This is a genomic window from Pseudomonas sp. SHLD1 (assembly GCF_028640935.1).
Taxonomy (GTDB): Bacteria; Pseudomonadota; Gammaproteobacteria; order Pseudomonadales; family Pseudomonadaceae; genus Chryseomonas; species Chryseomonas aestiva.
On the sequence record NZ_JAQZAD010000014.1, the window covers coordinates 224,859 to 280,516 of the forward strand.

The following is a 55,658-nucleotide window of genomic DNA, read 5'->3' on the forward strand; positions in this document are numbered from 1 at the left end:
GGCGATCATGCCGTGCAGCCGCGCCTGGCCCCAGGCCGGGACGAACTGGGTCTGCTCGATGGCCGCCAGGGAGCGCTCGCGCAGGGTGGCGCCCTCGTTGGGCTGCTTGTCCATGCCGACGAACCACTGGGCGGTGGCGCGATAGATCAGCGGGGTCTTGTGGCGCCAGCAGTGCATGTAGCTGTGGTTGATCGCCTCGTGCTTGAGCAGCGCGCCCGCCTCTTGCAGCGCGGCGACGATGGCCGGATTGGCCTTCCAGATGAACTGGCCACCAAACATCGGCAGCGACTCGGCGTAGACGCCATTGCTCTGCACCGGATTGAGGATGTCGTCGTTGCTCAAGCCGTATTGCTTGCAGATGCGGAAGTCGTCCTCGCCATAGGCGGGCGAACAGTGCACCACACCTGTCCCGGCGCCCAGCTCGACGTACTCGGCCAGGTAGATGGGCGACAGCCGCTCGTACAGCGGATGGCGGAAGTTGATCAGTTCCAGGGCGGCACCCGGGGCGGTGGCGATCACCTCGCCCTGCAGGCCGTAGCGCGCCAGGCAGCTTTCCACCAGCTCCTCGGCCAGCAGCAGCAGGCGATCGCCGACGTCCACCAGCGCATAGGTGAATTCGGGATGCACGTTGAGCGCCTGGTTGGCCGGGATGGTCCAGGGGGTGGTGGTCCAGATGACGATGGCGGTGGGCTTGGCCAGCGCGCCGAGGCCGAAGGCGGCCGCCAGCTTGTCGGCATCGGCGACCGGGAAGGCCACGTCGATGGCGTCGGACCTCTTGTCCTGGTATTCCACCTCGGCCTCGGCCAGGGCCGAGCCGCAGTCGAAGCAGAAATTGACCGGCTTGAGGCCCTTGAAGACGAAGCCCTTCTTGACCAGTTCGCCAAGGGCACGGATCTCGCCGGCCTCGTTGGCGAAGTTCATGGTCAGGTAGGGATTGCTCCAGTCACCGAGCACGCCCAGGCGGACGAAGCCGGCCTTCTGCTCTTCGATCTGCTCGCTGGCATAGGCGCGGCAGCGCTCGCGGGTCAGGTCCGCAGGCTGATTCTTGCCGAAGGTGGTTTCCACCTTGTGCTCGATGGGCAGGCCATGGCAGTCCCAGCCCGGCACATAGGGGGCATCGAAGCCGGCCAGGGTCTTGGAACGGGTGATGATGTCCTTGAGGATCTTGTTCAGCGCATGACCGATGTGGATGCTGCCGTTGGCATAGGGCGGACCGTCATGCAGGATGAAGGTCGGACGGCCCTTGCCGATGGCGCGCAGCTTCCCGTACAGGTCGATGTCCTGCCAGCGCTTGAGCGCTTCCGGCTCGCGCTGCGGCAGGCCGGCTTTCATCGGGAATGCCGTTTCCGGCAGGTTGAGCGTCGCTTTGTAATCGGTCATGTCAGTCCAGGCTCGTTGACGGTTGCCCCTGCCAGTAGGCGCGGGCCGTGGCGACGTCCGCTTCGATCGCCGCCTTAAGGGCCTCCAGAGAGGCGAATTTCTGTTCGTCGCGGACCTTCTGCACGAAGGTCACGCTGAGGTGGCGACCATAGAGGTCGCCGGAAAAGTCCAGCAGATGGATTTCCAGGTGCGGGCGGCCATCGCCCTGCACCGTCGGCCGCTGGCCGATGTTGGCCACGCCCGGCACCACCCGCCCATCGATCAGGCTGCTGACCAGATAGACGCCGCGCAGCGGCGGTCGGCGCCGCTTGAGCTGGACATTGGCGGTCGGCCAACCCAGCTGACGTGCCAGCTTCTGGCCGTGCAACACTCGCCCCGAGAGGCTGTAGGGGCGTCCCAGCATGCGCGCGGCCAGGGCCAGATCGCCGTCGGCCAGGGCCTGGCGGATCAGGGTACTGCTTACCCGCAGGCCATCCAGTTCGACGGTGGTGGCGGCTTCCAGGGTGAAGCCATGGCCGCGAGCGGCCAGATTCAGATAGGTGAAATCGCCGGCGCGGTCGCAGCCGAAACGGAAGTCGTCGCCGATCTCCAGATGCTTCACGCCCAGGCCGTCCACCAGCACCTGCTGGACGAAGGCCTCGGCGGACAGCTCGCGCAGCCGCCGATTGAAATTCAGGCAGAGCACGTTGTCGACGCCCAGGCGCGCGAAGCATTCCAGCTTCTCGCGCAGGCGGGTGAGGCGCACCGGCGCGATGTCGGGCAGGAAAAATTCGCGGGGCTGCGGCTCGAAGATCACCACGCAACTGGGTACCCCGAGCTCTGCCGCCCGCTCACGCAGCCGCGCGAGGATGGCCTGGTGCCCCAGGTGAACCCCGTCGAAGTTGCCAATGGTGGCAACGCAGCCCTTGGGAAAGGCGTCGAGATGATGGAGACCGCGAAACAGCTGCATGGATAGGGATTGCTCAGAAATTAATCGATTATATCCGGATGCCCGCCGCGAGGACAGGCGCACACCCGGCCTTGTGCAATCACAGCACCGCGCGCCGATTGAAGTCGCGCACACGGAAGCCGAGCAGGAAGAGACTGGCGAAATAGGCCAGCACCCCCGCCGCGACCAGCCCGCCCAGACGCAGCAGGCGCTGCCCCATCAGCCCTTCGCTCCAGCTGGGCAGCAGTTGCATCAGACCGAACAGGACGGCGGTCATCACCACCACCGCGATCAGCAGCCGGAGCAGGAAGCCCGTCCAGCCGGGCTGGGGGATGAACAGGTTATGGCGGCGCAACTGCCAGAATAAAAGGCCGGCGTTGAGACAGGCCGCCAGGCCTATGGCCAGGGCCAGGCCGACGTGCTGCAGCGGCCCGATCAGGATCAGGTTGAGCACCTGGGTCACCGCCAGGGTGAAGAGGGCGATCTTCACCGGCGTCTTGATGTTCTGCTGGGCATAGAAGCCCGGCGCCAGCACCTTGACCAGGATGATGCCGAGCAGCCCCACGGCATAGGCGACCAGCGCCCGCTGGGTCATCAGGGCGTCATGGGCGTCGAAGCGACCGTACTGGAACAGCGAGACGGTCAGGGGCTCGGACAGCAGCGCCAGGGCCGCGGAACAGGGCAGCACCAGCAGGAAGCACAGGCGCAGACCCCAGTCGAGCAGTCGCGAATACTCCTGGCGATCGGCCTTGGCGTAGGTACGCGACAGCGCCGGTAGCAGGATGGTCCCCAGCGCCACGCCGAGCACCCCCGAAGGCAGCTCCATCAGGCGATCGGCGTAGTACATCCAGGACACCGAGCCGGCCGCCAGGAAGGAGGCGAAGATGGTGTTGATGATCAGCGATATCTGACTGACCGAGACCCCGAGAATCGCCGGGCCCATCTGCCTCATGACCCGCCAGACGCCGGTGTCACGCAGATTCAGCCGCGGCAGCACCAGCATGCCGATGCGCTTGAGGTGGGGCAGCTGATAGAGGAACTGGGCCAGGCCGCCCACCAGGGTCGCCCAGGCCAGCGCCATGATCGGCGGATCGAAATAGGGCGTCAGGAACAGCGCGAAGATGATCATGCTGATGTTGAGCAGGGTCGGCACGAAGGCCGGCACGTTGAATCTGTTCCAGGTATTGAGCACGGCGCCGGCCAGGGAGGCCAGGGAGATCAGCAGGATGTAGGGAAAGGTCACACGCAGCAGGCTGGACGTGAGGGCGAATTTCTCCGGGGTATCGGCAAAGCCCGGCGCGGTGATCCAGATCACCAGGGGCGCGGCCAGCATGCCCAGCACCGTGACCACCGCCAGCACCAGGGTCAGCAGGCCGCTGACATAGGCCAGGAAGGTACGGGTGGCCTCCTCGCCCTGCTGGGCCTTGTATTCGGCCAGGATGGGCACGAAGGCCTGGGAAAAGGCGCCCTCGGCGAAGATGCGGCGCAGGAGATTGGGCAGCTTGAAGGCGACGAAGAAAGCGTCGGTGGCCATGCCGGCGCCAAAGGTGCGGGCGACGATGGTGTCGCGCACGAAACCCAGCACGCGGGACAGCATGGTCATGGAGCTGACGGCGGCCAGGGACTTGAGCAGATTCATGGCTGGAAGAGGACTCGGTGAGCGCAGCGGGACGTGACGAAGGAAGCGCGCGAGCGCAGTCGTGCGATGGGCACAAGCGATCGAGTGTAACGAGGCCCTTCATCGGCGACCAGCCGGATATCCATCCAGACGGCCTTGACAGCCGCCGCCAGGGACGTCAAGATTCGCGACCTTAATTTAGCTCTGTACTTGCTACAGAGTTCGCTCTGTACCCAATACAGTCTTTTTCGAAGGAGCTCCACGGTGGCTAACTCCCCCTCCGCCAAAAAACGCGCCAAACAGGCTGAGAAGCGTCGCAGCCACAATGCGAGCCTGCGCTCCATGGTGCGTACCTACATCAAGAACGTCGTCAAGGCGATCGAAGCCAAGGACCTGGAAAAAGCCAAGTCCGCTTACGTTGCTGCCGTTCCGGTCATCGACCGCATGGCCGACAAGGGCATCATCGACAAGAACAAGGCCGCTCGTCACAAGAGCCGCCTGAACGCTCACATCAAGGCCCTGGCTACCCCCGCCGCTGCCTGATAAGCGTTCGAACAAAAAACCGGCCCAGGCCGGTTTTTTATTGCCTGCGATTTGAGCGCCCAGGGCCTCCGGAGAGGCGCCAGGATCGACGATCGTCAGACCAGGACCAGATTGTCCCTGTGGATCAGTTCGGGCTCGTAGACGTAGCCCAGCTCGACGACGATGGCATCCGAGGGCCGCCCCAGGATGCGCCGCGCCTCGGTCGCACTGTAGTTGACCAGACCGCGCGCCACCTCGCGCCCGTCCGGACCGACGCAGGCGACCATCTCGCCACGCCGGAAGCTGCCTTCCAGCTCCCGCACACCTACCGGCAACAGACTGCGATGACCGCCCACCAGGGCCTGCACCGCACCGGCATCCAGGCGCAGGGTGCCACGCACCTGCAGATGGCCGGCCAGCCACTGCTTGCGCGCCGCCACCAGGCCGCGCTCGGGTGACAGCAGGGTCCCCAGCTGCTCGCCCTGCTGCAGGCGACTGAGCACCTGCTGGATGCGCCCTCCGACGATGACGGTACAGGCACCGGAACGTGCCGCCAGACGGGCAGCGCGCAGCTTGGTCTGCATGCCGCCACGCCCCAGGGCACCGCCGGTACCGCCAGCGACCAGATCCAGGGCCGGATCGTCGGCACGCGCCTCGCTGATAAGGCTGGCGTCGGGGTTGTTGCGTGGATCGGCGTCGAACATGCCATCGCGATCAGTGAGGATGACCAGCAGATCGGCCTCGACCAGGTTGGCCACCAGGGCAGCCAGGGTGTCGTTGTCGCCAAAGCGGATCTCGTCGGTCACGACGGTATCGTTTTCGTTGATAACCGGCACCACGCCCAGGCTCACCAGCGTCCGCAAGGTACTGCGGGCGTTGAGATAGCGCTTGCGATCGGACAGGTCGTCATGGGTCAGCAGGATCTGCGCGGTCTGCACCTGGTGCTCGGCAAAGCTGGATTCCCAGGCCTGCACCAACCCCATCTGCCCCACTGCCGCGGCCGCCTGCAACTCGTTGATGGCGGTCGGGCGCTGCGCCCAGCCGAGCCGACTCATGCCCGCCGCCACCGCGCCCGAGGACACCAGCACCAGCTCGATGCCCGCCCGGTGCAGGGCCACCATCTGCTCGACCCAACCGGCCATGGCCCCACCGTCCAGACAACGACCGTCGTCGGTCAGCAGGGCACTGCCGATCTTCACCACCCAGCGCTGGGCGCCAGACACCTGATCACGCATGGGCAAGCTCCTTTCTTACCGTACGTAGAAGATTTCCGGACCGTCGCCGTCGTCTTCGTCATCGAAGTCGTCATCGGCATCGTCCACCGCCTTGACCCCGGAACGACGCAGGGCACGCTGGTCATCCAGCGCCTGCAGCCGCGCCCGCGCCTCGTCCTCGATTCGCTGATCGAGCTCTTCCAGCGCTTCGGCATAGGCCGGATCCTCGGCGAGGCGCAGGGTGCGCTCGTCGAGATACTGCATGATCGCCTGACAGAGCTGCTCGGTCCCCTCGCGCTCAAGCGCGGAGATGACAAAGACCGGACCCTGCCAGTCCAGGTGCTCGACCACCGCCTTGAGGCGCTCTTCGCGCTCATCATCGAGCAGCTGGTCGGCCTTGTTCAGCACCAGCCAGCGGTCACGCTCGCCGAGCGCCGGGCTGAATTTGGTCAGCTCGTTGATGATGGTCTCGGCCGCCTCGGCCGGATCGCTCTCATCCAGGGGCGCCATGTCGACAAGGTGCAGCAGCAGGCGGGTTCGCGCCAGGTGCTTGAGGAAGCGGATCCCCAGACCGGCGCCTTCGGAGGCACCCTCGATCAGCCCTGGGATGTCGGCGACCACGAAGCTCTTGAAGCGCCCCACGCTGACCACACCCAGGTTCGGCACCAGGGTGGTGAAGGGATAGTCCGCCACCTTGGGCTTGGCGGCCGACACCGCACGGATGAAGGTGCTCTTGCCGGCATTGGGCAGACCCAGCAGACCGATGTCCGCCAGCACCTTGAGCTCCAGCTTGAGATCACGCTCTTCGCCGGGCTTGCCAGGCGTGGTTTGCCGCGGCGCACGGTTGGTGCTGGATTTGAAACGGGTATTGCCAAGGCCGTGCCAGCCGCCCTGGACCACACGGATGCGCTGACCGGGCTGGGTCAGGTCACCGATGATCTCCTGGGTCGCCGCATCGATCACCGTGGTGCCCACGGGGACCGGCAGCACCAGGTCTTCACCCTTGGCGCCGGTGCACTCGGTGCTCCCGCCCTTTTCACCGTTCTGCGCGGTGAAACGTCGGGTGTAACGGTAATCGACCAGGGTGTTCAGGTTGATGTCGGCTTCGAGCCAGATCGACCCGCCATCGCCGCCGTCACCGCCATTGGGGCCACCCTTCTCGATGAATTTCTCCCGGCGGAAACTCATCATGCCGTTGCCGCCGTCACCCGCTTTTACGTGTATGGATACTTCATCGACGAATTTCATCTGGACCTCCCGCGCTCGCGGGCCGCTGCAAACAAGGAAATAGCTTAACTACAAACAAAAAAGCCCCGTCGGGTAGACAGGGCTTTTCTTTCGTCACAGGCCTTAGGCGGCGGCGACGATGCTCACGTAACGACGGCCAAAGGCGCCCTTCACGTCGAACTTGATCACGCCGTCCACTTTCGCGAACAGGGTGTGATCCTTGCCGAGGCCCACGCCATAACCGGCATGGTACTGGGTACCGCGCTGACGCACGATGATGTTACCGGCCTTGACGACCTGGCCGCCGTACAGCTTCACGCCAAGGCGTTTGCTTTCGGAATCGCGACCGTTACGAGTAGAACCACCCGCTTTTTTGTGTGCCATGAGTCAATTCTCCGTTAGAGGCGAGATCAGGCCTGGATGCCAGTGATCTTGATTTCAGTGAACCACTGACGGTGGCCCTGACGCTTCATGTGATGCTTACGACGACGGAATTTGATGATGGTGACCTTGTCGTGACGGCCCTGGGCGGTCACTTCGGCGGTCACTTTGGCACCATCAACGACCGGCAGACCGATCTTGACGTCGTCACCGTTGCCAACCAGCAGAACCTGGTCGAAGGTGACGGTTTCACCGGTGGCGATGTCGAGCTTCTCGACCTTCAGGTATTCGCCTTCGGCGACCTTGTATTGCTTGCCACCGGTAACGATAACTGCGTAGGACATGGTAAATCTCCGTTAAACCTGCTCACCCGGTGCTTTATAGGAGGTATCGTCGACCGGCATGGCTGCACGGGACCGGAAGGACCGCCGCGCAATTGCGTAAGACAGGGGGTCAACCCTAGGAATGTTCAGGGCCCGCGATTCTACGCAAGCCCGGACCAGGAGGCAAGAGCCGTCCGCCCGCGCCTTGACAGCCCCCCACCCCACCCCTAGCATGCCGCGCAACCTCGTTCAGCGGCCATGCCGGGCCGGTGCCCAGCCGAATCGGCTGGAGCGGCGAGCCGCGGGAGCGCAATGGCAATCCCTGGGCATGGCACTCGTGCCGGTCCCTAGGGCATAGTCTGGCGGTCATGCGCCATCCGGCCGCCTGAATATTGCCCGGACCTCCAGTGGACACCTCTCAATGACGCAGCAATCCCAGTCCTTCTATCGCGTGGTGACGGACGATTTCGCCGCCGTAGACGGCATCATCCGCCAGCAGCTGACCTCGCGCGTGCCGCTGGTCGAGAAGATTGGCGACTACATCGTCTCCGCGGGCGGCAAACGCCTGCGTCCGCTGCTGGTACTGCTGGCCGGCAAGGCGCTCGGGCGCGCCGACCACGATCTGCAGCTGCTGGCGGCGACCATCGAATTCCTGCACACCTCCACCCTGCTGCACGACGACGTCGTCGATGCCTCGGGGATGCGCCGTGGCCGTTCCACCGCCAACGCCCTCTGGGGCAATGCCCCCAGCGTGCTGGTCGGCGACTTCCTCTATGCCCGCTCCTTCGAGATGATGGTGGCGCTGGGCTCCATGGAGGTGATGCGCATCATCTCCCAGGCCACTCGCGTCATCGCCGAGGGCGAGGTGCTGCAGCTGTCGAAGATCCGCGACGCCAGCACCACCGAGGAGATCTACATGGAGGTCATTCGCGGCAAGACCGCCATGCTCTTCGAGGCCTCCACCCACAGCGCGGCGATCCTGGCCGGCGCCAGCGCCGCACAGGCCGACGCCCTGCGCCGCTATGGCGATCATCTGGGCGTGGCCTTCCAGCTGGTCGACGACCTGCTCGACTACCAGGGCGACGCCGTGGCCCTGGGCAAGAACGTCGGTGACGACCTGGCCGAAGGCAAACCGACCCTGCCGCTGATCGTGACCATGCGCGAAGGCACTGCCGAACAGGCCGCACTGGTACGCCAGGCGATCCGCCAGGGCGGCAGCCAGGATCTGGAAGGCGTGCGCGCCGCCGTCGAAGCCGCCGGCGCCCTGGACTATACCGCGCGCAAGGCGCAGGAATTTGCCGAGCGGGCCATCGCCTGCCTGGATGCCCTGCCCGCCAGCGAATATCGCGACGCGCTCGCCGACCTGGGTCGCTTCTCGGTGGCCCGTACCCACTGAGGCCTGCCGCCGACTGACCAAGCCCGCCGTCGCCAGACTGCGGGCTTTTTCATGTCCTACTAAAAAAGTCAGGTAATCGGCTTGCTATTTATTGAATAAGAATTATTCTCATAAATAGCACAGCAGGAGCTCTTGCCATGACTTATCTGATCGACGCCTGGCTGGACCGGCCGCATCCCTATCTGCGCATCCTCAACCGGGAAACCGGCAAGGTCTGCGCGGAACTGGACGAGACGGCCCTGGAAGAACTCAAGGACCTGGGCGAGCTGGATCTGCACAGCCTCACCTCCAGCGAACCGCGGCTGGTGAAGGAGCAGATCCGCCAGGTCTTCCTGTTCAGCTACGCCCTGGCGCTACGCCCGGACAACGAGGCGCTGCGGCTGGACTGCTAGCGTTAAAGGACGTCGAGCAGCTCGACGTCGAACACCAGCACGCTGTGCGGCGGGATGCCGCCGACGCCCTGGGCGCCATAGGCCAGTTCGCTGGGCACATGCAGGCGCCACTTGCTGCCGGCAGGCATCAGTTGCAGGGCTTCGGTCCAGCCGGCGATCACGCCGCCCACCGGAAACTCGGCCGGCTGGCCGCGCTGGTAGGAGCTGTCGAACACGCTGCCGTCGATGAGGGTGCCGTGGTAGTGGGTACGTACCTGGTCTTCGCGAGTCGGCGTAGCGCCTTCACCCTGGGTGAGCACCTCGTATTGCAGACCGGACGGCAGCACCACGACGCCAGGACGCTCGGCATTGGCCTTCAGGTAGTCGACGCCTTCCTGGGCGGCAGCGGCGGCCTTGATCTGGGCTTCCGCCTGCATGCGCTCGCGGATGACCCGGAAGCTGGCGTTCAGCGACTCGACGTCCACCCGGGAATCCTGGCCATCGAAGGCCTCGTTGAGACCGGCGAGCACGGCCGCCAGCTGCATGCCGGGGACCGGATTCTGGCGCAGCTGATCGCCCAGCTGGCGGCCGATGCCATAGCTGACGCGGGCTTCGTCGGTGTCGAGCAGGATGTCGTTCATAGCAGCCTTTCCATCGTCAAAAAGGAGCCGAGCCTAGCACATCAGGGACTCGACTCGCCGCCGCCCAGGCTGCCACGCTGGCGGCGACAGCGCTCGGAGCAGTAGCGCACCTCGTCCCAGTTGCGCTCCCACTTCTTGCGCCAGGTGAAGGGCCGCTGGCAGACCGGACAGAGCTTGGTGGGCAGATCGGCCTTCTTCATAGGGATTCTCCTGCGTCGAGACGCGCCAGCAGTGCCTCGCCCCGCTGCCACAGCGCCTGTTGCCGCTCGGGAGTCTGACGATCGAGATTGCGATAGAGATTGAGCATGCGCGGATAGTGGGCGAAGCGCCCGCGATGGCGGATCAGGAAATGCCAGTAGAGGGCATTGAAGGGGCAGGCCCGCTCGCCCAGGGCCTCGCCGACCTGATAGTGGCAGCCCTTGCAGTAGTCGGACTGGCGACGGATGTACTGGCCGCTGGCGCAATAGGGCTTGCTCGCCAGGTAGCCACCGTCCGCGTGCATCACCATGGCCTGGGTGTTGGGCAGCTCGACCCACTCGAAGGCATCCAGGTAGACCGCCAGGTACCACTCGCCGATGGCCTGGGGCGCGATGCCGGCCAGCAGGGCGAAGTTGCCGGTCACCATCAGCCGCTGGATATGGTGAGCGTAACCCAGCGTCAGGGTCTGGCCGATGGCTTCGCGCAGGCAGGCCATGCTGGTCGTCCCGGTCCAGTAGAACTCCGGTAGCGCCCGGGTATTGCCCAGCGCATTGAGCTCCCGATATTCGGGCATGCGCAGCCAGTAGACGCCACGGACGTACTCCCGCCAACCGATCAGCTGACGCAGAAAACCCTCGGCGCTGTTGAGCGGCACCCTGCCCTCGCGATAGGCGGCGTCCACGTCGGCGCAGAGCTGACGCAGATCCAGCAGCCCGATATTGAGCGCCGCGCTGATCCGGGCGTGATGCAGATAGGGCTCGCCACTGGCCATGGCGTCCTGGTAGCTGCCGAAGTCGCGCAGGCCAGACGCCAGGAAGTGCTGCCAGAGGCGCTCGGCTTCGGTACGGGTCACCGGATAGTCGAAACCTTCCAAACGACCATAGTGGTGGGCGAAGCGCTGCCCGACCAGGTCGAGCACCTCCCGGGTACAGGCATCGGGCAGGCAGCTGAAGGGCTCGGGGACAGGATGGCCCCTGGGCAGGGCCTGGCGATTGTCCCTGTCCAGATTCCAGACCCCGCCACAGGGTTCGTCCTCCCCTTCCATCAACCAGCCGTGTCGCCTGCGCATGCCGCGGTAGAAGGCCTCCATCCGCAACTGGGTGCGCGCGCCGGCCCAGCGGGAGAAGGCGGCGCGGCTGCAGAGGAATCGGTCATCGCCGTACCACTGCACAGGCACCGCCAGAGCGAGCCCCCGCAATGCCTGCTCCAGACGCCATTCGCCGGTTTCGGTCAGATGCACCTCGCGTGCGCCCGTCCTTTTCGCCCAGAAGGCGATCTCGGTCGGCAGCGAGCCCTGGTTGTCCGGGTCATCCAGGGTGCGGTAATGGACCTGGAAGCCACGCGCGAGAATATCGATGGCGAAGTGGCGCATGGCGCTGAAGATCAGGGCGATCTTGCGCGGGTGATGCGGGACGTAGCTGGCTTCTTCCTGGACCTCGGCGAGCAGCAGCACGTCCTGGGCGGGATCGGCATCGCGCAGGGAGGCCAGCCGGGGCGACAGCTGATCGCCAAGGACCGGAAGCAGGCGCCGGACGGCGCCGTCGCTCAAGAGGCGTTCCGGTAGTTCAGCGGGATCTTCAGGGGTTCCGAGGAGCGTGGCGCCATGCCGACCATCTCGTCATAGGCGCTGTGCTGGATGAGAAAGCACGGCAATGCCGGCAGGTCGGCCAATAGACGCCGGGCCTGGGCAGCGGAGCCCAGGCGGTAGAAGTGGCCATCCCGCCCGGTCAGCCGCGTGCGACCGCTCCGAGTGAGCACCTCCAGCACATAGAAACCGCCCTCGATGGACAGCAGATTGAGTTCACGGACCTCGCCGGCCTGGGCGCGCTGGGTCAATTCCGGCAATTGCATGGAAACCTCCGGGTCGAGATCGACGCCAGGGATGGTATCGATCGGCAGCTGTGAGCATTCGACAACCTAGGACAAGCAAGCGCAGCGGCGCAATCCACAAAGCGTAAACGAAAGCTGCCGGCGGCGGACGAATGGCCGCCCGACCCGTCAGTGCTTGGTCAGCCGATCCAGATAGCCCATGGCGAAGGCCGAGACCACGAACACCAGATGGATGATCACGTACCACTTGAGGTATTCGGGATTGGTGTTCTGGGCATCCATGAAGATGCGCAGCAGGTGGATCGAGGAGATGGCGACGATGGAGGCAGCCACCTTGTTCTTCAGCGAGCCCGAATCCATCTTGCCCAGCCAGGCGAGCTTTTCCGAGCCTTCGTCGATGTCCAGCTGGGAGACGAAGTTCTCGTAGCCGGAGATCATCACCATGACCAGCAGGCCACCCACCAGCGCCATGTCGATAAGCGACAGGACCAGCAGGATCAGTTCGGCTTCGGTGGATTGGAAGATGTGCGGCAGGACGTGGAAGACTTCCTGAAAGAACTTGAGCGCCAGCAGGACCAATGCCAGGGACAACCCCAGGTAGATGGGGGCCAGCAGCCAGCGGGAGGCGTAAAGGGCTTTTTCGATCAGACGTTCCATGCAGACTCGCTCGGATTACCAGGGCCGGGCGAGTATACCGGGGCAGTGCAGGCGGACCAATGCGGCAGGTTGTACCTGACTCAGGCGTCGGGGCCGACCTGGAAGCGCACCTGCTGGTGGGCACGCTCGCCGTTCATCTTGCGCAGTTCGCTCTGCATGTGCAGGCGCCAGATCTGGGTCTCTTCGACCTGGATATAGCCCTGTTCCACCAGGTTCTCGGCGATGGCAGTCATGACGCCTTCGGCCGCCTTGGGACCGTGGAAAGGCCCCTGGGCCTTGATCGCGGTGGGCTGTTGGCCATTCAGGCCGGCGGCGCACAACAGGGTCCAGAGGCCCTGTTCCTGACCGAGCGGCTTGATTTCGCATTCGATACGGGTGACGAGGCCCAGGCAGGGACGGATCAGGGTAATGGTGCGGGACATGGCGTCATCCTCTCGAAGCGCTCAATGCTCGCCGGTCCTAGGCCAGAGGTATCCACAAAGGCTGTGGACAACCCTGTTGGTCAACAGGGGGCAAGCGGGTCTGGGCGCCGTGCTACTTGGGCTGCGACGCCTTGTACAAAATCCGACCTGCCCCCCGGAGCTCAGTTCTCCTCCGCTTCGTTGTTTTTCCCTTTTGCCTTGGAGTTATCACTGAGTTTGTCGGCCAGTTCATCTTCCAGCTCGAGCTCGGCGATTTCCTTGAGACGCTGCACCACGCGCGCATTTACGCTGCCGTCTGGGAAGCGCCCCTTGGCATCCGGTGCACCGGCGGGCTCGCCCACCAGCAGCGACAGAGCCTCGTCCGCCTGGCGGACGGCATAGACATGGAACAGTCCTTCGCGCACCGCTGCCAGCACGGTCTCGTCAAGCATCAGGTTGGTGACGTTGGCACGCGGGATGATCACGCCCTGCTCGCCGGTCAGACCGCGGGCCTGGCAGAGGCGGAAGAAGCCTTCGATCTTCTCGTTCACCCCGCCGACCGGCTGCACCTCGCCGAACTGGTTGATGGAGCCGGTGATGGCGAAGCACTGCTTGAGCGGCGTGCGGGACAGCGCGGAGATCAGGGTGCAGGCTTCGCCGAGGGAGGCGCTGTCGCCGTCGACATAGCCATAGGACTGCTCCAGGGCGATGCTGGCCGAGATCGACAGCGGAAATTCCTGGGCATAGCGACTGCCCAGGTAGCCGGTCAGGATCATCACGCCCTTGGAGTGAATCGGTTGCCCGAGGCTGACCTCGCGCTCGATGTCGAGGATGCCGCTGGCGCCCGGGTAGACCGTGGCGGAGATGCGCGCCGGCATGCCGAAGGCGGAATCGGCCACCTCCAGCACGGTGAGGCCATTGCACTTGCCTACCGCGGCGCCCTGGGTGTCGATGAGGATGAGTCCGGTCAGCATGTCGTCCAGCACCCGGGCGCAGACGCGACCGGTACGGGTTTCCTTGGCCTTGAGCGCGCGCTCGACATGCCCCTTGTCGGTACGCTCGTCGCCGGCCAGGTGGCGGATGAAGTCGGCTTCGCTGACCAGCTGGAACAGATCGCCGATACGCGCCGACAACCGTCCCTGGTGCTCGGCCAGCCGGGCACTGTAGGTGGCCAGCCGCGCCACGGCCGCCGAGGTCAGGGGCGCCATGCCCTCTTCCGAGGTGCGCGTCTTGAGCAACTGGGCGAACTGCTCGAGGCTTTCGTCGCGCAGTGGCAGCTCTTCGTCGAAGTCCACCAGCACCCGGAACATCTCCTGGAAGTCCGAATCCAGCTCCTGCAGGGTGTAGTAGATGTTGCGCGAGCCGATGATGATGACCTTGAGCTGCAGCGGGATCTGCTGCGGCGCCAGGCTCATAGCGGTGAGCCGACCCAGCTCGGCCAGCGGCGATTCCATCTTTAGCTGACGCGAATGCAGCGCGCGCTTGAGGGCGTCCCAGACGAAGGGCTCGGTCAGCAGCTTGTCCGCCTCGACGATGAGGAAGCCGCCATTGGCGCGGTGCAGCGCGCCGGGGCGCAGCTGGCGATAGTTGGTGTAGAGCGCGCCCTGATCGGACTGGTATTCGATACGGCCGAAGAGGTTGTCGTAGGTCGGATGGGACTCGAACACCACTGGCGCCCCCCCGGTGACGTGGTGGCCGATGATCAGATTGGGCTCGTACTGCTCGCGCAATTCCTTGCGCCGCTGCATGTCGGGCTTGGCGTCATCGGCCAGTTGCTCGACCACCGTCTTGAGCAGGTCCACCTGCATGGCCTGCAGATAGGCGCAGACCCCGGGGTTGTCGTTGTACTTTTCCGACAGCGGCGCCAGCAGCGGCTGCAGCGCCTGGATGATGGTGTCTTCATTCAGGGCGCGCAGCTGGTTGCTCGATTCTCGCCGCCACTGCGGCAGGCTGGCCAGCTCTTCGTTGAGGCGCTCTTCCAGGCTGGAGATGTCGCCATGGAAACGCTCGCGCTCGGCTTCAGGCAACTGGGCGAAGTCGGCTTCATCCAGCGCCTTGCCCTCCTTCATCGGGGTGAAGGCGACATTGTTAGCGTCGCGGTAGAGGGCGATCTCCTTTTCCAGGGCGAGCTTTTCCACCACGTCCAGCGCCTGGTCATAGCGCTGGTTGAAGGCGCGCTCGATGGCGCTCTTCTTCTGCTGGAAGGCCGGATGCTCGAATACCGCCGGGAAGGTGGCCAGCAGGTTGTCGATGAAGTGGGCCATGTCGGCCACGAAGGCCTCGCCCTCGCCGGGGGGCAACTCCAGCACGCTTGGCGCCCGGGGCTCTTCGAAGTGATTCAGGTACACCCAGTCGTTGGGCGTCGGCTGGCGCTTGGCTTCGGCCTTGAGATAGCGCTGGACGAAGGAGAAACGACCGGTGCCCGGCTCGCCCATGACAAAGACGTTGTAGCCGGGCCGCGGCATGGCCACGCCGAACTGCAGGGCCTCCACCGCGCGCTCCTGACCCAGGATGCCGCGGAAGGGCTCGAGCTGATCAGTATCGGCGAAGGAAAACTGTTCGGGGGCGAAGGGGCGGGTCAGCTCATCAGGGGCGAGCCGGAGACCGGCTGCGACGGGATCGTGCATCGTAAGTCCTTGTCAGGCATGCAAGCAGTGTCCGCATTCTGCGACCGGGATGACAACCGAAGCAAGGCAAGCGGCGCTCCGCCGCGTATTTAAGCGCAGCGGTTCGAACGGCTTGCCATGACGTCCGTCGGTATTTTTCGACCCGGGCGTTTTTTGACGAAATTCTCACCAGGCGCCAACTAAGCTTTCTGCATAGGGATCAGACGTAGTATCCCGTGAGGAGGCTCCCATGGCTGTCTCTCGTCGTCTCGCCTCGTTGCTCGTTCTGCTGGCCAGTCTCGCGGCTTGCACCAGTTACCACGACCAGTTGATCGCCAAGGGCTATCCCCCGGCCTATGCCGACGGCTTCAGCGACGGTTGCCAGACCGGCAAGCAGGCGGTCAATGGCATCGGTTACGAGCACAAGGACGCCCGTCGCTTCGCCGCGGAAAAGCCCTACCAGCAAGGGTGGGACGCGGGCTACGCGCAATGCGTGCAGGTGGCCCAGCGCGAAGAGCAGCAGCGCTTCATCGAACAGGTCCGGGAAAATCGCGAAAGCGCCGAATCGCTGTTGCAGCGCTCGAGAACACGTTGAGGTCGCAGCCAACCTTGCGGCCCTGACCGGATGACCTATGCTGGCGGGCCCGCTAGTCGAGCCCTGCCGATGTCTGTCCGCTCTCCGCTGTTCGCCGTCGCCCTGCTGCTGGTTGCCATGACCTCGATCCAGACCAGCGCCAGCCTGGCCAAGACCCTGTTCCTGCGTCTCGATCCGGTCGGTGTCACCACCCTCAGGCTGATCTTCGCGGCCCTGGTCCTGCTGATCGTGCTGCGCCCCTGGCGCAACTTCCGCCACGCGGCGCTGGGCAGCCTGCTGGGCTATGGCGTCGCCATGGGGGTGATGAACCTGACCATCTACCTTGCCATGCAGCGGCTGCCGATAGGCATCGCCGTCGGCCTGGAATTCGTCGGTCCGCTGGTGGTGGCGCTGTGCGCCCTGCGTCGCTGGCTGGACCTGCTGTGGATCGTGCTGGTGGTGGCCGGCCTGGCCGTGCTCCTGCCCTTCGGCCACAACGCCTCCGCACTGGATCCGCTGGGCACCACGCTGGCCCTGGGTGCTGGCGCCTGCTGGGCGATCTACATCGTCCTGGGCAAGCGCGCCGGCGCGGTTCACGGTACCGGCACGGTGGCTTTCGGTGCCTCCATCGCCGCCCTGGTCGTGCTGCCCATCGGCATTGTCCACAGCGGCAGCAATCTCTTGCAACCGGAAATCTGGCCGCTGGCGCTGGCCCTGGCGCTGATGTCCACGGCCATTCCCTATGCCCTGGAAATGGTCGTCCTGACCCGCCTGCCAGCCTCCACCTTTGGCACGCTGATGAGTCTGGAACCGGCGCTGGGCGCCCTTTCCGGCTGGGTATTCCTCGGCGAGATCCTGGGCGTCGCCCAGTGGTTCGCCCTCGCCTGCATCATCGTCGCGTCCATCGGCGCCACCTGGAGCAGCCGGCTGACCCCGGAGCAAACGCCGCTCTAGACACTCTATAGCGAGGCGAATCCTCACGCGGAGCGACGACGATGATCTATCTGATAATGGGCGTCTCGGGCAGTGGCAAGACCACCCTGGGCGAACTCCTGGCCAGCCGGCTGGACTGCCGTTTCGACGATGCCGATACCTTTCACAGCCAGGCCAACAAGGACAAGATGGCCAAGGGCGTCGCCCTCACCGACGAGGATCGCTGGCCCTGGCTGGATGCCATCCACGACGCCATGCAGCAGGCACAGGCCGAAGGCACCACCCGGGTGTTTGCCTGCTCGGCGCTGAAGAAGGTCTATCGCGATCGCCTGCTGAACGGCCTGGAAGGCGTCCGGCTGCTGTTCCTCAAGGGCTCACCCGAGCTGCTTGCCGAGCGCATCGGCAGTCGCCGCGGGCACTTCTTCGATCCCAAGCTCCTGCAGAGCCAGCTCGACACCCTGGAGGCGCCGGATCACCTGGAAGCCCAGGTGCTGGACGTACGCAAGGCACCCGGGCAGCTGGTGGACGAGGTGCTTGCGCACGGCCACGGCGCCTGAGCGCTGCGGCCGCCGGCTCAGACCGCGACCGGCGCCTTGATGTGCGGATGGGCCTGGTAGCCTGCCAGTTCGAAATCCTCGAAGCGGAAGGCGAACAGGTCCGTGACCGCCGGATTGAGCGTCATGGTCGGCAGCGGCAGCGGTTCACGGGTCAGCTGCAGATGGGTCTGCTCCAGGTGATTGGCATAGAGATGGCAATCACCGCCGGTCCAGATGAATTCGCCCGGTTGCAGTCCGGTGACCTGGGCCACCATCAGGGTCAGCAGCGCGTAGCTGGCGATGTTGAAGGGCACACCGAGGAAGATGTCGGCGGAACGCTGATACAGCTGGCAGCTCAGGCGGCCATCGGCGACATAGAACTGGAACAGCGCATGGCACGGCGGCAGCGCCATCTCGTCCACCAGCGCCGGATTCCAGGCCGAGACGATCAGACGCCGCGAGTCGGGCTTGGCGCGGATCATGTCCACCACCCCGGCGATCTGGTCGATATGGCGACCGTCCGGTGCCGGCCAGCTGCGCCACTGGTAGCCATAGACCGGGCCCAGTTCGCCGTTCTCGTCGGCCCACTCGTCCCAGATGGACACGCCGTTGTCCTTGAGGTAGCGGATGTTGGTCTCGCCCTGCAGGAACCACAGCAGTTCGTGGATGATGGATCGCAGATGGCACTTCTTGGTGGTGACCAGGGGAAAGCCCTCGGCCAGATCGAATCTCATCTGGTAGCCGAAGACGCTGTAGGTCCCGGTGCCGGTGCGGTCGCTCTTGAAGGTGCCGTGTTCGCGCACGTGGCGCATCAGGTCGAGGTACTGTTTCATGGCGGGAGCGCTACCTGGCAAAAGGCAAATGGTATCAAATCGCGCCCTGCGAGAGCGGTCGCGCTTGTCGCAGCCCTGATCATCGGACACAAAAAAAGCGGCCCTGGGGCCGCCTTTTCCACCAACCCTCAGCTGTTGGCCGGCGGCGCCATGAGGGTCGCCGTTTCGCGTTCGCGCCGGGTGATCTCCGAGGCCGTGGCGTCCATGGCTTCCTGCAGGCCCTGCAGGCGCTTCTTCTCGGCGCGGCGGGTGAAGTACCAGGCGAAGAAGGTGAACAGCGAGACCGCCAGGAGGATCAGGCTGGCGATGGCATTGATCTCCGGCTTCACGCCCAGGCGTACCGCGGAGAACACCTCCATCGGCAGGGTGGTCGAGCCGGGGCCCGAGACGAAGCTCGCCAGCACCAGGTCGTCCAGCGACAGGGCGAAGGACATCATGCCGCCCGCCGCCAGCGAGGGCGCGATCATGGGAATGGTGATCAGCAGGAACACCTTCCACGGCCGGGCGCCCAGATCCATGGCCGCCTCCTCGATGGACAGGTCCAGCTCGCGCAGGCGCGAGGAGACCACTACCGCCACATAGGAGGAGCAGAAGCTGGTGTGGGCGATCCAGATGGTGGTCACGCCCCGGTCCTGCGGCCAGCCGATCAGTTGCGCCATGGAGACGAACAGCAGCAGCAGCGACAGACCGGTGATCACCTCGGGCATCACCAGCGGTGCCGTGACCATGCCGCCGAAGACGGTGCGGCCGCGGAAGCGCGGGATGCGGGTCAGCACGAAGGCCGCCAGGGTGCCGAGGATCACCGAAGAGATGGCCGTGTAGAAGGCGATCTCCAGCGAGCGGAACACCGCGCTCATCAGCTGGGTATTGTCCAGCAGGCCGACGTACCACTTGACCGACCAGCCACCCCAGACGGTCACCAGCCGCGACTCGTTGAAGGAGTAGATGACCAGGATGACCATCGGCAGATAGATGAACAGCAGCCCGAGCACCAGCATCAGGTTGGTGAACTTGAGGCCCTTCATAGCTTGCCCTCCAGTTCCTTGGCTTGGTTCCTATTGAACAGCACGATGGGCACGATGAGGATCACCAGCATCACCACCGCCAGGGCCGAGGCCACCGGCCAGTCACGGTTGTTGAAGAATTCCTGCCAAAGCACGCGGCCGATCATCAGGGTCTCCGGGCCACCCAGCAGCTCGGGAATGACGAACTCGCCCACCGCCGGAATGAACACCAGCATGCAGCCGGCGATGATGCCGTTCTTGGACAGCGGCACGGTGATCCTCCAGAAGCTGGTGAAGCGACTGGCACCCAGGTCGCCGGCGGCTTCCAGCAGGGTCAGGTCATGCTTCACCAGATTGGCGAACAGCGGCAGGATCATGAACGGCAGATAGGAATAGACGATCCCCAGGTACACCGCGAAGTTGGTGTTGAGCATCTGCAGCGGACTGCTGATGATCCCCAGGTTCATCAGGAAGCTGTTGATCAGGCCGTTGGTGGACAGCAGCCCCATCCAGGCGTAGACGCGGATGAGGATGGCGGTCCAGGTCGGCATCATGATCAGCAGCAGCAGCACCGTCTGCTTCTCGCGACTGGCCCGGGCGATGGCATAGGCCATGGGATAGCCGATCAGCAGACAGATCAGGGTGCTGATGCCGGCCATCTTCAGCGAGCCGAGGTAGGCGTCCAGATACAGCGGATCGTCGGCGAACATCAGGTAGTTGCCGAAGTTGAGCGCGATATCCAGTTGCTGATCAGCGTAGCTGAACAGCTCGGTATAGGGCGGAATGGCCACGTCCGCGACCGAGAAGCTGATCTTGAGCACGATCAGGAACGGCAGCAGGAAGAACAGGAACAGCCACACGAAGGGCACGCCGATGGTCAGGCGGCGGCCATCGAGCAGGCGCTTGAGCAAGGGGGGTCTGGTCATGCTTGCAGTACCACGCCGCTGTCGTCTTCCCAGTACACCACCACGGCGTCATCCCAGGTGGGTCGCTTGCCGAGGCGCTCGGCGTTGGCGATGAAGCACTGCACGATGGGACCGGTGCCCAGCTTGACGTGATAGACCGAGTGCCCGCCCAGGTAGGCGATGTCGTGCACGGTGCCGCTGCACCAGTTGTAGTCGGGATGCTCGTGATCCGCCGGCAGGCTGGTGCCCATCAGCAGCTTCTCGGGGCGCAGGGCGAAGGTGACCTGCTTTTCCTGGGCGCGGGTGCTGATGCCGTGACCGATGTAGATCGGTCGCTCCAGTTGCGGACTGTGGATGATGGCGTGGTCGGCACCGTCGTCGGTCAGCTCGCCGTCGAAGACGTTGACGCTGCCGATGAACTCGCAGACCAGCCGGCTCGCCGGGGTCTCGTAGATGTCCATCGGACTGCCCACCTGGGCGATCCAGCCCAGGTGCATGATGGCGATGCGCTCGGCCATGGTCATGGCCTCTTCCTGGTCGTGGGTCACCATCACGCAGGTCACGCCCACGCGCTCGATGATCTCCACCAGTTCCAGCTGCATCTGCGAGCGCAGCTTCTTGTCCAGGGCGCCCATCGGCTCGTCGAGCAGCAGCAGCTTGGGCCGCTTGGCCAGGGAACGCGCCAGGGCCACCCGCTGGCGCTGGCCACCGGAGAGCTGGTGCGGCTTGCGCTTGGCGTACTGGGTCATGTGCACCAGCTTGAGCATCTCGGCCACGCGGGCGTCGATCTCGGCCTTGGGCAGCTTGTCCTGCTTGAGGCCGAAGGCGATGTTCTGTTCCACGCTCATGTGCGGGAACAGCGCATAGGACTGGAACATCATGTTGATCGGCCGCTCGTAGGGCGGCATGTCGGTGATGTCCACGCCATCGAGGAAGATGCGCCCTTCGCTGGGTCGCTCGAAACCGGCCAGCATGCGCAGCAGGGTCGACTTGCCCGAACCCGAGCCGCCGAGCAGGGCGAAGATCTCGCCCTTGTTGATGGTCAGGGAGACGTCGTCGACAGCGACGGTTTCGTCGAACTTCTTGGTAACCCGGTCGATCTTGACCAGGACTTCCTTGGCTTTCTTGTCGCCGGTGGCGGCTTTCTTGAAGGCACTGGTGGCAGTCGCCATGTACATCTCCCCAGGAAAATCGGGGACCGGTCGGGCCGGTCCGCCTTAGCGTTGGTTATTTGCCGGACTTGACCCGCGTCCAGCTGCGGGTCTCCAGGCGCAGGAGTTGCGGGGGCAGCTCCTTCATGACGTACAGCTTGTCCATCACCGCCTGTGGCGGATAGACCGTCTCGTCCTGCCGCAGCTCGGCATTCATCAGCTCGCCCGCCTTCGGATTGGGGTTGGCGTAGCCGACATAGTCACTGACCTTGGCGATGACCTCGGGCTGCAGCAGATAGTTGGTGAAGGCATGGGCCTCCTTCACGTTCTTGGCATCCTTGGGGATGGCCAGGAGGTCGAACCAGAGGTTCGCGCCCTCCTTGGGAATCGCGTAGCCGATGTTGACGCCCTTCTTCGCTTCCTCGGCACGCGAACGCGCCTGAAAGACATCGCCGGAATAGCCGAAGGCCACGCAGATGTTGCCGTTGGCCAGATCCGAGATGTACTTGGAGGAATGGAAATAGGTGATGTATGGCCGCACCTTGAGCAGCTGGGCCTCGGCCTTCTTGTAGTCGTCGGGATTGGTGCTGTTGGGATCGAGTCCCAGGTATTGCAGGACTGCCGGATAGACCTCATCGGGCGAGTCCATGAAGGAGACGCCGCACTTGCTCAGCTTCTTGAGGTTCTCGGGTTCGAACAGGATGGCCCAGGAATCGAGCTTGTCGGTGCCCAGCGCGGCCTTGACCTTGTCGACATTGTACCCGATGCCGTTGGTGCCCCACAGGTATGGCACGCCGTATTGGTTACCCGGATCGCTCTTTTCCAGCTGCTTGAGCAGCGCCGGATCGAGATTCTGCCAGTTCGGCAGCTGGCTCTTGTCCAGTTTCTGGAAGGCGCCCGCCTTGATCTGCTTGGCGAGGAAGTTGCTCGAGGGCACCACCACGTCATAGCCGGTGTGGCCGGCCAGGAGCTTGCCTTCGAGGGTTTCGTTGGAATCGAAGACGTCATAGACCGGCGTGATGCCGGTGGCCTTCTGGAAATCCTCGAGCGTGGTCTCGCCGACGTAATCGCTCCAGTTGTAGACGCGTACCGTCGGCTCGGCGACGGCGGTTCCCATGACCGTCAGGGTGGTCATGGCCAGCAGGGTTTTACGCAACGAAAGCACGGGCGGCTCCTTTCATGGCGGGCATCGGCGGCGACACCCTTTCAGCGGTCCATACAGACGTACGGCACGCCGGAGTGACTCCGGCGTGCCGTCCTTTCAGTCGCACGCGGCGACCGAACTCATTTGCCGGACTTGATGGTGGTCCAGGTACGGGTCATCAGACGCTGGGTCTTGGCCGGAAGATCCGGGAAGGCGTACAGCTTGGTCATGGTTTCCTGGGTCGGATAGATCCCCGGGTTGGTGCGGATCGCTTCGGCTACGAGCGGGGTCGCCTCCTTGTTGCCGTTGGGATACTGCACGTAGTCGCTGACCGCCGCGATCACCTTGGGCTCCATGATGTAGTTGATGAACTTCAGCGCGCCCTCGGGATTCTCGGCGTCCTTGGGAATGGCCATGGTGTCGAAGAAGGTGCCGGCGCCTTCCTTGGGAATGTTGTAGGCCACGGTCACGCCGTTCTTGGCATCGGCCGCCCGGGCCTTGGCCTGGGCGATGTCGCCGGAATAGCCGACCGCCACGCAGACGTTGCCGTTGGCCAGGTCCGAGATGTACTTGGAGCTGTGGAAGTAGGTGATGTATGGCCGCACCTTGAGGAACAGCTCCTCGGCCGCCTTGATCTCCTTGGGATCCTGGCTATCCGGCTTGTAGCCGAGGTAGTGCAGACCGGCGGGGATGATCTCGGTGGGCGAATCCAGCACGGCCACGCCGCAGCCCTTGAGCTTGGAAAGGTTCTCGGGCTTGAAGATCAGGTCCCAGGAATCCACCGGGGCGTTGTCGCCCAGGGCGGCCTTGACCTTGGCCGGGTTGTAGCCGATGCCGATGGTGCCCCACAGGTAGGGGATGGCGTACTGGTTGCCCGGATCGCTGACTTCCAGGGTCTTCATCAGCTGCGGATCCAGGTTGCTGTAGTTGGGCAACTTGGACTTGTCCAGCGGCTGGTAGACGCCGGCCTTGATCTGCTTGGCCAGGAAGGAGTTGGACGGCACCACCACGTCGTAGCCGGAACGGCCGGCGAGCAGCTTGGCCTCGAGGGTCTCGTTGCTGTCGTAGACGTCATAGACCACCTTGATCCCCGACTCCTTCTCGAAGTTGGCGATGGTGTCTTCGGCAATGTAGTCGTTCCAGTTGTAGACGTGCAGGACCTTGGGGTCCGCCGAGGCGTTGCCGGCAAAGAGGCCGGCCAGGCTCAGCGCTAGAAGAGTCTTGCCAAAAACATTCATGCGGTGGTGCTCCTCAAGTCATCGTTGGTCTTTTGATTCGGTGCGCGGCCAGCGCCCGCGCGCAGTCTGGCAAGGTCCGCCGCCGGGCTCAAGCCTTGGCGGCCATTAGCCGCGCTGGCGCAGCAGCCCATGGGTCTGATCGAGGCTCAGCCGCGCCAGGGTGACCAGTTCGTCGATGGACTCCGGCGTGATCACCAGTGGCGGCGCGATGATCATGGTATCGCCCACCGCCCGCATCACCAGGCCATTGCGGAAGCAGTGCTCGCGACAGAGCATGCCCGCCCCACCCTCGTACCGCGCCCGCGTCTTCTTGTCGCGCACCAGCTCCAGCGCCGCCACCATGCCGACACCCCGGGTCTCGCCCACCAGCGGATGGTCGGCCAGCTCCGCCCAGCGTTTTTGCAAATAGGGTGCCGTGGTGCTGCGAACCCGGTCGACGATGCCTTCGTCACGCAGGATGCGGATGTTTTCCAGGGCCACGGCCGCGGCCACCGGATGCCCGGAATAGGTGAAGCCGTGATAGAACTCGCCGCCCTCGTCGAGCACCCTGACCACTTCGTCGCGTACCACCACGCCGCCCATGGGCACATAGCCGGAGGTGAGACCCTTGGCGATGGGCATGAGGTCCGGAGCATTGCCGTAGTACTGGCTGCCGAACCATTCGCCGGTGCGACCGAAGCCGCAGATCACTTCGTCGGCGATGAAGAGGATGTCGTACTTGTCGAGGATCTGGCGCACCCGCGGCCAGTAGCTTTCCGGCGGAATGATCACTCCGCCGGCGCCCTGGATGGGCTCGGCGATAAAGGCGGCGACGCGCTCCTCGCCGACCTCGAGAATCTTCCGCTCCAGCTGATCGGCCGCCCAGATGCCGAATTCCTCCGGCCTCATCTCGCCGCCCTCACCGAACCAGTAGGGCTGCGGGATGTGCACGATGTCGGGCAGCAGGCCGCCCTGCTCGTGCATCGCCGCCATGCCACCCAGGCTGGCACCGGCCAGGGTCGAGCCGTGGTAACCATTCCAGCGGCCGATGACCACGCGCTTCTCCGGCTGGCCCTTGGTTGCCCAGTAATGGCGTACCAGGCGCAGTACGGTGTCGTTGGCCTCCGAGCCGGAACCGGTGAAGAACACGTGGTTCATGCCCTCCGGTGCCAGCTCGGCGATGGCCTTGGCCAGCTCCAGCACGGGCGGATGGGCGGTCTGGAAGAACAGGTTGTAATAGGGCAGTTCGCGCATCTGGCGGCTGGCCGCTTCGACCAGCTCTTCACGGCCGTAGCCGACGTTGACGCACCAGAGTCCGGCCATGCCGTCGAGGATGCGCTGACCCTCGCTGTCCCAGAGATGCACGCCCTCGGCACGGGTGATGATGCGCGCGCCCTTCTCGTTGAGCTGGCGATAGTCGGTGAAGGGCGCCAGCAGATGCCGGCGACTCAGGTCCTGCCAATGGGCGGTGGTAAAGGTAGTCACGAAGCCTCTCCTCGAATCGCGGTCAGACGCTGAGCAGCAGGAATTCCCGCTCCCAGGAACTGATCACGCGCTTGTAATTCTCGTGCTCGGCACGCTTGACCGCGACGTAGCCGCGGGTGAAGCGACTCCCCAGATAACGCTCCAGGGTGGCCGACTGCTCCATGCGCTCCAGGGCGGCTTCCAGGGTCAGCGGCAGGCGCAGGTTGCGCCGCTCGTAGCCGCGTCCCTGCACCGGGGCGCTGGGCGAGACATTCTCGATCATGCCCAGATAGCCACACAGCAGGCTGGCCGCCAGGGCCAGATAGGGATTGGCATCGGCGCCGGCCAGGCGATTCTCCACCCGGCGATTCTGCGGATCGGAATCCGGCACGCGCAGGCCCACGGTGCGATTCTCCTCGCCCCACTCGACGTTGACCGGCGCCGAGGTGTCGGGCAGGAAGCGGCGGAAGGAATTCACATTGGGCGCGAACAGCGGCAGCGCCTCGGGAATGTATTTCTGCAGGCCACCGATGTGGTGCAGGAAGAGTTCGCTCATGCTGCCATCGGGGTTGGAAAACACCGTCTTGCCGGTCTTGAGATCCACCACGCTCTGGTGCAGGTGCATGGCACTGCCGGGCTCACCGGTCATGGGCTTGGCCATGAAGGTGGCGGTGACGTTGTGCTTGAGTGCCGCCTCGCGCAGGGTGCGCTTGAAGACGAAGATCTGGTCGGCCAGGTGCAGCGGATCACCGTGGCGGAAGTTGATCTCCATCTGCGCGGTGCCTTCCTCGTGGATCAGGGTATCCAGATCCAATGCCTGGGCCTCGCACCAGTCGTACATGTCCTCGAACAGCGGATCGAATTCGTTGGCCGCATCGATGGAAAAGGACTGGCGCCCGGTTTCCTGGCGCCCGGAGCGGCCTACCGGCGGCTGCAGCGGATAGTCGGGGTCGTCGCTGCGCTTGGTCAGGTAGAACTCCATTTCCGGTGCGACGATGGGCTGCCAGCCGTGCTCGGCATAGAGCTTGAGCACCTTCTTGAGCAGGTTGCGCGGCGACAGCTCGATGGGAATGCCGCGCTTGTCGTAGGTGTCGTGGATCACCAGGGCAGTGGGCTCCAGTGCCCAGGGCACCAGGAACACCGCGCGATCGTCCGGGCGGCAGTGCATGTCGATGTCGGCCGGATCGAGCAATTCATAGTAGATGTCGTCGTCGACATAGTCCCCCGTCACGCTTTGCAGGAGCACGCTCTCCGGCAGGCGCATGCCCTTTTCGTTGAGGAACTTGGCGGTGGGGGAAATCTTGCCGCGGGCGATGCCGGTCAGATCGGCGACCAGGCATTCCACTTCAGTGATCTTGCGTTCTTTCAACCAGGCGGTGAGCCGGTCAAGCGGGGTGCTCATAAAGACCTCGAAGGTTCGAGCGGGGTGAACAGCATCAGCGCTCGGCAGCGCGCGCCTTGCAGGCCTTGCCGAACGCCTTGAACAAGGCGAGATAGACGGGGTGACTGCGCACCTTCCATTCAGGGTGCCACTGCACGCCACAGGCGAAGACGCGGGCCTCGCGGACCGAGACGGCCTCGATCAGGCCGTCGGGCGCCAGGGCCTCGGCGCGCAACCCCGGTGCCAGGCGATCGATACCCTGGCCATGGATGGAATTCACGTCGAAGCGTGCCGGCAGCTCCAGGGCCTCGAACAGACCACCCGGCTGGACCTCGACCGGATGGTGCAGGCCATAGTTTTCCTCCAGGGTCTCGCCGCGTTCGCGGTGGTCCATGAGGGAGCCGACCTCGTGCACCTTCTGGTGCAGACTGCCGCCGAAGGCCACGTTCATTTCCTGGAAGCCGCGGCAGATGCCCAGCACCGGCACCCCGGCCGCCACGGCGGCGCGCAACAGCGGCAGGGTCACGGCATCGCGAGCCGCGTCGTGCAGGGTGCCGGGCTCGCTGGGCGTACCCTGGTAGTGATGGGGCTCGACGTTGGATGGCGAACCGGTGAACAGCAGACCGTCCAGGCGCTCGAGCAGGGCCTCGGTGGCGATGAGATCGGCCAGCGCCGGAATCACCAGTGGCATGCCCTCGGCGCCCTCCACCACCGCGCGCAGATACTTGTCGCCAGCGATGTGAAAGGGATGCAGGCCTAGTTGCCTGGTACAGGCTGTGACACCTATGAGGGGCAGCGCGGACATGGGACACCGGGTTGAACAGGAATCATCCGAGCCTAGTCTTGTTCGTTATTTTTCACAACCACCGGCAAAAAGTTTCGAGATTCTGCACAGAAGCGGCGAAACAGAGCCGTTCCAGCCCCGCTGAATGCGCCAAAAACAGGCACCTGCGCACCACCCCTGAGCAGGGTTGCCTCCAGTTGACTTTGGTCCGCCTTTCGGATTGACTCCAGGGTGGTAACTCCGCTGATTGATATTTTTAACAGGGGCGCTGACAAAGCGTCGGAGCGCAGGCGAGACCGTACTCTCAGGTCGCTGTCGGATCGACAGCGGGCACTCGTGCCCTCACTGCGGTTGGCCCACTGGGCAAACAGGCGCATCAGGCGCTAACCGTTTTGTCGAGCGCAGCCAAAAGCAAAGGTGTTTCATCATGTCGGTACCCCCGCGTGCCGTTCGTTTGGATGAAGCGACCGACTTCCTCAGGGAACACCCTGAGGTCCAGTTCGTCGATCTTCTGATTGCGGATATGAATGGCGTGGTGCGTGGCAAACGCATCGAGCGCACCAATCTGCCCAAAGTCTTCGAGAAAGGAATCAACCTCCCCGCTTCGCTGTTCGCCCTCGACATCACCGGCTCCACCGTCGAAAGCACCGGTCTCGGGCTCGACATCGGCGACGCCGACCGCGTCTGCTTCCCCATCACCGACACCCTCTCCATGGAACCCTGGCAGAAGCGCCCTACCGCGCAGCTGCTGATGACCATGCACGAGATGGAAGGCGAGCCCTTCTTCGCCGATCCCCGCGAGGTCCTGCGCCAGGTCGTCCAGCGTTTCGACGAGCTCGGGCTCACCGTCTGCGCCGCCTTCGAGCTGGAGTTCTATCTGATCGATCAGGAGAACATCAACGGCCGCCCGCAACCGCCGCGTTCGCCCATTTCCGGCAAGCGTCCCCAGTCGGTCCAGGTCTATTCCATGGACGATCTGGACGAGTATGCGGACTGTCTGCAGGACATCATCGACGGCGCCCGCGCCCAGGGCATTCCGGCCGACGCCATCGTCGCCGAGTCGGCTCCGGCGCAATTCGAGGTCAACCTCAATCACGTTGCCGACCCGATCAAGGCCTGCGACTACGCCGTGCTGCTCAAGCGCCTGATCAAGAACGTCGCCTATGACCATGAGATGGACACCACCTTCATGGCCAAGCCCTATCCGGGCCAGGCGGGCAATGGCCTGCACGTCCATATTTCCCTGCTGGACAAGGACGGCCGCAACATCTTCGCCGGTGAGGATCCCGAGCAGAACGCCGCATTGCGTCATGCCATCGGCGGTGTGCTCGAGACCCTACCCGCCTGCATGGCCTTCCTCTGCCCCAACGTGAACAGCTATCGCCGCTTCGGCTCGCAGTTCTTCGTGCCCAATGCGCCGAGCTGGGGCCTGGACAACCGCACCACCGCCCTGCGCGTCCCCACCGGTACGCCGGAGGCGCACCGTATCGAGCACCGGGTAGCCGGCGCCGACGCCAACCCCTACCTGCTGCTGGCCGGCGTCCTGGCCGGCGTGCACCATGGCCTGACCCGGCAGATCGAACCCGGCCCGGTCACCGAGGGCAACTCCTACGAACAGCACGAGCAGAGCCTGCCGAACAACCTGCGCGATGCCTTGCGCTACCTGGACGACAGCTCGGTGATGGCGGAGTACATCGACCCGAAGTACATCGACATCTTCGTCGCCTGCAAGGAGCACGAGCTGGAGGAGTTCGAGCACTCCATCTCCGACCTCGAGTACAACTGGTACCTGCACACCGTGTAGGGACCTGCCTGCCGACCGGTCCCGCATCGGTCGGCAGCTGTTCTGCGGTACCGCCGGAGCCCTGTGCGTGTTCACGCCCGCGGCGCCCTGCCGGCCTTTCCCCCTTCTCAGCCAACGACGACTCTGGATGGAGAGCTTCGCCATGACCACCCTCACCACGCCGCGTGCCGACGGCTTCCACATGCCGGCCGAATGGGCCGACCAGCACCAGATCTGGATGGTCTGGCCCGAGCGCCCGGACAATTGGCGCCTGGGCGGCAAGCCCGCCCAGGCCGCCTTCACCGCAGTCGCCCAGGCCATTGCCCGTTTCGAGCCGGTGACCATCGGCGCCTCGGCCAATCAGTACGAGAATGCCCGTGCCCGCCTGCAGCACCCGAACATCCGGGTGGTGGAAATCAGCAATGACGACGCCTGGTGCCGAGATACCGGCCCGACCTTCGTCAGCGACGGTCAGGGTGGCGTGCGCGGTGTCAACTGGAGCTTCAATGCCTGGGGCGGCCTGGATGGCGGCCTTTATTTTCCCTGGCAGCGGGATGACCAGGTCGCCGGCAAGATCCTCGCGATCGAGAATCTGCTGGGCTATCGCACCCCGGACTTCGTCCTTGAAGGCGGCTCCATCCACGTCGATGGCGAAGGCACCCTGATTACCACCGAGGAATGCCTGCTCAACGCCAATCGCAATCCGCACCTGGATCGCGAAGCGATCGAGCGCTACCTGAGCGACTACCTGGCGGTAGACAAGGTCATCTGGCTGCCCCACGGTCTCTACAACGACGAAACCAACGGCCACGTGGACAACTTCTGCTGCTACGTGCGCCCGGGCGAGGTGCTGCTGAGCTGGTGCGACGACCAGGCCGATCCCAACTACAGCCGCTGCCGCGAGGCCCTGGCCGTGCTGGAGCGCGAAACCGATGCCCGCGGTCGCACCTTCAAGGTGCATCGGATCGTCACCCCGGGGCCGCTGTTCGCCAGCGAAGACGAATGCCGCGACGTGGATGTCTGCCTCGGCACCCAGCCACGCCGGGCCGGCGAGCGGCTGGCCGCCTCCTACGTCAACTTCCTCATCGTCAACGGCGGCATCATCGCCCCGACCTTTGGCGTTCCCGAGGACGCCGAGGCCTTGCGTACCCTGCAGGCCTGCTTCCCGGAGCACGAGGTGGTACAGGTTCCGGGCCGCGAGATCCTGCTCGGCGGTGGCAACATCCACTGCATCACCCAGCAGCAGCCGACCGGTCGCTGATTTCCGGCGGAAATGAAAAAGCCCGTCTCGCGACGGGCTTTTTTCTGACCTGAGCGCGGCTTAGAGCAGCGGCAGGGTGTAGCTGACGATCAGACGGTTTTCGTCGACGTCACGCTGGCCCGGCACACCGGCTTGGGAAACGGCCGGCAGGTCGGAACGCAGCATGGCGTTACGCCAGGTGAAGCCCAGACCTTTCAGCTGGCCTTCCGGGATCACGTAGCTGACGGTCAGATCGCGTTCCCATTCCATGGCGTCGCCAGTACGGGTACGGATGTTGTCACCGCGCTGATAGATGACGCCAGCGGTCAGACCCTTGACGCCCAGCTGAGCGAAGTCATAGGAGTAGCGAGCCTGCCAGGTGTCTTCGCCGGAACGGGTGAAGTTGTTGATCTGAATATCGGTGATTGCATAGGTCGAAGCGCCACCGTTCTCGTTCAGGTAGGGGAAGGCGCTGTTGCCGTTGCTGCCCTGATAGCCCAGACCAAAGGTGTGGCCGTAGATCGAGTAGGTGAACAGGCCGCTGTAGAGGCGGTTGTCGATCTCGCCAGTGGTACGGGTACCACCGTAGTAGCCGCTGGACACGTAGAGACCGGTGCTGTCGGCCTTGCGGTTCTCGCCCTGGCTGTTGCTATCGAAATAGCGCAGGTCGGTCTTGAAGGTACCGTCGCCCAGCTTGACGCTGTGCACCAGACCCAGGAAGTGCTGGTTGTAGAAGTCTTCCAGCTGACCGAAGTAATACTGCAGGGTCAGGTCTTTGGTGACCTTGTAGTCGGCACCGACGAAGCGGAAATGGTCGCTGTTGCGACGCAGGGCGGCATTCGCAGCACCGTTGGAGCCGGCGATGGACAGATCGTCCTCGTCGGTGGAGTTACGGTTCTTGGCACGCTCGAGCTGGCCGGCGGTCAGCGTCACGTTCTTGATGTCCTTGGACGTGATCTGAGCACCCTGGTAGGTCTGCGGCAGCAGACGACCGTCGTTGGAGACCACGACCGGCAGCTTCGGCATCAGGGTGCCGTAGCGGAACTCGGTTTCGGAGATCTTCATCTTGGCGGTAGCGCCCAGGCTGCTGAACTCGTCTACAGCGCTGTTATCGGTATCGCGCGGGAACATGGTGCCGTTCTGCACGCTGCCACCGGTGCCGCCGTTGGCCTTGCCACCGCTGTCCAGACGCAGGCCTAGCATGCCGACCGCATCGACGCCGAAGCCAACGGTGCCCTGAGTGAAGCCCGACTGGTAGTTCAGCATGAAGCCCTGACCCCAATCCATCACGCGGGAAGGATTGGCAGTACCGTTGCGGTTGTCTGTGTTGATGTAGAAGTTACGCAGACTGAGGGTAGCTTTGCTGTCTTCGACGAAGCCGGCAGCGTGGGCGGCGGCAATGAGGGACAGGTTCAGACAGGCCGCGGAGACCGCGACCACCAGTGGCTTCTTGACCATGAGTGCTCCAGGGGTGAATCGTTGTTATGCGGCCACCAGAGGTGTCAGCGCCTGCTGGTGGTATGCCCGACGGGCCGTGCGGAAGGGAAAGCTAGAGGGCTTTTGTTTCAATTTGGAGAATTATCCCGGGCCTGGTCGACTTTTAAGTTGCGACCTCCAGCACAGGGTCCCTGCCACCGTCTTCCACGTTGCGAAAGCTAATTGCAAAAAAGCATTTCGTCTAGCGATACCTGGTTGAAAACCCGCCCTGTGGTCTTCCGCTCTGACTGTTCGGTCATGGCCCAAGGGAACCTGCGCGGCCTACGCCTATGGAACGGTTCGCCGTTTCCTGGGGAGACACCATCCCAATCCGTACGCGCTGAGGCTCTGGGACGGGCCTCCCAAGGCACTGGCTCGGCCTTAAAAACCGGCCGATCTCAGCATCAAAAAAGCAAGATCTGAAGGAATTCCCTATCTGCTTCAAGGACTTGTAAGTTTTTGCGACGCCTCTTTCAGTCGATTTGCCCTGAAGACGACGCCTATCGCCCGGTATGACGCACCGCATGCCCTGCTGCAAGGGCCACCTTGCCCAGTCGATCACGCAGGCACATTCCTTCCAATCGAGGGGGCATCGCCGCGTCAGCAAGGACGGTCAACAGGACACGGAGAAGAGATCGGCTGCAGGCCAGATGGACAAGGAAGCAGGGGTGCGGAGAACCGGGTGGGATGACGTGACAGTGGTGGACGGAACCGCGAACCAAGCCGGCCGAGCTGTCACCGGCGAGGCCTGGCAAGGGATATTCAGCCCTGGACGACCTGATCCTTGCCCTGGCGCTTGGCGCGGTACATGGCCTCGTCCGCCCGCACATAAAGGGTGTCGAGGGACTCGTCGCCCTCCCGCAACACGGTGACGCCCTGACTGATGGTGACCTTCAGCGGGCCCTCGGCACTGGGTACCGCCAACTGCCGCACAGCGCGCTGCAGGCGCCCGCCGATCTGCAACGCCAGATCGCTGTCGCAGCCCGGCAGCAACAGGGCGAATTCTTCGCCGCCGATACGGCCGAACAGATCCCCGCGGCGGGTAGTTTGGGCGCCGCATTCGGCAACACGCTGCAACACTTGATCGCCCATCTGGTGACCGAAGCGGTCGTTGATCTTCTTGAAGTCGTCGATGTCGAGCAGCAGGAAGGCCAGGGGCTCGCCTTCGCTCTGGGCGAATTCGAAGGCGCGTTGGGCACTCTCGAAGAAATGTCGACGATTGCTGCTGCGGGTCAGGACATCGGTGGTGGCGAGCCGTTGCAGCTCCTCCTCCATGCGCTTCTTGTCGGTGATGTCTTCGGCGATACCCACCACCAGCAGCGGCATGCCGGCCTCGCTGCGCTGACTGACGAAGCACTTGTCGCTGAGCCAGCGGATCTCGCCGTCGGCGCGGATGATGCGGTACTCGCGGGACTCCACGGCGCCCTGCTCGATCACCTGTTCCAGGGTGCGCTGAGCGTACTCCAGATCGTCGGGATAGATGTTGTTGAGCCAGGTGCTGTAGTCGCTCAGTACCAGGGACTGGGAGCGACCGAAGATCTGTTCGTAGGCGGGACTGACATAGATGATCTGGCGAGTGCGCCAGTCCAGGGCCCAGAGCACCGCGTTGACGCTTTCCAGCAGCGCGCTGAACAGCTGCTCCCGGTCACGCAGGCGATCTGTTTCGGCCCGCGAATGCAGGAGAGCCAGCAGATTCTCTTCCGGAGTGGGAAGAGCAGACAGAGAGGGTTGTTCATCCATATACACATGCGCCTACGCGGGGTCCTGAGGGAGTTAGAGACAGCTGAAACCAGCCTGGTTCAATCCCCGCATAGAGCAGCCCACCGCTTCGGTGGGCTTTTGTGAAGCCTTTCTCAGGCGGTTCCAGCCGGCCGCAGGGAATAGGTTTTCAGCTGTTCGGCGAATTCGCGCAGGGACTGAATGCCGCTCGCTTCGGCTTCGCCGATCCACTGCCGGGTCGCGGCCAGCATGTCGTGGCCGTTGGCACTGGTCCGGGCCCAGATCTGCTGCAGCGCCAGGCGCTTTTCGTAGATCAGTTTCAGCGCCTGACTGTGCTCGAGCAGTTCGTCGATGCGCACCTGATGGCGAGCCTTGAGCAGACTGGTCTCGCGGGCCAGCAGACCTCGGGCGCGACGGAACAGCGGACGCTGGGAGGGCGCCGCACTGCCCCGCTCCTGGCGCAACAGCGGGCCGATCACCTGCTGACGGTACTGAGCCATGATCTGGAAGCGGTTGTTGAGGATGGCCATGGCGGTGTCCATGTCCAGCTGCCCCTTGCCTTCGATGCGATGGGCGATGGGGGCGACGCGGTTGACCTTGGCCAGGCGCAGCCAGGTGAACAGCTTGATCCAGGCCCAGCCCATGTCGAATTCCCAGCGCTTGACCGACAGCTTGGCCGAGTTGGGATAGGTATGGTGGTTGTTGTGCAGCTCTTCGCCGCCGATGACGATGCCCCAGGGGATGAGGTTGGTGGCGGCATCGCGGCATTCGAAGTTGCGATAGCCCACGGCATGGCCCAGGCCATTGACCACACCCGCGGCCCAGAAGGGAATCCAGACCATCTGCACGGCCCAGACGGTGAGACCCAGGGCACCAAACAGGGCGATGTCGATCAGCAGCAACAGCACCACGCCCATGTTGCGGGTGCGTGGATTGGAGTAGAGCTTGCGCTCGATCCAGTCGTCCGGGCAGTTCTTGCCATAGATGCGCAGGGTATCGGCGTTGTTCGCCTCGGCCTTGTACAGCTCGGCGCCGCGCCGCACCACGGTGGCAAGGCCCTTGTGCACCGGGCTGTGCGGGTCCTCTTCGGTTTCGCACTTGGCGTGGTGCTTGCGGTGGATGGCGGTCCACTCGCGGGTGTTCATCGCCGTGGTCAGCCACAACCAGAAGCGGAAGGCGTGCCTGAGCGCGGGATGCAGCTCCAGCGAACGGTGGGCGGAGTAGCGATGCAGGTAGACGGTGACACTGACAATGGTCAGGTGGGTCAGCAGCAGGGTGACCACCACCAGTTGCCAGACCGACAGGTCAAGCAGGCCGTTGTAGCTCATGGACGCAGAGGACCTCGCGCGGGTTGTGTGGTGCAACTGTCACTGAAAGTTCAGTGAACAGGCGTTCGCGCATTATTGCCGGGGTGGACGATAAATCCAGCCCTCCCTTTTGCTACACAACGTGTCCTTCACAGACTGCTAATTCTAAAAGTGAATAAACAAAGCATTATTAGCAATTTTAAGAAATAAAGATCAGCCCCCTAAGATGGCGCCACCTCCCCGCCCACCGCTGTACACGAGGACGCCACCCCATGAGCTCCGTTCCGTTCCGCAGCCTGGAAAACCAGGACGAAACCGCACTGCTCCGCGATATCCAGCAGGCTTTGCGCGGATTGAGATTCGGCGCCATCGAGATCACCGTGCACAACGGACAGGTGGTGCAGATCGAGCGCAAGGAAAAATTCCGGCCTCAGACCGGCCAAGCCAACAAGCCCTGAGTTCTCGCGGTCAGCGGACGAGCGGGCAAGGCGCCCGCCAGACGGTGTCCGGCTTTCTCACGTCAAGGAGCCTTTTCATGTCGATTCGCCGTTTCGCCCTGGCCGCGCTGGCCGGAGCCCTGTTCGCCACCCAGGTCCACGCCGTTGAATTGCTCAACGTGTCCTACGATCCGACCCGCGAGCTCTACCAGCAGTACAACGCCGCCTTCGCCAAGCACTGGAAGACCGAAACCGGCGAAGACGTGACCATCAAGAATTCCCATGGTGGCTCCGGCAAGCAGGCGCGCTCGGTGATCGATGGCCTGCAGGCCGACGTGGTGACCCTGGCGCTGTCCGGCGACATCGATGCCCTCAATCTGCACCAGCAACTGGTCGACCCGAACTGGCAGAGGCGTCTGGCGGACAATAGCACCCCCTACACCTCGACCATCGTCTTCCTGGTGCGCAAGGGCAATCCCAAGGGCATCAAGGACTGGGACGACCTGGTGAAGAAGGATGTCCAGGTCATCACCCCCAATCCCAAGACCTCCGGCGGTGCCCGCTGGAACTTCCTCGCCGCCTGGGCCTATGCCAAGGCCAAGTACGGCAGCGATGCCGAGGCCCTCAAGTTCGTCACCGAGCTCTATCGCCACGCCCCGGTGCTGGACACCGGCGCACGTGGCGCCACCATCAGCTTCGTGCAGCGCCAGCTGGGCGACGTGCTGATCGCCTGGGAAAACGAAGCCTATCTGTCCCTCAAGGAAGAAGGTGGCGACCAGCTGGAGATCGTCACCCCGTCGCTGTCGATCCTGGCCGAGCCGCCGGTAGCCGTGGTGGACAAGGTGGTCGACAAGAAGGGCACGCGCAAGCAGGCCGAGGCCTACCTGCAGTATCTGTACAGCCCCGAGGGCCAGCGCATCGCCGCGCAGAATTTCTATCGCCCCCGCGATGCCAAGGTGGCGGCGGAATTCAAGGATCAGTTCAAGCCGGTCAAGCTGGTGACCATCGACCAGGAATTCGGCGGCTGGAAAGCGGCGCAGCCGAAGTACTTCGCCGACGGCGGCGTGTTCGACAAGATCTTCGCCGACATCAACAAATAGCGCCGCGGCCGGGACGGCTCACGCTGACCGGCCCGGAGCAGGTATCGTTCCACCCCTCTGCGCCCTGGCGAATGCATCGCCGGGGCGCCTTGCAGAAGGACGTCTCATGTCTCGCCGTCTCTCCCCGGTCATACCCGGCTTCGGGTTGACCCTGGGATTCTCCCTGACCTACCTCGCGCTGATCGTGCTGATCCCGCTGGGCGCCATGTTCCTCCATGCCAGCCAGCTGACCCTCGGGCAATTCTGGTCGCTGATCACCGGGCGCCAGGTGCTGGCCGCGCTGCAGCTGTCCTTTGGCACGGCCCTGCTCGCCGCGCTGGTCAACGGCATCCTCGGCACCCTGCTGGCCTGGGTGCTGGTGCGCTACGAGTTTCCCGGGCGCAAACTGATCGATGCCATGGTCGACCTGCCCTTCGCCCTGCCCACCGCCGTGGCCGGCATCGCCCTGACCGCGCTCTATGCGCCCAACGGCATGATAGGCTCGCTGTTTCCCTTCAAGATCGCCTATACCCCGATCGGCATCACCCTGGCGCTGATCTTCGTCACCCTGCCCTTCGTGGTGCGCACCCTGCAGCCGGTGCTGGCGGACATCCCCAAGGAAATCGAGGAAGCCGCTACCTGCCTGGGCGCGCGCCCCTGGCAGGTGTTCCGCTACGTGCTGGTGCCGACCCTGCTGCCGGCCTGGCTGACCGGTTTCGCCCTGGCCTTCGCCCGCGGCGTGGGCGAGTACGGTTCGGTGGTGTTCATCGCCGGCAACATCCCGTTCAAGACCGAGATCCTGCCGCTGCTCATCGTCTCCAAGCTGGACCAGTACGACTACACCGGTGCCACCGGCATCGGCGTGTTCATGCTGCTGGTGTCCTTTGTCATGCTGCTGCTGATCAACATCCTGCAGCGCCGCATCCAGCCCAACATCTAAGGATGACCACATGAGCCTCATGACTTCGACCAAGGCCGATGCGCGCGCCATCAAGCAGCGCACCCCGGTGGCCATCGCGCTGATCGCCAGCGCCTGGCTGATCTTCCTGCTGGTCCTGGTGCTGCCGCTGTACATGGTGCTGAGCCAGGGCCTGGCCAACGGCATCGGCGCCTTCTGGGACGCCATCAGCGAACCGGATGCGCTCTCGGCGCTCAAGCTGACGCTGTTCGCGACCGCCATCTCGGTGCCCCTGAATCTGGCCTTCGGCCTGGCCGCGGCCTGGTGCGTCACCAAGTTCGAGTTCACCGGCAAGAGTCTGCTGATCACTCTGATCGACCTGCCCTTCTCGGTGTCACCGGTGATCGCCGGTCTCATCTATGTGCTGCTGTTCGGCGCCCAGGGGCTGCTGGGCCCCTATCTGCAGAGCGTCGATGTGCAGATCGTCTTCGCCGTGCCCGGCATCGTGCTGGCGACGATCTTCGTCACCTTTCCCTATGTGGCCCGCGAACTGATCCCGCTGATGCAGGAACAGGGTACCCAGGAAGAAGAAGCGGCACGCCTGCTGGGCGCCAGCGGCTGGCAACTGTTCTGGTACGTGACCCTGCCCAACGTGAAATGGGCGCTGATCTATGGCGTGGTGCTCTGCACCGCGCGGGCCATGGGCGAGTTCGGGGCGGTGTCGGTGGTCTCCGGCCATATCCGCGGCCTGACCAACACCCTGCCGCTGCACATCGAGATTCTCTACAACGAGTACAACATCGTCGCCGCCTTCAGCGTGGCGATCCTGCTGCTGATGATGGCCCTGGTGATCCTGCTGCTGCGGCAGTGGAGCGAGAGTCGCCTGAGCCGCCAACTGCAGCACCGTGACGAGGAATAAGGCGCCATGAGTATCGAGATCCAGGGTATCAACAAGAGGTTTGGCGCCTTCCAGGCGCTCAAGGACATCAACCTGCACATCGAGAGTGGCGAGCTGGTCGCCCTGCTCGGCCCCTCGGGCTGCGGCAAGACCACCCTGCTGCGCATCATCGCCGGCCTGGAAGCGCCGGACACCGGCAACATCGGTTTCCATGGCGAAGACGTCTCCGGGCGTGACGTGCGCGATCGCAACGTCGGCTTCGTCTTCCAGCACTACGCGCTGTTCCGCCACATGACGGTATTCGACAACGTGGCCTTCGGCCTGCGCATGAAGCCGCGCCGCGAGCGGCCGAGCGAGGCGCAGATCGCCAGCAAGGTGCACGAGCTGCTGAACATGGTGCAGCTCGACTGGCTGGCCGATCGCTATCCCGAGCAACTTTCCGGCGGTCAGCGCCAGCGCATCGCCCTGGCCCGCGCGCTGGCGGTGGAGCCCAAGATCCTGCTGCTCGACGAACCCTTCGGCGCCCTGGATGCCAAGGTGCGCAAGGAGTTACGTCGCTGGCTGGCACGGCTGCACGAGGAGATCCACCTGACCTCGGTATTCGTCACCCACGACCAGGAGGAAGCCATGGAAGTGGCCGATCGCATCGTGGTGATGAACAAGGGCCAGATCGAGCAGGTCGGCTCGCCCGCCGAGGTCTACGAACAGCCGGCGAGCGACTTCGTCTATCACTTCCTCGGTGACTCCAACCGCCTGGCGGTGGGCGAGCAGGAGGTACTGTTCCGTCCGCACGAGGTGGAACTGGAGCGCGAGCCGCGAGCGGGTTATCACGCGGCCGAAGTGCGCGACATCCGGCCGCTGGGCGCCACCACCCGGATCACCCTGAGGGTGCCGGAGCAGAGCGAGGTGATCGAGGTGGAACTGGTCAAGGACCACCCGGTACTGGCCGGGCTGCAACGGGGTGCGCCGCTGCATTTCCTGCCGCGTATGCCCTGAGTCCACCGCAGGCGGCTAAGACCAAAGTCGTAGCCGCCGGGACCAGACAGCGGTTGCAACCTCCGGAAAGCGGGCTCCATGATCGACGAAACTGACAGCCGTCACACTTCGTCCTCGATCGAGCAGAATAACAAGGAGGTCGCATGCCCAGGCGCTGGCCCGTCGTGTTGTCGCTTCACCTGGCCATCCTCGTGGCCACGCTGCTGCTCTGGCAGTGGCTGGCGCTACCCATCGCCACCGGTATGGGACTGGTGCTCGCCGCTGCCCTCTGGCCCTGGTTGCTGTTGCGCAGGCCTACAGCGCCGCCCGCGCCGAGCCAGTCCTTCGACGAGCTGACCAGCGATCTCTCGCGCAGCACGGCGCGCAACGCCGTGGCCATCGCCGGCGTGGCCTTTGCCGCCCAGCAACTGGCGGCACGGGTGCAATCCCAGGCCAGCACGGCCGCGCAGATTTCCAGCAGCGCCGCTGCCCTCACCCAGACCGAGCATGACAGCGCCGCCAGCGCCCGCCAGGCCCTGGCGGTGGCGCAGCAGGTGCACCGGCGCAGCGAGGCCGGCCAGGACGCCCTGAGTACGGCGATCGCCGCCATCCGCGCCCTCAGCGAGCACGCCCGCCAGAGCCGCGAACTGATCGCCGGCCTGAGTGCCCGCACCGACAAGATCCAGCAGGTCACCGAGGTCATCCAGCGTATCGCCAGCCAGACCAACCTGCTGGCGCTCAATGCCGCCATCGAGGCCGCGCGCGCCGGGGAACACGGGCGTGGCTTCGCGGTGGTCGCCGACGAGGTCCGGGGCCTGGCGGCGCGGACCTCCAGCGCGACCGGCGAGGTGGGGCTGATCGTCGCCGACATCAGCCAGCAGACCGACGCCGTGGTGGCGCAGATCCAGCAACTGGCCCAGGCGCTGGACGACGGCGTGCGCCAGGTCGAGCGCACTGGCGAAGGCCTGCAGGAGATCGCCCAGCTGGCGCAGACCGCCGAGCGCCAGGCGGCGGATATCGCCCAGGGCACCTCGGCCAATCTCGCCCAGCTGGAAAGCCTGGCCCAGGCGGTGGAGCAGGTGCACAGCGATCTCGCCGACAGCGAGCGCCAGACCAGCCGGCTCAGCGGCGCCGCCGACGAACTGGTGGACATGGCCGAAGCCAGCAGCGAACGCCTGGCCGAGGTCGGCCTGGACAGCTATCACCAGCGCATCTTCGAACTGGCGCGCCAGGGCGCGGATGCCATCGGCCGGCGCTTCGAGGAAGACCTGGCCGCCGGGCGCATCACCCAGGACGCCCTCTTCGACCGCCAGTACCAGCCCGTGCCCGGCAGTCAGCCGGCCAAGTACCGCACCCGTTTCGACAGCTATACCGATGGCGTGCTACCGGCGATCCAGGAGCCGCTGCTGGACCAGCATCCCGGCCTGGTCTTCGCCATCGCCTGTACGCCGGAAGGCTATGTGCCCACCCACAACCGCGCCTTCGCCCATGCACCCACCGGCGACGTGGCAGTGGATACGGCGCGCAGTCGCAGCAAGCGCCTGTTCAGCGATCGCACCGGCAAGCGCTGCGGCAGCCACCAGCGCCGCCTGCTGCTGCAGACCTACATGAGAGACACCGGTGAGGTGATGCACGACCTTTCGGTGCCGATTCTGGTGAACGGCCGGCACTGGGGCGGCCTGCGCCTGGGCTATCGCCCCGACAGCGCACGCTAACCCAGCTGGAGCTGGGTGACCGCCAATTGCCAGACGGCGGCCTCCAGACCGAGCATGCGCCCGGCCTTGTGCTCCAGCAGGGTGTCGAGAGACTCGCCCGGGGCGGGGTTCGCCGCTTGCGCCGCCAGGTGCAGGATCAGCGACGGCTTGGGCAGCACGCCATGCAGGCTGTGCACCGCGGCCACCAGCTCGCGCAACTCCAGTGGCAGCCGCCAGTGCCGCTGCAATTCCGCGGAAAACTCCAGGCTGTAGCTCAGCAGCGCGCGCTCCAGCGCGGCCTCCTCGATGACGCCACCCCCGTCGCACCAGCGCTGCACGCCTTGCAGCACCGCCAGTTCCCCCAGGCGATGCAGCAGGCCGGCGGTATAGCAGCGCTCGGCGTCCTCGCGCACATAGCGCAGCGCCAGCAGCCGGGCGCAGTCGGCGGCGCGCTGGGCCAGGCGCAGATAGCCCTCGGCGCGTCCGGCCAGCAGCGGCTCGGCCAGGCGGGTCGCTCGCCGCAGGCTCAGGCCCAGGACCAGGTTGAGGGTGAAGCCGACGCCCAGCCGCGGCAGGGCCTGGCTGAGGGTCTGGCAGGATTGGCCGACGCGCTGGGAAGCGCTGTTGGCCGCCGCGATCAGGGTCGCCGTGACCAGGGGATCCTGGCCGAACTCGGTTTCCAGCTCCCCCAGGCTGCAACTCTCGCTCTCGCGACAGCGCTCGATGATGGCCGGCAGATCGGCGAACAGTGGCACGGCGTCGATTTCGGCGGCCATGCGCTGCAGATGATCGTCGAGCGATCCCAGGGCCGCGGCACTACTGGCCGCCCGGGACGCGTCTCCCGCGGGTGGCAACAGACTGCGCAGACGGCGCAACACCTCTTCCGCCGCATAGGGTTTGACCAGATAGGCGGTGGGTGCCAGGCGCAGGGCAGCGCGCACATAGGCGGCATCGGCCTGTTCGGACAGCAGGATCACCGGCTGCAGCGGCTGGGCGCCGCGCTGGCGGATGCGGCGCAGCAGGTCGATTCCATCGCAATCGGCCGGTCGCTCGACGATGATCAGGGCGCATCTCTTGCGCTGATCCAGTTCGGCGAGGGCCTGATAGCCATGGCCGTATTCGTGCACCAGGGCATCGGCACGCACCGCCAGCACCAGTGACTTGAGCAGGTCACGGGTCCAGGGATTGGCGTCGACGATAAGTATCAGGGGCGGCATCCCAACCCACTCCTGCTTGAGGAAAGCGAAGCGGCGGATGATGCGTCAAAGCGGACTCAATGCCAAGCGCGTCACATAAAAACCGCCCTCTGGGAGGGCGGTCCGATCAGGACTCAGGCCAATTCGGCAAAGCACTCGCCGATAATGGCCAAGCCGCGATCCAGCTCTTCGTCGCTGGCGGTCAGCGGCACGAGGATGCGCAGCACGTTGCCGTAGCTGCCGCAGCTGAGCAGGATCAGGCCCTTCTGGCGCGCCCGGACCACGATCTGGCTGGTCAGCTCGGCATCGGGCTGCTCGATGTCGCCCCCCTTGCCCAGCTCCATGGCGATCATGGCGCCCAGGCCACGGACGTCACAGATCTGCGCGTGCTTGGCGGCCAGTTCGCGCAGACCCGCGGTGAGGCGTTCACCCACGGCCTTGGAACGGTCCAGGAGTTGCTCTTCCTCGAAGGTCTCGATCACCGCCAGGGCCGCGGCACAGGCGATGGGGCTGCCGGCGTAGGTGCCGCCCAGGCCGCCGGGGGTGACGGCATCCATCACCGTGGCGCGCCCGGTCACGCCCGACAGCGGGAAACCGCCGGCGATGGATTTGGCGAAGGTCACCAGGTCGGCATCGACGCCCATCTGCTCCATGGCGAAGAAGGTGCCGGTACGACCGGCGCCGGACTGGACTTCATCGGCGATCAGCAGGATGCCGTGGGTGTCGCACAGCTTGCGCAGGCGCTGCATGAATTCCTTGGGCGCGGCATAGAAACCACCCTCGCCCTGCACCGGCTCGAGGATGATGGCCGCGATGTCGCCAGGGGCCGCATCGTTCTTGAAGATGCGCTCGACGCTGGCGATGGCGTCATCGACGCTGATGCCGTGCAGTTCGCAGGGATAGAGCGCGCGATAGACGCCGCCGGGCATCAGGCCCATGCCGGCCGAATAGGGCGCGACCTTGCCGGTCAGCGACAGGGTCATCATGGTGCGGCCGTGATAGGCACTGGAGAAGGCGATGACGCCGGCGCGCTGGGTGGCGGCGCGGGCGATCTTGACGGCGTTCTCCACGGCTTCGGAGCCGGAGTTGAACAGTGCGGTCTTTTTCGGGAAGTTGCCCGGCACCAGTTCGTTGAGCTTTTCGCAGACCTCGACGTAGGGCTCGTAGGCCAGCACCTGGAAGCAGGTGTGGGAGACCTTGGTCAGCTGCTCCTGCACGGCCGCCACCACGCGCGGATGCAGGTGGCCGGTGTTGAGCACGGCGATGCCGCCGGCGAAGTCCAGGAACTCGTTGCCCTCGACGTCCCAGACCTTGGCGTTCTCCGCGCGGGCGACGAAGATCGGGTGGGTCTGGCCGACGCCACGGGCGACGGCGGCGCTGCGACGGTGCATCAGGGAATCATTGGTGTGGCTCATTGCAGTCCTCGATGGCCGCTCATCGTGGCGGCCGGCTACGGGAAAGACGCGGACCGGATTCCGGGCAGCATACGATGATCGACTGCCAACGGCCCGGCGTCCGCGCCGGGAAAAGCTTTGGATCAGACCGAGGAGCTGTTGGGCTGCGACGATAAAGCCCTCTCAACCCAACCTACCTCGACCGTAGGTTGGGTTGAGTGCCGCGAAGCCCAACAGGCCCAGCCGAAAGCGGTATCAGACGCCCAGGCAGAGGTACTTGATCTCCAGGTATTCCTCGATGCCGTACTTGGAGCCTTCGCGGCCCAGGCCCGAGGCCTTGACGCCACCAAAGGGCGCGACCTCGTTGGAGATCAGGCCGGTGTTGATGCCGACCATGCCGTACTCCAGCGCCTCGGCCACGCGGAACACGCGGGACAGGTCGCGGGCATAGAAGTAGGAGGCCAGGCCGAATTCGGTGTCGTTGGCCAGTTCGATGACCTCGGCCTCGTCCTTGAAGCGGAACAGCGGCGCCAGCGGGCCGAAGGTCTCCTCCTTGGACACCTTGGCGCTCTTGGGCACGTCGGCGAGGATGGTCGGTTCGAAGTAGCTGCCACCGTTGGCGTGGGCCTTGCCCCCGGCGATGACCTTGGCGCCATGGCTCACGGCGTCGTCGATGTGTTCCTTGACCTTGGCCGCGGCCTTGGCGTCGATCAGCGGGCCGATGGTCACGCCCTCTTCCAGGCCGTTGCCGACCTTGAGCTTGGCTACCGCGGCCTTGAACTTCTCGGCGAAGGCGTCGTAGACACCGTCCTGGATATAGAGGCGGTTGACGCAGACGCAGGTCTGGCCGGCGTTGCGGTACTTGGAGGCGATGGCGCCTTCCACGGCCTTGTCCAGGTCGGCGTCGTCGAAGACGATGAAGGGCGCGTTGCCGCCCAGCTCCAGCGACAGCTTCTTGATGGTGGGCGCGCTCTGCTCCATCAGCTTGGCGCCGATCTCGGTGGACCCGGTAAAGGAGATCTTGCGCACGATGGGGCTTTCGGTCAGTTCGGCGCCAATCTCGGCGGCGGAGCCGGTGACCACGCTCAGCACGCCCTTGGGAATGCCGGCGCGCTCGGCCAGTTCGACCAGGGCCAGGGCCGAGTACGGGGTCTGGCTGGCGGGCTTGATGACCATGGTGCAACCGGCGGCCAGGGCCGGACCGGCCTTGCGGGTGATCATCGCGGTGGGGAAATTCCACGGCGTGATGGCGGCGGTGACGCCGATGGGCTGCTTGATCACCAAGATGCGCTTGTCGGCCTGGTGGCCGGGGATGGTGTCGCCATAGATGCGCTTGGCTTCTTCGGCGAACCACTCGATGAAGGAGGCGGCGTAGGCGATCTCGCCCTTGGCCTCGGCCAGCGGCTTGCCCTGCTCCAGGGTCATCAGCCGGCCCAGGTCGTCCTGGTTCTCGATCATCAGCTCGTACCAGCGACGCAGCTTGGCCGAACGCTCCTTGGCGGTCAGCGCGCGCCAGGCCGGCAGGGCGCGGTTGGCGGCGTCGATGGCGCGCTTGGTCTCGGCGCGGCCGAGCTTGGGAATGGTGCCCAGGGTCTCGCCGGTGGCCGGGTTGTCCACGCTGACGGTGGCACCGCTGTCGGCGTCGATCCAGGCGCCGTCGACATAGGCTTGCTGGCGAAACAGGGAAGCGTCTTTGAGATGCATTACGGTCTCCTTGGCTGAAAGGGCCGGAAGCAAGGGCATGACACCCCTGCGCCTGCGATAGTGTCAGGCCTGGAAACGCTGGCATCGCCACCGTTCAGTGCCCGCTCGAACTACGTTCGAACCGCCCTGGGCGTTCGAAATATTGAACGCATCCTAGGAGAACATTGAACCCCTGCGCAAGAGCGCCGGAGCGGTTTTCGCGCGGCCCTCCTGCTTGTTTATCCAGCCCTCGCCACACCCCGCGAAACAGTCGTTCAAAATCAACAACATCGTGCATCCGGGCATGGACGGTCGGGGGCAAGGTGAGTATGATGGCGACCGATTCAGCGTCACCGAATCGTTGCACTCGTAGCTCAGCTGGATAGAGTACTGCCCTCCGAAGGCAGGGGTCGTGGGTTCGAATCCCGCCGAGTGCGCCATCTCCCGTTCACCGCCGCGTGAACCTCAGCAAAGCCCGCCATCGCGCGGGCTTTGTTGTTTCTGGCCGTCGTTCAAGCCTTTCCAAGACGCACAGACCGTTCGCGAAAGAACCTACGCCAGATTGCCGGCGTGATTTATCTGACCATTATCACTACCACACTCGCGATTCTGATCTAAGCTCTGACCTCTAGATCCGCTCCAACCAGCCGGCCGGATGCCGATACCCTGGTGATCAACCCAGCAAGGACGCCTCATGAGATACCTCCTGACCAGCTCGGTCACCCTCTTTCTCGCCGCTCCGCTCCTGACCGAAGACACCGCCCTGGCCCAGGCCGGCCATGCCCTCCGTCCAGGGATAGAGGCAGCTGCTCACTCCTTGAATCTATCGCTGCTGCAGAGCAGTGCGGTCGGCAGGGGCCCGGTGGCCGACGAGGCGCGGCTGCAGCTGGCGGCGCTGGAACGGCAGGCGCGGCGGGACGACTAGCCTCAGGGCTTTGCCAAGGCCCGGCGCAGAGGCCTTCTTGAACGAAGCGTCCGTCCGGGGCTCTCAAGGTCTCCACTAACGCCACCCCGAGGAGACCTGGATGAAATCCCTGATTCCCCTGTTGCTGCTGCCGCTCGCCCTGGGCGCCTGTACCCGGGAGCCGATTCGGCACGACGACCTCGGTTTGCCGAGCTGCGATCTGCAGCAGCAGCGTGAACTTCCGGGCGAACTGGGCGGCGCCATCAGTGATCCACGGCAGGCGCATATATCGATGCGCGCCAATGTGCTGCTGGCGGATGTGAGCACGGCGCGCAAGGCGCGGCGGATCAGTCAGGAACAGGCAACGGCCTTCAGCGAGCGCATCGCCGCGGTGCGCAGCCAGACCGATGACCTGGTCAAGCAGCAGGGCTTTCTCAGCGCGGCCGAACGCGCCAGTTTCGACCGCGAATTCGACGGGATCGCCACGCAGATCTGCCAGCCGCGCTAGCGGTTGGTGGGTAGCGCCTGCCAGGTCGGGTCGAAAGGTACGGCCATGAACGGCTAGGATAATGGGGCCGATCAGGCGGTAGGGCAGCCTGTCGCCCTTTTCTCTCAGCCTACGGGGACGACCCCGGCGATCGGTGGGCAGCGTTCCGGGACGGCCCGGTGTCACAGGAGGCCGTCGTTGGCTTGGTTCTATCTGGTGTGCGCGGGACTGCTCGAAGTGGTCTGGGCGTTCTACATGAAGCAGTCCGCGGGCTTCACCCGCCTCACGCCGACGATCATCACCGGGGTCGCCATGGTGGCCAGCGTGGCGTTGCTGTCGATCTCCATGCGCAGCCTGCCGCTGGGCACCGCCTATACGATCTGGACCGGTATCGGCGCGATCGGCGCCTTCATGATCGGCATCCTGGTGCTGGGCGAGGCGGCGAGTCCGCTGCGCATCCTGGCCGCCGCGCTGATCGTCAGCGGGCTGGTGCTGATGAAGCTGACCTCGTCCTGATCGCCCTCCCCTAGCGCGGGATCACCGAGCGGGCCAGCCAGATGAACAGCAGCCCGCCGAGCAGCCCACCCACGGCCATCGCCAGCAATCCCTCCAGGGTGCGCGTGGCATAGATGAGCACCGGCATGGGCGCGAAGGCGTCGATCAGGCGGATGGCGGCGATCAGGCTGACACTGCTGGCCAGTGGCAGCAGGCAGGCGCGATGGGCACCGCCGTGACGACCCAGCCAGAGGGCCGCGGCAAAGGCTGGTAACCAAGCGGCGAGCACGATGGCGGCATAGACGGGTCCGAAGCCCAGCAGATCCTCCAGCGAGGTCCGCCAGCGCGTGGCCAGGTCGATCGGCTGGCCGAGTCCCTGGAGGGCCGCCAGGTTGTACTGGGTCTGCACCAGGCTGCCCCAGGCCGTAGCGAGCAATAGGGCCGCGGCGAACGCCAGCAGGGTGCGCGGTTGCAACAGGGCGCGCCAGAGCGGTTGGGGCATGGTCGGAAGATCCCTTGGAGATAGGCAGATGCTAGCGAAAGCGGGTACCCGGAACAGACCTCAAGCGTTACCTAAAGCTTCCGGCCGCTTGGCCTGGCTGGCGTGGCTAGCCCTGCTGGCGGCGCCGCTGGGGCTGGCGGCGCCGGCCTATCGGATCGAAACGGTGGCGACCGGACTGGATAGACCCTGGTCGCTGGCCTTCCTTCCCGATGGCCGCGCGCTCCTGACCGAAGGCGCCGGGCGCTTGCGGCTGCTGGTACGGGACGGTGCAGGTCGCCTCGGGCTGCAGGCGCAAGCCATCACCGGACTGCCGGAGCTCTATACCGAAGGCCAGGCCGGTCTGTTCGAGGTGTTGCCGGATCCGGATTTCGCCCGCAATCAACTGATCTATCTTTCCTATGCGACAGGCACGCGCCAGGCCAATCATTTGAGGGTGGTACGCGCGCGGCTGGACGGTGGACGCCTGCAGGACGTCCAGCCGCTGTTCACCAGCCAGCCGGCCAAGGCCTTCGGGCAGCACTTCGGGGCGCGGATGGCCCTGCTCGGTGACGGCACCCTGGCCATCGCCCTGGGCGACGGCAACGTCGAGCGCACCGACGCCCAGCGACTGGATAACCACCTGGGCAAGATCGTCCGCACAACCCGCGACGGCCAGGTGCCGGCGGATAATCCCTTCGTCAAGCGACCCGGCGCCCTGCCGGAGATCTACAGCCTTGGCCATCGCAATCCCCAGGGCCTGGTCTGGGTGGCCGAGCGCCAGGCGCTGTACGAGCACGAGCACGGCTCCAAGGGTGGCGACGAACTCAATCTGATTCGCGCGGGCGCCAACTACGGCTGGCCGCTGACCACCGGCGGCGTGGACTACACCGGCGCGCGCATCTCGCCCTTTCGCGAATTGCCGGGCATCACCCCGCCGCTGCTGGAGTGGACGCCGTCGATCGCACCTGCCGGGATGACCTGGTACGACGGCCAGGGCTTTCCCGCCTGGCGCAGCAGCCTGTTCGTGGCGGCGCTGCGGGAGAAATCGGTGCGGCGGATACCGCTGGTGGAAGGTGTGCCTGGTCCGCAGGAGCTGTTGTTCCAGGAGCTGGACCAGCGTCTGCGCGACGTGCGCAGCGGACCGGACGGTAATCTCTGGCTGCTCACCGATGGCGAGGAGGGCCGGCTGTTGCGGGTGGTGCCGGGATAGCAGGGGCCACTGCAGGAGACCCCCTAGGACCTGGTCAGGCAGCGATGAAGGTGTTGCTGGCGCCCAGCAGGGTCAGCTCGTCGCTGGGATTGTTGTAGCCGTCATAGACGAAAGCCCCTGGCAGATAGACACTGTACTGATGGCCCTCCTCCAACTCGCTTGTCAGACGGATGTCCAGCAGATTGGTCAGTTGACGCACCGGGGTCGCCATCTCGAAGCCGATCTTCGCACCCGTGGTGACATCGAGCAGAAAGGCTTTCTCCAGCAGCGTCGGGTCTACCTTCACCGGTATCGGATAGGCTTCCGAGTACAGGTCGCGCGTGCCGCGATAGATGGAGTCGTCGAACAGCAGGCTGATGAAGTCATCCGCATAGGGATTGTAGTAGGACTGCTGATCGATACCGGTCAACCGCGGCGGCGTGAGGTCGGCAGGCAGAACGGTGAGGTCCCGCGGCAGGGCTGTCACCGCGACATTTCCGGCGGTATCGGTGGTCTCGACCAGAATCGAGCCTTGCGCATAGAAGCCCGGCTCCAGCTTGGGCGCAGGCCAGCGTCCTTCACCCTGCTGCCAGGTCTGGCCGCCATCGCTGGAACTGCGCCACTGCTCGATGTCGCCATCGTCGAAGAAGCGGAATTGCAGCAGGTTCTCGGTGGTGGGACCGCGGGTGGTGAAGAGATGAAGCTCCGCACCCTGGGTGTCGATCCTCCACGGCGCCTGGTTCGCCAGGGTCCGGGCGTTACCGTCGTCACCAAGGTAACTGACCTGCAGCTGATCCGCCTGATAGTAGCCCGCCCCTAGTTGCAGGGTATGGCTGTCGGCGCTCGTCAGGGTCCAGTGCTGCCCGCCATCCAGGCTGTAACTCCAGGCCGTCACCCCATCTGGCAGGGTCACATCCACCTGGCCGTTGCGGGTGATCCCATCGGTGGCCGACATCCCGGTGTCCTCGTGCAGGACAAGGCCCGGCGTAAGCGGCTCCCACTGCTCGAGACGCGTCTGGAACAGCTGCTGATCAGCGCTCTGGCCATCCGGGCGGCCGAGGTAGTCGATCATCTCGGCGATGACCGCGGCGCGGGCATCCTGGTGGGTGCTGCCAAGCGTCTCCAGTCGGCCCAACCAGAAGGCCTTGCCATCGGCATCGGCGCTGCGGCCGAGCAGGTCGCCATAGCAGCCGTCGATGAAGGCACTGGCGCTTTCGTCCGCGGGATGCGCATGCTGGCGTTCGGCGCCATTGAGGAACAGGCGGATGAGTTGCTCTTCGCCCAGGCCCTCGTCCAGTTTGGCGACCCAGAAGCGGAAGCCTTCCGTATCCGGGGCACGACCCAGTACGCCCCAGTAGCAGGCGTCCACCCGTGCTGCATTGTCCACGACCATGCTCTCTCCTCCTTGAAGCGGCCACCCGCCGTGGCCGAGTCCCTGGCTTATAGAAGGTGGTGGTACGCGGCGCCGACCTGTGTCGGGATTCCTGTGGCGTGCTCGACAGCCTTTCGCCTAGAGCGATAAGCAAAAAGCCGGAAGAAACGAGCGCCCTGGTCATATCGTCGAAAAATCCGACGTTTCGAGAAATAAGTAACGACACTTCGACGCTCTGACGCTCACATCTGGCAGCGCCGCTTTCTAAGCTGGAGCCTCAACCACGGAGGATCCCGCCATGAAAGTCACCCTGCTCGGCGCCGGCCATATCGGCTACACCATTTCGCAATTGCTGCACGCCAGTGGCGACTATCAGGTGACGGTGGCGGATCGCGACGAGCGCGCCCTGGCGGCCATCGCCGCGCTGGGCGTCAAGACCCGGACCCTGGATACCGCCGACGCCAGCGCCCTGGCCGCGGCCCTGGACGACCAGGACGTGGTGCTCAACGCCCTGCCCTATCACCTGGCGATTCCGGTGGCCCAGGCGGCCAAGGCCACCAATACCCACTATTTCGACCTGACCGAAGACGTCAAGGCGACCAAGACCATCCGCCAGCTGGCCGAGGGCGCGAGCAATGCCTTCATGCCCCAGTGCGGTCTGGCGCCGGGCTTCATCGGTATCGCCGCCCATTCGCTGGCCAAGCGCTTCGACAGCGTGCGCGAGGTGAAGATGCGCGTCGGCGCCCTGCCGGAATTCCCCACCAATGCCCTGAAGTACAACCTGACCTGGAGCGTCGACGGCCTGGTCAACGAGTACTGCCACCCCTGCGAGGCCGTGCGCAACGGCGAACTGCAACTGGTGCAGCCGCTGGAAGGCCTGGAACACTTCTCCCTGGACGGCGTGGAATACGAGGCCTTCAACACCTCGGGCGGCCTGGGCACGCTCTGCGAGACGCTGCAGGGCCAGGTGGAAACCCTGGACTACAAGACCGTGCGCTATCCCGGTCACCGCGACCTGATGAAATTCCTGCTGGAAGACCTGCGCCTGGCCGGTGACCAGGAGCAGCTCAAGAACATCCTGCGCGGCGCCGTGCCCACCACCATGCAGGACGTGGTGCTAGTGTTTGTCACCGTCAGCGGGATGCGTGGTGGCAAGCTGGTGCAGGAGGTGTTCAGCCGCAAGATCTTTGCCGCCGAGCGCGACGGTCGCCTGACCAGCGCCATCCAGATCACCACCGCGGCCGGCATCTGCACCGCCCTGGATCTGTTCCGCGAAGGCAAGCTGCCGCAGCGCGGCTTCATCGCCCAGGAGCAGGTGGATATGGAGGCCTTCCTGGCCAACCGTTTCGGCAGGGCCTACCAGCCGGTCTGATCGGGGAAGCTTCGCGGCACACCAGGGGTCCATAACGGAACAGTTACCGTTGGAGGACCCCTTGTCATGCTCAGCGTCGCCATCGTCGGTTGCGAACAGATCCACGCCCAGGACTATCTGGACACCAGCCTGGCCGATCCGCGAGTGCGGGTAGTGGCGGTGGCCAGCGAACGCGATCCCGCCCGCGCCCGGCGCCTCGCCGCGCCCCATGGCCTGCCGGTACTGGATGACTTCGCCCGATTGCCCGAAGTGGACCTGGCCTTCGTCACCACCGCCATCGAGGATCACGAGGCGACGGTGACCACTCTGCTCCCCCGGGCCCGTCATCTCTTCGTGGAAAAACCGCTGGCCGTCTCGGCAGCTCGCGCCACCGCCCTGGCCGATCAGCTCGCCGGGCGTTCCTGCTTCAGCGGCTTCTATCTGCGTACCGACCCGGCCCTGCAGCTGCTGCGCCAGCGGGCGCGGAACGGTGCCATCGGCAGCCTCAGCCACCTGTCACTGACCGCCGGCCACCCGGGGCTGCTGGAGGGCTGGCTCAGCGACTGGCCGGCGCATCTGGACGAGCGCCGCATGGGCTATGGCGCCTTTGGCGATCTGGCCGTGCACCTGCTGGATTTCAGCGCCTGGTTATGCGGTGAGGCCCTGACGGTCGCCCATAGCCGACTGGACCGCGATCCGCGCTGGCCACTGGATCATTGCGGCGAGGCTTTGCTCCAGGCCGGTGATCTGCCGATTCATCTGCGCGCCAGCGCCACCCTGCGCGGTCCGCGGCTGGCCATTCGACTGGACGGTAGTGCCGGAACCCTGGAGCTTTCCGCGGGGCGTCTGGTGCTGCACGACGCCCAGGGAAATCGACAGGTGCTGGCCGAGGGGGTGGACCCTGGCGTGCCCCAGGGCGCCCAGGCGGTGTTCGATCAGTTGCTCGGCCAGCCGCGACCGGAACTGGCCAGTCTGGCGGACGCCCTGAAGGCCAATCGGCTGCTTGATAGCCTTTATGGACGCGATTGAAGGCGGATCGGACGCTCCTGGGCCACCTAAAGGTCGGACTGTTGGTGCCGATAGCGAGGGTATCCAGCGCAACTTGGCTGATACCCACTTCGCAGAAAGGAAGGCTCCATGGTCTGGTTCAACAATCTGGCATTGGCGAAGAAACTCGCCGTGGCCTTTGGCCTGTGCACGGCCATCACCCTGGGCATAGGCGCCGTCGGCTTCAGCGGTATCCGCAGCGTCAACGCCCAGCTGGATAACGTGTTGAACGACACGCTGCTCTCCATCAGCCTGCTCAACGATGCCAAGAGCAATGTCATCGGCCACAACCGCGATCTGTTCCGCGTGCTGTCCATGGCCTATGGCGAGGCACCCCAGAGCGAACTGCAGACCGTCATCACCTCCCTGCGTGACAACCAGGCAGATGCCGAGAAACCCTTCGCCGCCTATCGCGCCACGCCACTGCAGGCCGATGAAAAGCAGGCCGGCGATGCCTTCGAGCAGGACTGGAAGAGCTATATCGCCGGTACCGACGCCATCCTGGCGCGGCTGGCCGCCAAGGACGTAGCCGGTGCCGCCAAGTTGTTGAACGAGCAGGTGCAACCCACCTACCGCAAGACCATGGCCTCGTTCAAGATCATGATCCAGTCCAACAAGCGCCAGAGCGCCGAAGCCGGCGTCGCGGCGCATGCCGCCTACCAGCAGGCTGTCTGGGCACTCGGCCTGGGGCTGCTGCTGGCTATGCTCTGTGCCCTGGCGCTGAGCATCGTCATCACACGACTGATCGTTTCGCCCATCCGCCAGGCAGTGGGCAGCGCCGAGCGCGTCGCCCAGGGCGATCTGACCCAGCCGATCCAGAGCAGCCGCCGCGACGAAGTCGGCCATCTGCTGCAGGCCCTCGGCGGCATGCAGCGCAGCCTGAAAGACACGGTACAACAGATGGCCGGTGCCTCCAGCCAGCTCGCCGCAGCCGCCGAGGAATTGCACGCGGTGACCGAGGAGAGCTCGCGTGGCCAGGTCCGCCAGCACGACGAGGTGCAGCAGGCTGCCACTGCCGTCAACCAGATGACCGCCGCGGTGGAAGAGGTGGCGCGCAATGCCGCCTCCACCTCCACCGCCTCCCAGGACACCAGCCGCGAAGCCCAGCAGGGTCGCGAGCAGGTGCAACAGGCCGCCCAGGCCATGGCGGTGATGACCGGCGAGATTACCGATTCGACCCAGAAGGTGCAGACCCTGGAAGGCCAGGTGCGCGAGATCGGCAAGTTGCTGGAGGTGATCCGCGGGATCGCCGAGCAGACCAACCTGCTGGCGCTCAATGCCGCCATCGAGGCCGCCCGGGCGGGCGAACAGGGCCGCGGCTTCGCCGTGGTGGCGGACGAGGTCCGCGCCCTGGCCCATCGCACCCAGGGATCCACCGGCGAGATCGAGCGCATGATGAGCGCCGTGCGCAGCAGCGCCGAGGAAGCGGTGGGCGCCATGCACAAGAGCCAGTCCCTGGCCGACAGTACCCAGGCGCGCGCCAACCAGGCGGGTGAAGCCCTGGACCGCATCGCCGCCAGGGTCGCCCAGATCGAGGAGCGCAACCTGGTGATCGCCAGTGCCGCCGAGGAGCAGGCCCAGGTCGCCCGCGAAGTGGATCGCAATCTGGTCAATATCCAGGACCTGTCCACCCAGACCGCTACCGGGGCCCAGCAGACCGCCGCCTCCAGCCAGGAGCTGTCGCGACTGGCCACCTCCTTCCAGAGCCTGGTGGCGCAATTCCGTTACTGATCGGCCACCCAGAGACCTTCCGACCGGCGGTCAGCCTGCCCTCGCCCCAGCGAGTGGCGGGCTTCCGGTACAGCCAATGGGTCCGCAGAGGTGACGCGCCGATGTTCGGAATTGAACATTGCATGCCAGTACGGTTCTGAGCAGAAAGACCCGAATGGATGCTCCCATGCGCTTTACCTACGATGCCCGTCGCAGCTACCGCCTGATCGGCCTAGACGATGGTCGCCTGGCTGGGCAATTGCTGTGTGGGCAGCTGTACATCATGGTCGCGGGTGATGGAAAGCAACCGCAGTCCTATGCGCAGCTGGAAGATGACCAGTTGCGCACCGCCGAGGGCCGGCTGATCGGCTGCCGCGACGCGGATATCCTCACCTTGCAGCGAACTGGCGTAGCCCTGCGGCTGGAGCCACTCGACGCCTGACGTAGGACGGCTAGCGCGGTCCCCTCTACTCCGGGCCGCCTCCCGGCCCGCCCCCATGGCCACCATGACCTCCGCCGCCGGGCGGCGGCATGAACAGCCAGCACCCGGACAACGACAGCAGTGCCGCCAGCACGGCCACTTTCGTGCTTCTCGCCATCGCGACGATCTCTCCTGCCGAAGGACCCTTCCCTTCTCGCCGTCATTGGACGCCAGGCCAGGCCGAAAAAGACGTAGCCCTGGGTAAAAGTCAGGTAAGAACGCTGTCTGGCCCGATACATCCGCCGCCGATCGGTGGGAACCTCTCACGCACCTTGTCGCTCCATTTCCTTGAACGTCATCGAAAAGATGCCAAACGGGCGCCTTTTGGCCCCCTTCAGGAGATGTCATGTCCAGCGACAACCAGTACAGCATGCAGAACCCCCTCACCCAGTATCCCCAGCCGGAATTCCCCAAGCAGCCCCAGCAGGCCCCGGGTCTGGCCCAGGTCATGGAGCCGCGTCCCGATCATGGCGAGGCCAGCTACAAGGGCTTCGGTCGTCTGGCCGGGCGCAAGGCGCTGATCACCGGCGCGGATTCGGGGATCGGTCGGGCCACGGCCATCGCCTACGCCCGGGAAGGTGCCGATCTGGTGCTCAACTACCTGCCCGAGGAAGAAGCCGACGCCCAGGAAGTGGTCAAGCTGGTAGAAGCCGAGGGTCGCAAGGCCGTCTGCGTGCCCGGTGACCTGAAGGACGAAGCCTTCTGCACCCAACTGGTGAGCAAGGCCAGGGAGGCCTTGGGCG

The 55,658-nt window shown here is 64.9% G+C and carries 54 protein-coding genes and 1 tRNA gene (2 of these 55 cut by a window edge); 24 read left to right on the forward strand and 31 right to left on the reverse strand.

The annotated features are described in order from the left end of the window. The 3 genes from ileS to murJ form a co-directional block, all read right to left on the reverse strand. Positions 1-1,380: the start of an isoleucine--tRNA ligase gene (gene ileS / locus PVZ77_RS11630; RefSeq protein ID WP_273806558.1), read on the reverse strand. 1,455 nt of this gene lie to the left of the window's left edge; the window shows 1,380 of its 2,835 coding nt (coding positions 1-1,380); the start codon lies at positions 1,378-1,380; its stop codon lies beyond the left edge, outside the window. Between the two features lies 1 nt (position 1,381). Continuing rightward, entirely contained in the window at positions 1,382-2,329 is a 948-nt protein-coding gene (gene ribF / locus PVZ77_RS11635) for a bifunctional riboflavin kinase/FAD synthetase (protein ID WP_273806559.1), read from the reverse strand. Between the two features lie 79 nt (positions 2,330-2,408). After that, positions 2,409-3,947 (reverse strand): murein biosynthesis integral membrane protein MurJ, encoded by a 1,539-nt coding sequence (gene murJ, locus PVZ77_RS11640; protein ID WP_273806560.1) that lies wholly within the window; start codon positions 3,945-3,947, stop codon positions 2,409-2,411. 243 nt (positions 3,948-4,190) lie between these two features. Between murJ and rpsT the strand changes: the two genes are divergently transcribed. Beyond that, complete coding sequence (rpsT, locus tag PVZ77_RS11645) at positions 4,191-4,469, forward strand: 30S ribosomal protein S20 (RefSeq protein ID WP_007160795.1); 279 nt, start codon at positions 4,191-4,193, stop codon at positions 4,467-4,469. Positions 4,470-4,564: 95 nt separating this feature from the next. Here rpsT and proB read toward each other — a convergent pair whose 3' ends face one another. The 4 genes from proB to rplU all read right to left on the reverse strand — a co-directional run bounded on the left by proB (position 4,565) and on the right by rplU (position 7,614). After that, positions 4,565-5,683 (reverse strand): glutamate 5-kinase, encoded by a 1,119-nt coding sequence (proB, locus tag PVZ77_RS11650; RefSeq protein ID WP_273806561.1) that lies wholly within the window; start codon positions 5,681-5,683, stop codon positions 4,565-4,567. A 15-nt stretch (positions 5,684-5,698) separates the two neighbouring features. Continuing rightward, positions 5,699-6,910 (reverse strand): Obg family GTPase CgtA, encoded by a 1,212-nt coding sequence (gene cgtA, locus PVZ77_RS11655; protein WP_133861314.1) that lies wholly within the window; start codon positions 6,908-6,910, stop codon positions 5,699-5,701. Positions 6,911-7,012: 102 nt separating this feature from the next. Beyond that, positions 7,013-7,273 carry a 50S ribosomal protein L27 gene (gene rpmA / locus PVZ77_RS11660; RefSeq protein ID WP_007160792.1) on the reverse strand — a complete coding sequence of 87 codons (261 nt, stop codon included), beginning with the start codon at positions 7,271-7,273 and terminating at the stop codon, positions 7,013-7,015. Positions 7,274-7,299: 26 nt separating this feature from the next. Then, positions 7,300-7,614: a 50S ribosomal protein L21 gene (gene rplU, locus PVZ77_RS11665; RefSeq protein ID WP_007160791.1), complete on the reverse strand. Its 315-nt coding sequence runs from the start codon at positions 7,612-7,614 to the stop codon at positions 7,300-7,302. 400 nt (positions 7,615-8,014) lie between these two features. Between rplU and PVZ77_RS11670 the strand changes: the two genes are divergently transcribed. Both PVZ77_RS11670 and PVZ77_RS11675 read left to right on the forward strand, forming a co-directional pair. Then, positions 8,015-8,989: a polyprenyl synthetase family protein gene (locus PVZ77_RS11670; RefSeq protein ID WP_273806562.1), complete on the forward strand. Its 975-nt coding sequence runs from the start codon at positions 8,015-8,017 to the stop codon at positions 8,987-8,989. A gap of 137 nt (positions 8,990-9,126) precedes the next feature. Beyond that, positions 9,127-9,381 (forward strand): hypothetical protein, encoded by a 255-nt coding sequence (locus tag PVZ77_RS11675; RefSeq protein ID WP_273806563.1) that lies wholly within the window; start codon positions 9,127-9,129, stop codon positions 9,379-9,381. Between the two features lie 2 nt (positions 9,382-9,383). On the opposite strand, the gene PVZ77_RS11680 is transcribed toward PVZ77_RS11675, so the two are convergent. From PVZ77_RS11680 to PVZ77_RS11710, 7 genes are all read right to left on the reverse strand, one after another. Next, positions 9,384-10,001, reverse strand: coding sequence for an FKBP-type peptidyl-prolyl cis-trans isomerase (locus PVZ77_RS11680; protein WP_273806564.1), 618 nt, complete (start codon positions 9,999-10,001; stop codon positions 9,384-9,386). 41 nt (positions 10,002-10,042) lie between these two features. Continuing rightward, a complete protein-coding gene (locus PVZ77_RS11685; RefSeq protein WP_158891806.1) occupies positions 10,043-10,201 on the reverse strand; it encodes a DUF2256 domain-containing protein in 159 nt (52 codons plus the stop codon). Further along, positions 10,198-11,748, reverse strand: a complete 1,551-nt coding sequence (locus PVZ77_RS11690; RefSeq protein ID WP_273806565.1) for a cryptochrome/photolyase family protein — start codon at positions 11,746-11,748, stop codon at positions 10,198-10,200. Before PVZ77_RS11690 ends, PVZ77_RS11685 begins: the two co-directional genes overlap by 4 nt. Then, positions 11,745-12,050, reverse strand: coding sequence for a DUF6482 family protein (locus PVZ77_RS11695; RefSeq protein ID WP_273806566.1), 306 nt, complete (start codon positions 12,048-12,050; stop codon positions 11,745-11,747). Before PVZ77_RS11695 ends, PVZ77_RS11690 begins: the two co-directional genes overlap by 4 nt. 147 nt (positions 12,051-12,197) lie before the next feature. Next, on the reverse strand, positions 12,198-12,686 hold the full coding sequence (locus PVZ77_RS11700; protein WP_273806567.1) for a TIGR00645 family protein: 489 nt from the start codon (positions 12,684-12,686) through the stop codon (positions 12,198-12,200). Between the two features lie 80 nt (positions 12,687-12,766). Beyond that, complete coding sequence (locus tag PVZ77_RS11705) at positions 12,767-13,108, reverse strand: PA4575 family protein (RefSeq protein WP_007160783.1); 342 nt, start codon at positions 13,106-13,108, stop codon at positions 12,767-12,769. Between the two features lie 161 nt (positions 13,109-13,269). Next, on the reverse strand, positions 13,270-15,714 hold the full coding sequence (locus PVZ77_RS11710; RefSeq protein WP_273806568.1) for a Lon protease family protein: 2,445 nt from the start codon (positions 15,712-15,714) through the stop codon (positions 13,270-13,272). Positions 15,715-15,943: 229 nt separating this feature from the next. Here PVZ77_RS11710 and PVZ77_RS11715 point away from each other — a divergent pair, with 229 nt between their 5' ends. The 3 genes from PVZ77_RS11715 (at position 15,944) to PVZ77_RS11725 (ending at position 17,757) form a co-directional block, all read left to right on the forward strand. Continuing rightward, positions 15,944-16,288 (forward strand): hypothetical protein, encoded by a 345-nt coding sequence (locus tag PVZ77_RS11715; RefSeq protein WP_273806569.1) that lies wholly within the window; start codon positions 15,944-15,946, stop codon positions 16,286-16,288. A 69-nt stretch (positions 16,289-16,357) separates the two neighbouring features. Then, complete coding sequence (locus tag PVZ77_RS11720) at positions 16,358-17,221, forward strand: EamA family transporter (RefSeq protein ID WP_273806570.1); 864 nt, start codon at positions 16,358-16,360, stop codon at positions 17,219-17,221. Positions 17,222-17,262: 41 nt separating this feature from the next. Beyond that, positions 17,263-17,757, forward strand: coding sequence for a gluconokinase (locus PVZ77_RS11725; protein WP_273806571.1), 495 nt, complete (start codon positions 17,263-17,265; stop codon positions 17,755-17,757). Between the two features lie 17 nt (positions 17,758-17,774). Here the strand turns inward: PVZ77_RS11725 and PVZ77_RS11730 are convergent, their stop codons facing one another. The 9 genes from PVZ77_RS11730 to PVZ77_RS11770 form a co-directional block, all read right to left on the reverse strand. Continuing rightward, entirely contained in the window at positions 17,775-18,569 is a 795-nt protein-coding gene (locus PVZ77_RS11730; protein WP_273806572.1) for a thymidylate synthase, read from the reverse strand. Positions 18,570-18,697: 128 nt separating this feature from the next. Continuing rightward, positions 18,698-19,594, reverse strand: a complete 897-nt coding sequence (locus PVZ77_RS11735; RefSeq protein ID WP_133861327.1) for an ABC transporter permease subunit — start codon at positions 19,592-19,594, stop codon at positions 18,698-18,700. Next, positions 19,591-20,499: an ABC transporter permease subunit gene (locus tag PVZ77_RS11740; protein ID WP_273806573.1), complete on the reverse strand. Its 909-nt coding sequence runs from the start codon at positions 20,497-20,499 to the stop codon at positions 19,591-19,593. The genes PVZ77_RS11735 and PVZ77_RS11740 overlap by 4 nt, the downstream gene beginning before the upstream one ends. Then, positions 20,496-21,650, reverse strand: coding sequence for a polyamine ABC transporter ATP-binding protein (gene potA / locus PVZ77_RS11745; RefSeq protein WP_133861329.1), 1,155 nt, complete (start codon positions 21,648-21,650; stop codon positions 20,496-20,498). Before potA ends, PVZ77_RS11740 begins: the two co-directional genes overlap by 4 nt. A 55-nt stretch (positions 21,651-21,705) precedes the next feature. Beyond that, positions 21,706-22,764 (reverse strand): polyamine ABC transporter substrate-binding protein, encoded by a 1,059-nt coding sequence (locus tag PVZ77_RS11750; protein ID WP_273806662.1) that lies wholly within the window; start codon positions 22,762-22,764, stop codon positions 21,706-21,708. A 149-nt stretch (positions 22,765-22,913) separates the two neighbouring features. After that, on the reverse strand, positions 22,914-24,011 hold the full coding sequence (locus tag PVZ77_RS11755; protein WP_133861330.1) for a polyamine ABC transporter substrate-binding protein: 1,098 nt from the start codon (positions 24,009-24,011) through the stop codon (positions 22,914-22,916). A gap of 105 nt (positions 24,012-24,116) precedes the next feature. After that, positions 24,117-25,475 carry an aspartate aminotransferase family protein gene (locus tag PVZ77_RS11760; protein WP_273806574.1) on the reverse strand — a complete coding sequence of 453 codons (1,359 nt, stop codon included), beginning with the start codon at positions 25,473-25,475 and terminating at the stop codon, positions 24,117-24,119. A gap of 22 nt (positions 25,476-25,497) precedes the next feature. After that, positions 25,498-26,856 (reverse strand): glutamine synthetase family protein, encoded by a 1,359-nt coding sequence (locus tag PVZ77_RS11765; RefSeq protein WP_133861332.1) that lies wholly within the window; start codon positions 26,854-26,856, stop codon positions 25,498-25,500. Between the two features lie 34 nt (positions 26,857-26,890). After that, positions 26,891-27,640 (reverse strand): gamma-glutamyl-gamma-aminobutyrate hydrolase family protein, encoded by a 750-nt coding sequence (locus tag PVZ77_RS11770; protein WP_273806575.1) that lies wholly within the window; start codon positions 27,638-27,640, stop codon positions 26,891-26,893. Between the two features lie 406 nt (positions 27,641-28,046). On the opposite strand from PVZ77_RS11770, the gene PVZ77_RS11775 reads away from it, so the two are divergent. Both PVZ77_RS11775 and aguA read left to right on the forward strand, forming a co-directional pair. Next, on the forward strand, positions 28,047-29,423 hold the full coding sequence (locus PVZ77_RS11775) for a glutamine synthetase family protein (protein ID WP_133861334.1): 1,377 nt from the start codon (positions 28,047-28,049) through the stop codon (positions 29,421-29,423). A gap of 142 nt (positions 29,424-29,565) precedes the next feature. Beyond that, positions 29,566-30,663, forward strand: coding sequence for an agmatine deiminase (gene aguA, locus PVZ77_RS11780; RefSeq protein ID WP_273806576.1), 1,098 nt, complete (start codon positions 29,566-29,568; stop codon positions 30,661-30,663). 60 nt (positions 30,664-30,723) lie between these two features. Here aguA and PVZ77_RS11785 read toward each other — a convergent pair whose 3' ends face one another. The 3 genes from PVZ77_RS11785 to desA all read right to left on the reverse strand — a co-directional run bounded on the left by PVZ77_RS11785 (position 30,724) and on the right by desA (position 35,165). Then, entirely contained in the window at positions 30,724-32,100 is a 1,377-nt protein-coding gene (locus PVZ77_RS11785; RefSeq protein ID WP_273806577.1) for an OprD family porin, read from the reverse strand. 780 nt (positions 32,101-32,880) lie between these two features. Continuing rightward, positions 32,881-33,858, reverse strand: a complete 978-nt coding sequence (locus PVZ77_RS11790) for a sensor domain-containing diguanylate cyclase (protein WP_273806578.1) — start codon at positions 33,856-33,858, stop codon at positions 32,881-32,883. Between the two features lie 113 nt (positions 33,859-33,971). Continuing rightward, positions 33,972-35,165 carry a delta-9 fatty acid desaturase DesA gene (gene desA, locus PVZ77_RS11795; RefSeq protein ID WP_133861338.1) on the reverse strand — a complete coding sequence of 398 codons (1,194 nt, stop codon included), beginning with the start codon at positions 35,163-35,165 and terminating at the stop codon, positions 33,972-33,974. A 251-nt stretch (positions 35,166-35,416) separates the two neighbouring features. Between desA and oscA the strand changes: the two genes are divergently transcribed. The 6 genes from oscA (at position 35,417) to PVZ77_RS11825 (ending at position 41,146) form a co-directional block, all read left to right on the forward strand. Beyond that, complete coding sequence (gene oscA / locus PVZ77_RS11800; RefSeq protein ID WP_133861339.1) at positions 35,417-35,602, forward strand: sulfur starvation response protein OscA; 186 nt, start codon at positions 35,417-35,419, stop codon at positions 35,600-35,602. 77 nt (positions 35,603-35,679) lie between these two features. Continuing rightward, positions 35,680-36,681, forward strand: a complete 1,002-nt coding sequence (locus tag PVZ77_RS11805) for a sulfate ABC transporter substrate-binding protein (protein WP_273806579.1) — start codon at positions 35,680-35,682, stop codon at positions 36,679-36,681. Between the two features lie 106 nt (positions 36,682-36,787). After that, positions 36,788-37,600, forward strand: coding sequence for a sulfate ABC transporter permease subunit CysT (gene cysT, locus PVZ77_RS11810; protein WP_133861341.1), 813 nt, complete (start codon positions 36,788-36,790; stop codon positions 37,598-37,600). Positions 37,601-37,619: 19 nt separating this feature from the next. Further along, on the forward strand, positions 37,620-38,477 hold the full coding sequence (gene cysW / locus PVZ77_RS11815) for a sulfate ABC transporter permease subunit CysW (RefSeq protein ID WP_443218029.1): 858 nt from the start codon (positions 37,620-37,622) through the stop codon (positions 38,475-38,477). Positions 38,478-38,483: 6 nt separating this feature from the next. Beyond that, positions 38,484-39,452, forward strand: a complete 969-nt coding sequence (locus PVZ77_RS11820) for a sulfate/molybdate ABC transporter ATP-binding protein (protein ID WP_273806581.1) — start codon at positions 38,484-38,486, stop codon at positions 39,450-39,452. A 242-nt stretch (positions 39,453-39,694) separates the two neighbouring features. Next, positions 39,695-41,146: a methyl-accepting chemotaxis protein gene (locus tag PVZ77_RS11825; RefSeq protein WP_443218030.1), complete on the forward strand. Its 1,452-nt coding sequence runs from the start codon at positions 39,695-39,697 to the stop codon at positions 41,144-41,146. Here PVZ77_RS11825 and PVZ77_RS11830 read toward each other — a convergent pair. From PVZ77_RS11830 to gabD, 3 genes are all read right to left on the reverse strand, one after another. Next, positions 41,143-42,342: an HDOD domain-containing protein gene (locus PVZ77_RS11830; protein WP_273806583.1), complete on the reverse strand. Its 1,200-nt coding sequence runs from the start codon at positions 42,340-42,342 to the stop codon at positions 41,143-41,145. The two genes, PVZ77_RS11825 and PVZ77_RS11830, sit on opposite strands and share 4 nt — an antisense overlap. Before the next feature lie 113 nt (positions 42,343-42,455). Next, positions 42,456-43,736, reverse strand: coding sequence for a 4-aminobutyrate--2-oxoglutarate transaminase (gabT, locus tag PVZ77_RS11835; protein ID WP_273806584.1), 1,281 nt, complete (start codon positions 43,734-43,736; stop codon positions 42,456-42,458). Positions 43,737-43,970: 234 nt separating this feature from the next. Next, positions 43,971-45,419, reverse strand: coding sequence for an NADP-dependent succinate-semialdehyde dehydrogenase (gabD, locus tag PVZ77_RS11840; RefSeq protein ID WP_273806585.1), 1,449 nt, complete (start codon positions 45,417-45,419; stop codon positions 43,971-43,973). A 342-nt stretch (positions 45,420-45,761) separates the two neighbouring features. On the opposite strand from gabD, the gene PVZ77_RS11845 reads away from it, so the two are divergent. The 4 genes from PVZ77_RS11845 to sugE all read left to right on the forward strand — a co-directional run bounded on the left by PVZ77_RS11845 (position 45,762) and on the right by sugE (position 47,305). Continuing rightward, positions 45,762-45,838 (forward strand) — tRNA-Arg (locus PVZ77_RS11845). Positions 45,839-46,092: 254 nt separating this feature from the next. Further along, complete coding sequence (locus tag PVZ77_RS11850) at positions 46,093-46,323, forward strand: hypothetical protein (RefSeq protein ID WP_273806586.1); 231 nt, start codon at positions 46,093-46,095, stop codon at positions 46,321-46,323. A gap of 100 nt (positions 46,324-46,423) precedes the next feature. Next, positions 46,424-46,810: a hypothetical protein gene (locus tag PVZ77_RS11855; protein ID WP_273806587.1), complete on the forward strand. Its 387-nt coding sequence runs from the start codon at positions 46,424-46,426 to the stop codon at positions 46,808-46,810. Positions 46,811-46,987: 177 nt separating this feature from the next. Beyond that, entirely contained in the window at positions 46,988-47,305 is a 318-nt protein-coding gene (sugE, locus tag PVZ77_RS11860) for a quaternary ammonium compound efflux SMR transporter SugE (RefSeq protein ID WP_273806588.1), read from the forward strand. Positions 47,306-47,315: 10 nt separating this feature from the next. Here sugE and PVZ77_RS11865 read toward each other — a convergent pair whose 3' ends face one another. Then, positions 47,316-47,786, reverse strand: a complete 471-nt coding sequence (locus tag PVZ77_RS11865) for a hypothetical protein (RefSeq protein WP_273806589.1) — start codon at positions 47,784-47,786, stop codon at positions 47,316-47,318. A 28-nt stretch (positions 47,787-47,814) separates the two neighbouring features. On the opposite strand from PVZ77_RS11865, the gene PVZ77_RS11870 reads away from it, so the two are divergent. Then, positions 47,815-48,975 carry a PQQ-dependent sugar dehydrogenase gene (locus PVZ77_RS11870; RefSeq protein WP_443218027.1) on the forward strand — a complete coding sequence of 387 codons (1,161 nt, stop codon included), beginning with the start codon at positions 47,815-47,817 and terminating at the stop codon, positions 48,973-48,975. 34 nt (positions 48,976-49,009) lie between these two features. On the opposite strand, the gene PVZ77_RS11875 is transcribed toward PVZ77_RS11870, so the two are convergent. Next, complete coding sequence (locus PVZ77_RS11875; protein WP_273806591.1) at positions 49,010-50,347, reverse strand: DUF4214 domain-containing protein; 1,338 nt, start codon at positions 50,345-50,347, stop codon at positions 49,010-49,012. Positions 50,348-50,624: 277 nt separating this feature from the next. Between PVZ77_RS11875 and PVZ77_RS11880 the strand changes: the two genes are divergently transcribed. The 5 genes from PVZ77_RS11880 to PVZ77_RS11900 form a co-directional block, all read left to right on the forward strand. Next, the gene (locus PVZ77_RS11880) at positions 50,625-51,698 is read left to right on the forward strand and encodes a saccharopine dehydrogenase family protein (RefSeq protein WP_273806592.1); all 1,074 of its coding nucleotides are present in this window, start codon (positions 50,625-50,627) and stop codon (positions 51,696-51,698) included. A 66-nt stretch (positions 51,699-51,764) separates the two neighbouring features. Further along, positions 51,765-52,706, forward strand: a complete 942-nt coding sequence (locus PVZ77_RS11885) for a Gfo/Idh/MocA family protein (protein WP_273806593.1) — start codon at positions 51,765-51,767, stop codon at positions 52,704-52,706. 108 nt (positions 52,707-52,814) lie between these two features. Continuing rightward, entirely contained in the window at positions 52,815-54,455 is a 1,641-nt protein-coding gene (locus PVZ77_RS11890; RefSeq protein WP_273806594.1) for a methyl-accepting chemotaxis protein, read from the forward strand. Between the two features lie 166 nt (positions 54,456-54,621). After that, positions 54,622-54,876: a hypothetical protein gene (locus PVZ77_RS11895; protein WP_183633058.1), complete on the forward strand. Its 255-nt coding sequence runs from the start codon at positions 54,622-54,624 to the stop codon at positions 54,874-54,876. Between the two features lie 385 nt (positions 54,877-55,261). Next, positions 55,262-55,658: the 5' portion of an SDR family oxidoreductase gene (locus PVZ77_RS11900; RefSeq protein WP_273806595.1), read on the forward strand. It continues 497 nt past the right edge of the window; the window shows 397 of its 894 coding nt (coding positions 1-397); it begins with the start codon at positions 55,262-55,264; its stop codon lies off the right edge, out of view.

What these genes read in the sequence shown, in the direction of transcription:
- PVZ77_RS11830 (WP_273806583.1), bottom strand. Translation starts at nt 42,342, where the DNA reads ATGCCGCCCCTGATACTTATCGTCGACGCCAATCCCTGGACCCGTGAC.
- PVZ77_RS11855 (WP_273806587.1), top strand. Translation starts at nt 46,424, where the DNA reads ATGAAATCCCTGATTCCCCTGTTGCTGCTGCCGCTCGCCCTGGGCGCC.
- PVZ77_RS11675 (WP_273806563.1), top strand. Translation starts at nt 9,127, where the DNA reads ATGACTTATCTGATCGACGCCTGGCTGGACCGGCCGCATCCCTATCTG.
- gabD (WP_273806585.1), bottom strand. Translation starts at nt 45,419, where the DNA reads ATGCATCTCAAAGACGCTTCCCTGTTTCGCCAGCAAGCCTATGTCGAC.
- PVZ77_RS11715 (WP_273806569.1), top strand. Translation starts at nt 15,944, where the DNA reads ATGGCTGTCTCTCGTCGTCTCGCCTCGTTGCTCGTTCTGCTGGCCAGT.
- PVZ77_RS11825 (WP_443218030.1), top strand. Translation starts at nt 39,695, where the DNA reads ATGGGACTGGTGCTCGCCGCTGCCCTCTGGCCCTGGTTGCTGTTGCGC.
- PVZ77_RS11680 (WP_273806564.1), bottom strand. Translation starts at nt 10,001, where the DNA reads ATGAACGACATCCTGCTCGACACCGACGAAGCCCGCGTCAGCTATGGC.
- PVZ77_RS11895 (WP_183633058.1), top strand. Translation starts at nt 54,622, where the DNA reads ATGCGCTTTACCTACGATGCCCGTCGCAGCTACCGCCTGATCGGCCTA.
- PVZ77_RS11720 (WP_273806570.1), top strand. Translation starts at nt 16,358, where the DNA reads ATGTCTGTCCGCTCTCCGCTGTTCGCCGTCGCCCTGCTGCTGGTTGCC.
- PVZ77_RS11770 (WP_273806575.1), bottom strand. Translation starts at nt 27,640, where the DNA reads ATGTCCGCGCTGCCCCTCATAGGTGTCACAGCCTGTACCAGGCAACTA.
- PVZ77_RS11865 (WP_273806589.1), bottom strand. Translation starts at nt 47,786, where the DNA reads ATGCCCCAACCGCTCTGGCGCGCCCTGTTGCAACCGCGCACCCTGCTG.
- PVZ77_RS11875 (WP_273806591.1), bottom strand. Translation starts at nt 50,347, where the DNA reads ATGGTCGTGGACAATGCAGCACGGGTGGACGCCTGCTACTGGGGCGTA.
- PVZ77_RS11890 (WP_273806594.1), top strand. Translation starts at nt 52,815, where the DNA reads ATGGTCTGGTTCAACAATCTGGCATTGGCGAAGAAACTCGCCGTGGCC.
- proB (WP_273806561.1), bottom strand. Translation starts at nt 5,683, where the DNA reads ATGCGTGATCAGGTGTCTGGCGCCCAGCGCTGGGTGGTGAAGATCGGC.
- aguA (WP_273806576.1), top strand. Translation starts at nt 29,566, where the DNA reads ATGACCACCCTCACCACGCCGCGTGCCGACGGCTTCCACATGCCGGCC.
- PVZ77_RS11705 (WP_007160783.1), bottom strand. Translation starts at nt 13,108, where the DNA reads ATGTCCCGCACCATTACCCTGATCCGTCCCTGCCTGGGCCTCGTCACC.
- PVZ77_RS11730 (WP_273806572.1), bottom strand. Translation starts at nt 18,569, where the DNA reads ATGAAACAGTACCTCGACCTGATGCGCCACGTGCGCGAACACGGCACC.
- PVZ77_RS11775 (WP_133861334.1), top strand. Translation starts at nt 28,047, where the DNA reads ATGTCGGTACCCCCGCGTGCCGTTCGTTTGGATGAAGCGACCGACTTC.
- PVZ77_RS11670 (WP_273806562.1), top strand. Translation starts at nt 8,015, where the DNA reads ATGACGCAGCAATCCCAGTCCTTCTATCGCGTGGTGACGGACGATTTC.
- PVZ77_RS11695 (WP_273806566.1), bottom strand. Translation starts at nt 12,050, where the DNA reads ATGCAATTGCCGGAATTGACCCAGCGCGCCCAGGCCGGCGAGGTCCGT.
- cgtA (WP_133861314.1), bottom strand. Translation starts at nt 6,910, where the DNA reads ATGAAATTCGTCGATGAAGTATCCATACACGTAAAAGCGGGTGACGGC.
- PVZ77_RS11870 (WP_443218027.1), top strand. Translation starts at nt 47,815, where the DNA reads ATGCTAGCGAAAGCGGGTACCCGGAACAGACCTCAAGCGTTACCTAAA.
- PVZ77_RS11750 (WP_273806662.1), bottom strand. Translation starts at nt 22,764, where the DNA reads ATGACCACCCTGACGGTCATGGGAACCGCCGTCGCCGAGCCGACGGTA.
- rpmA (WP_007160792.1), bottom strand. Translation starts at nt 7,273, where the DNA reads ATGGCACACAAAAAAGCGGGTGGTTCTACTCGTAACGGTCGCGATTCC.
- PVZ77_RS11725 (WP_273806571.1), top strand. Translation starts at nt 17,263, where the DNA reads ATGATCTATCTGATAATGGGCGTCTCGGGCAGTGGCAAGACCACCCTG.
- ribF (WP_273806559.1), bottom strand. Translation starts at nt 2,329, where the DNA reads ATGCAGCTGTTTCGCGGTCTCCATCATCTCGACGCCTTTCCCAAGGGC.
- PVZ77_RS11885 (WP_273806593.1), top strand. Translation starts at nt 51,765, where the DNA reads ATGCTCAGCGTCGCCATCGTCGGTTGCGAACAGATCCACGCCCAGGAC.
- potA (WP_133861329.1), bottom strand. Translation starts at nt 21,650, where the DNA reads ATGGCGACTGCCACCAGTGCCTTCAAGAAAGCCGCCACCGGCGACAAG.
- cysT (WP_133861341.1), top strand. Translation starts at nt 36,788, where the DNA reads ATGTCTCGCCGTCTCTCCCCGGTCATACCCGGCTTCGGGTTGACCCTG.
- cysW (WP_443218029.1), top strand. Translation starts at nt 37,620, where the DNA reads ATGACTTCGACCAAGGCCGATGCGCGCGCCATCAAGCAGCGCACCCCG.
- gabT (WP_273806584.1), bottom strand. Translation starts at nt 43,736, where the DNA reads ATGAGCCACACCAATGATTCCCTGATGCACCGTCGCAGCGCCGCCGTC.
- desA (WP_133861338.1), bottom strand. Translation starts at nt 35,165, where the DNA reads ATGAGCTACAACGGCCTGCTTGACCTGTCGGTCTGGCAACTGGTGGTG.
- rplU (WP_007160791.1), bottom strand. Translation starts at nt 7,614, where the DNA reads ATGTCCTACGCAGTTATCGTTACCGGTGGCAAGCAATACAAGGTCGCC.
- PVZ77_RS11790 (WP_273806578.1), bottom strand. Translation starts at nt 33,858, where the DNA reads ATGGATGAACAACCCTCTCTGTCTGCTCTTCCCACTCCGGAAGAGAAT.
- PVZ77_RS11685 (WP_158891806.1), bottom strand. Translation starts at nt 10,201, where the DNA reads ATGAAGAAGGCCGATCTGCCCACCAAGCTCTGTCCGGTCTGCCAGCGG.
- PVZ77_RS11735 (WP_133861327.1), bottom strand. Translation starts at nt 19,594, where the DNA reads ATGAAGGGCCTCAAGTTCACCAACCTGATGCTGGTGCTCGGGCTGCTG.
- PVZ77_RS11755 (WP_133861330.1), bottom strand. Translation starts at nt 24,011, where the DNA reads ATGAATGTTTTTGGCAAGACTCTTCTAGCGCTGAGCCTGGCCGGCCTC.
- PVZ77_RS11700 (WP_273806567.1), bottom strand. Translation starts at nt 12,686, where the DNA reads ATGGAACGTCTGATCGAAAAAGCCCTTTACGCCTCCCGCTGGCTGCTG.
- PVZ77_RS11805 (WP_273806579.1), top strand. Translation starts at nt 35,680, where the DNA reads ATGTCGATTCGCCGTTTCGCCCTGGCCGCGCTGGCCGGAGCCCTGTTC.
- PVZ77_RS11880 (WP_273806592.1), top strand. Translation starts at nt 50,625, where the DNA reads ATGAAAGTCACCCTGCTCGGCGCCGGCCATATCGGCTACACCATTTCG.
- PVZ77_RS11820 (WP_273806581.1), top strand. Translation starts at nt 38,484, where the DNA reads ATGAGTATCGAGATCCAGGGTATCAACAAGAGGTTTGGCGCCTTCCAG.
- PVZ77_RS11740 (WP_273806573.1), bottom strand. Translation starts at nt 20,499, where the DNA reads ATGACCAGACCCCCCTTGCTCAAGCGCCTGCTCGATGGCCGCCGCCTG.
- PVZ77_RS11765 (WP_133861332.1), bottom strand. Translation starts at nt 26,856, where the DNA reads ATGAGCACCCCGCTTGACCGGCTCACCGCCTGGTTGAAAGAACGCAAG.
- oscA (WP_133861339.1), top strand. Translation starts at nt 35,417, where the DNA reads ATGAGCTCCGTTCCGTTCCGCAGCCTGGAAAACCAGGACGAAACCGCA.
- PVZ77_RS11785 (WP_273806577.1), bottom strand. Translation starts at nt 32,100, where the DNA reads ATGGTCAAGAAGCCACTGGTGGTCGCGGTCTCCGCGGCCTGTCTGAAC.
- PVZ77_RS11710 (WP_273806568.1), bottom strand. Translation starts at nt 15,714, where the DNA reads ATGCACGATCCCGTCGCAGCCGGTCTCCGGCTCGCCCCTGATGAGCTG.
- PVZ77_RS11850 (WP_273806586.1), top strand. Translation starts at nt 46,093, where the DNA reads ATGAGATACCTCCTGACCAGCTCGGTCACCCTCTTTCTCGCCGCTCCG.
- murJ (WP_273806560.1), bottom strand. Translation starts at nt 3,947, where the DNA reads ATGAATCTGCTCAAGTCCCTGGCCGCCGTCAGCTCCATGACCATGCTG.